Annotated in this window: 66 protein-coding genes; 13 read left to right on the top strand and 53 right to left on the bottom strand. The window is 60.6% G+C overall.

From position 1 onward, the window contains the following. Positions 1-86 precede the first annotated feature (86 nt). Together AC1RR7_RS23420 and AC1RR7_RS23415 are read right to left on the bottom strand one after the other, a co-directional pair. The gene (locus AC1RR7_RS23420; protein WP_173862942.1) at positions 87-245 is read right to left on the bottom strand and encodes a hypothetical protein; all 159 of its coding nucleotides are present in this window, start codon (positions 243-245) and stop codon (positions 87-89) included. A 150-nt stretch (positions 246-395) separates the two neighbouring features. Next, positions 396-2237, bottom strand: coding sequence for a potassium transporter Kup (locus tag AC1RR7_RS23415; protein WP_371858323.1), 1842 nt, complete (start codon positions 2235-2237; stop codon positions 396-398). Positions 2238-2586: 349 nt separating this feature from the next. Here AC1RR7_RS23415 and rimO point away from each other — a divergent pair, with 349 nt between their 5' ends. The 6 genes from rimO to tsaA all read left to right on the top strand — a co-directional run bounded on the left by rimO (position 2587) and on the right by tsaA (position 7500). Next, positions 2587-3924, top strand: coding sequence for a 30S ribosomal protein S12 methylthiotransferase RimO (gene rimO, locus AC1RR7_RS23410; RefSeq protein ID WP_096819558.1), 1338 nt, complete (start codon positions 2587-2589; stop codon positions 3922-3924). 112 nt (positions 3925-4036) lie between these two features. Further along, the gene (locus AC1RR7_RS23405; RefSeq protein ID WP_096819559.1) at positions 4037-4510 is read left to right on the top strand and encodes a GNAT family N-acetyltransferase; all 474 of its coding nucleotides are present in this window, start codon (positions 4037-4039) and stop codon (positions 4508-4510) included. Between the two features lie 82 nt (positions 4511-4592). Then, entirely contained in the window at positions 4593-5303 is a 711-nt protein-coding gene (locus tag AC1RR7_RS23400) for an rRNA pseudouridine synthase (RefSeq protein ID WP_102621517.1), read from the top strand. Positions 5304-5376: 73 nt separating this feature from the next. Next, positions 5377-5844: a YehS family protein gene (locus AC1RR7_RS23395; RefSeq protein WP_096819561.1), complete on the top strand. Its 468-nt coding sequence runs from the start codon at positions 5377-5379 to the stop codon at positions 5842-5844. Between the two features lie 127 nt (positions 5845-5971). Further along, positions 5972-6742 carry an SDR family oxidoreductase gene (locus AC1RR7_RS23390; RefSeq protein WP_102621518.1) on the top strand — a complete coding sequence of 257 codons (771 nt, stop codon included), beginning with the start codon at positions 5972-5974 and terminating at the stop codon, positions 6740-6742. Between the two features lie 59 nt (positions 6743-6801). After that, positions 6802-7500 (top strand): tRNA (N6-threonylcarbamoyladenosine(37)-N6)-methyltransferase TrmO, encoded by a 699-nt coding sequence (gene tsaA, locus AC1RR7_RS23385; protein ID WP_173861367.1) that lies wholly within the window; start codon positions 6802-6804, stop codon positions 7498-7500. 125 nt (positions 7501-7625) lie between these two features. On the opposite strand, the gene fpr is transcribed toward tsaA, so the two are convergent. Next, positions 7626-8405: a ferredoxin-NADP reductase gene (gene fpr / locus AC1RR7_RS23380; protein WP_007908723.1), complete on the bottom strand. Its 780-nt coding sequence runs from the start codon at positions 8403-8405 to the stop codon at positions 7626-7628. Between the two features lie 144 nt (positions 8406-8549). On the opposite strand from fpr, the gene AC1RR7_RS23375 reads away from it, so the two are divergent. Further along, positions 8550-9476 (top strand): LysR family transcriptional regulator, encoded by a 927-nt coding sequence (locus AC1RR7_RS23375; RefSeq protein ID WP_085729869.1) that lies wholly within the window; start codon positions 8550-8552, stop codon positions 9474-9476. Here AC1RR7_RS23375 and AC1RR7_RS23370 read toward each other — a convergent pair. From AC1RR7_RS23370 to AC1RR7_RS23360, 3 genes are all read right to left on the bottom strand, one after another. Continuing rightward, positions 9473-9835, bottom strand: coding sequence for a diacylglycerol kinase (locus tag AC1RR7_RS23370; RefSeq protein WP_003222276.1), 363 nt, complete (start codon positions 9833-9835; stop codon positions 9473-9475). The two genes, AC1RR7_RS23375 and AC1RR7_RS23370, sit on opposite strands and share 4 nt — an antisense overlap. 75 nt (positions 9836-9910) lie before the next feature. Continuing rightward, positions 9911-10561, bottom strand: coding sequence for a response regulator transcription factor ErdR (gene erdR / locus AC1RR7_RS23365; RefSeq protein ID WP_085647827.1), 651 nt, complete (start codon positions 10559-10561; stop codon positions 9911-9913). Positions 10562-10790: 229 nt separating this feature from the next. After that, positions 10791-11534 (bottom strand): tRNA-uridine aminocarboxypropyltransferase, encoded by a 744-nt coding sequence (locus tag AC1RR7_RS23360; protein WP_273539933.1) that lies wholly within the window; start codon positions 11532-11534, stop codon positions 10791-10793. A 189-nt stretch (positions 11535-11723) separates the two neighbouring features. Here AC1RR7_RS23360 and AC1RR7_RS23355 point away from each other — a divergent pair, with 189 nt between their 5' ends. Continuing rightward, entirely contained in the window at positions 11724-12149 is a 426-nt protein-coding gene (locus tag AC1RR7_RS23355; protein ID WP_096819565.1) for a PA3611 family quorum-sensing-regulated virulence factor, read from the top strand. Positions 12150-12165: 16 nt separating this feature from the next. Here AC1RR7_RS23355 and AC1RR7_RS23350 read toward each other — a convergent pair whose 3' ends face one another. Beyond that, positions 12166-12360 carry a hypothetical protein gene (locus AC1RR7_RS23350; protein WP_096819566.1) on the bottom strand — a complete coding sequence of 65 codons (195 nt, stop codon included), beginning with the start codon at positions 12358-12360 and terminating at the stop codon, positions 12166-12168. A 353-nt stretch (positions 12361-12713) separates the two neighbouring features. Here AC1RR7_RS23350 and AC1RR7_RS23345 point away from each other — a divergent pair, with 353 nt between their 5' ends. Beyond that, entirely contained in the window at positions 12714-13832 is a 1119-nt protein-coding gene (locus tag AC1RR7_RS23345) for an LOG family protein (protein ID WP_096819567.1), read from the top strand. Between the two features lie 73 nt (positions 13833-13905). Here AC1RR7_RS23345 and recX read toward each other — a convergent pair whose 3' ends face one another. The 46 genes from recX to AC1RR7_RS23115 all read right to left on the bottom strand — a co-directional run bounded on the left by recX (position 13906) and on the right by AC1RR7_RS23115 (position 49493). Next, a complete protein-coding gene (gene recX, locus AC1RR7_RS23340; protein ID WP_096819568.1) occupies positions 13906-14376 on the bottom strand; it encodes a recombination regulator RecX in 471 nt (156 codons plus the stop codon). An 8-nt stretch (positions 14377-14384) separates the two neighbouring features. After that, a complete protein-coding gene (recA, locus tag AC1RR7_RS23335) occupies positions 14385-15443 on the bottom strand; it encodes a recombinase RecA (protein ID WP_003222269.1) in 1059 nt (352 codons plus the stop codon). Positions 15444-15526: 83 nt separating this feature from the next. Continuing rightward, entirely contained in the window at positions 15527-16027 is a 501-nt protein-coding gene (locus AC1RR7_RS23330; protein WP_493065381.1) for a CinA family protein, read from the bottom strand. 68 nt (positions 16028-16095) lie between these two features. Continuing rightward, the gene (locus tag AC1RR7_RS23325; RefSeq protein ID WP_493158515.1) at positions 16096-16626 is read right to left on the bottom strand and encodes a lysis system i-spanin subunit Rz; all 531 of its coding nucleotides are present in this window, start codon (positions 16624-16626) and stop codon (positions 16096-16098) included. Continuing rightward, on the bottom strand, positions 16608-17171 hold the full coding sequence (locus AC1RR7_RS23320) for a glycoside hydrolase family 19 protein (protein WP_102621389.1): 564 nt from the start codon (positions 17169-17171) through the stop codon (positions 16608-16610). Before AC1RR7_RS23320 ends, AC1RR7_RS23325 begins: the two co-directional genes overlap by 19 nt. A 33-nt stretch (positions 17172-17204) precedes the next feature. After that, positions 17205-17459: a hypothetical protein gene (locus AC1RR7_RS23315; protein WP_493071724.1), complete on the bottom strand. Its 255-nt coding sequence runs from the start codon at positions 17457-17459 to the stop codon at positions 17205-17207. After that, positions 17459-18628, bottom strand: a complete 1170-nt coding sequence (locus AC1RR7_RS23310) for a glycine-rich domain-containing protein (protein WP_493158513.1) — start codon at positions 18626-18628, stop codon at positions 17459-17461. Before AC1RR7_RS23310 ends, AC1RR7_RS23315 begins: the two co-directional genes overlap by 1 nt. A 12-nt stretch (positions 18629-18640) precedes the next feature. Next, a complete protein-coding gene (locus AC1RR7_RS23305) occupies positions 18641-19081 on the bottom strand; it encodes a phage tail assembly chaperone (RefSeq protein ID WP_493065378.1) in 441 nt (146 codons plus the stop codon). Between the two features lie 2 nt (positions 19082-19083). Next, entirely contained in the window at positions 19084-20004 is a 921-nt protein-coding gene (locus AC1RR7_RS23300) for a gp53-like domain-containing protein (protein WP_096819575.1), read from the bottom strand. A gap of 41 nt (positions 20005-20045) precedes the next feature. After that, positions 20046-20513 (bottom strand): phage tail assembly chaperone, encoded by a 468-nt coding sequence (locus tag AC1RR7_RS23295; protein WP_273539775.1) that lies wholly within the window; start codon positions 20511-20513, stop codon positions 20046-20048. Further along, positions 20513-21439, bottom strand: coding sequence for a glycine-rich domain-containing protein (locus tag AC1RR7_RS23290; protein WP_102621395.1), 927 nt, complete (start codon positions 21437-21439; stop codon positions 20513-20515). The genes AC1RR7_RS23295 and AC1RR7_RS23290 overlap by 1 nt, the downstream gene beginning before the upstream one ends. Before the next feature lie 22 nt (positions 21440-21461). Beyond that, complete coding sequence (locus tag AC1RR7_RS23285) at positions 21462-22028, bottom strand: tail fiber assembly protein (protein ID WP_493158512.1); 567 nt, start codon at positions 22026-22028, stop codon at positions 21462-21464. 10 nt (positions 22029-22038) lie between these two features. Then, complete coding sequence (locus tag AC1RR7_RS23280) at positions 22039-23130, bottom strand: phage tail protein (protein ID WP_102621397.1); 1092 nt, start codon at positions 23128-23130, stop codon at positions 22039-22041. 129 nt (positions 23131-23259) lie between these two features. Further along, the gene (locus AC1RR7_RS23275; RefSeq protein WP_493158510.1) at positions 23260-23775 is read right to left on the bottom strand and encodes a phage tail protein; all 516 of its coding nucleotides are present in this window, start codon (positions 23773-23775) and stop codon (positions 23260-23262) included. Next, a complete protein-coding gene (locus AC1RR7_RS23270; RefSeq protein WP_493158509.1) occupies positions 23772-24923 on the bottom strand; it encodes a phage tail protein in 1152 nt (383 codons plus the stop codon). Before AC1RR7_RS23270 ends, AC1RR7_RS23275 begins: the two co-directional genes overlap by 4 nt. Before the next feature lie 11 nt (positions 24924-24934). Further along, on the bottom strand, positions 24935-25534 hold the full coding sequence (locus AC1RR7_RS23265; RefSeq protein ID WP_096819582.1) for a YmfQ family protein: 600 nt from the start codon (positions 25532-25534) through the stop codon (positions 24935-24937). Further along, positions 25522-26565, bottom strand: a complete 1044-nt coding sequence (locus tag AC1RR7_RS23260) for a baseplate J/gp47 family protein (RefSeq protein WP_493158507.1) — start codon at positions 26563-26565, stop codon at positions 25522-25524. Before AC1RR7_RS23260 ends, AC1RR7_RS23265 begins: the two co-directional genes overlap by 13 nt. Further along, on the bottom strand, positions 26555-26953 hold the full coding sequence (locus AC1RR7_RS23255; RefSeq protein WP_096819584.1) for a phage GP46 family protein: 399 nt from the start codon (positions 26951-26953) through the stop codon (positions 26555-26557). The genes AC1RR7_RS23260 and AC1RR7_RS23255 overlap by 11 nt, the downstream gene beginning before the upstream one ends. Then, positions 26953-27462 (bottom strand): phage baseplate assembly protein V, encoded by a 510-nt coding sequence (locus tag AC1RR7_RS23250; RefSeq protein WP_096819585.1) that lies wholly within the window; start codon positions 27460-27462, stop codon positions 26953-26955. Before AC1RR7_RS23250 ends, AC1RR7_RS23255 begins: the two co-directional genes overlap by 1 nt. 28 nt (positions 27463-27490) lie before the next feature. Beyond that, the gene (locus tag AC1RR7_RS23245; protein ID WP_493158505.1) at positions 27491-28534 is read right to left on the bottom strand and encodes a phage baseplate assembly protein; all 1044 of its coding nucleotides are present in this window, start codon (positions 28532-28534) and stop codon (positions 27491-27493) included. A gap of 3 nt (positions 28535-28537) precedes the next feature. Next, complete coding sequence (locus tag AC1RR7_RS23240) at positions 28538-29773, bottom strand: DNA circularization protein (protein ID WP_493158504.1); 1236 nt, start codon at positions 29771-29773, stop codon at positions 28538-28540. Beyond that, a complete protein-coding gene (locus tag AC1RR7_RS23235) occupies positions 29760-31535 on the bottom strand; it encodes a phage tail tape measure protein (RefSeq protein ID WP_493158503.1) in 1776 nt (591 codons plus the stop codon). The genes AC1RR7_RS23240 and AC1RR7_RS23235 overlap by 14 nt, the downstream gene beginning before the upstream one ends. A 130-nt stretch (positions 31536-31665) precedes the next feature. Next, positions 31666-31962, bottom strand: coding sequence for a phage tail assembly protein (locus AC1RR7_RS23230; protein ID WP_003222226.1), 297 nt, complete (start codon positions 31960-31962; stop codon positions 31666-31668). Next, the gene (locus AC1RR7_RS23225; RefSeq protein WP_007908779.1) at positions 31959-32306 is read right to left on the bottom strand and encodes a phage tail tube protein; all 348 of its coding nucleotides are present in this window, start codon (positions 32304-32306) and stop codon (positions 31959-31961) included. The genes AC1RR7_RS23230 and AC1RR7_RS23225 overlap by 4 nt, the downstream gene beginning before the upstream one ends. 67 nt (positions 32307-32373) lie before the next feature. Next, positions 32374-33870: a phage tail sheath subtilisin-like domain-containing protein gene (locus AC1RR7_RS23220; RefSeq protein WP_493158502.1), complete on the bottom strand. Its 1497-nt coding sequence runs from the start codon at positions 33868-33870 to the stop codon at positions 32374-32376. Beyond that, positions 33870-34049, bottom strand: a complete 180-nt coding sequence (locus AC1RR7_RS23215) for a DUF2635 domain-containing protein (protein WP_007954893.1) — start codon at positions 34047-34049, stop codon at positions 33870-33872. Before AC1RR7_RS23215 ends, AC1RR7_RS23220 begins: the two co-directional genes overlap by 1 nt. After that, entirely contained in the window at positions 34046-34630 is a 585-nt protein-coding gene (locus AC1RR7_RS23210) for a phage tail terminator protein (RefSeq protein ID WP_102621403.1), read from the bottom strand. Before AC1RR7_RS23210 ends, AC1RR7_RS23215 begins: the two co-directional genes overlap by 4 nt. Positions 34631-34691: 61 nt before the next feature. Continuing rightward, positions 34692-35720: a phage tail protein gene (locus AC1RR7_RS23205; RefSeq protein ID WP_102621404.1), complete on the bottom strand. Its 1029-nt coding sequence runs from the start codon at positions 35718-35720 to the stop codon at positions 34692-34694. Positions 35721-35729: 9 nt separating this feature from the next. Next, positions 35730-35942 (bottom strand): tail protein X, encoded by a 213-nt coding sequence (locus tag AC1RR7_RS23200; protein WP_102621405.1) that lies wholly within the window; start codon positions 35940-35942, stop codon positions 35730-35732. Further along, positions 35935-36318 (bottom strand): phage tail protein, encoded by a 384-nt coding sequence (locus AC1RR7_RS23195; RefSeq protein WP_102621406.1) that lies wholly within the window; start codon positions 36316-36318, stop codon positions 35935-35937. Before AC1RR7_RS23195 ends, AC1RR7_RS23200 begins: the two co-directional genes overlap by 8 nt. Further along, positions 36315-38612, bottom strand: a complete 2298-nt coding sequence (locus AC1RR7_RS23190; RefSeq protein ID WP_493158500.1) for a phage tail tape measure protein — start codon at positions 38610-38612, stop codon at positions 36315-36317. Before AC1RR7_RS23190 ends, AC1RR7_RS23195 begins: the two co-directional genes overlap by 4 nt. Before the next feature lie 128 nt (positions 38613-38740). Then, positions 38741-39322 (bottom strand): phage tail assembly protein, encoded by a 582-nt coding sequence (locus AC1RR7_RS23185; RefSeq protein ID WP_102621408.1) that lies wholly within the window; start codon positions 39320-39322, stop codon positions 38741-38743. 81 nt (positions 39323-39403) lie between these two features. Further along, positions 39404-39910, bottom strand: coding sequence for a phage major tail tube protein (locus AC1RR7_RS23180; protein ID WP_096819596.1), 507 nt, complete (start codon positions 39908-39910; stop codon positions 39404-39406). Continuing rightward, positions 39910-41076 carry a phage tail sheath protein gene (locus AC1RR7_RS23175; RefSeq protein WP_493158498.1) on the bottom strand — a complete coding sequence of 389 codons (1167 nt, stop codon included), beginning with the start codon at positions 41074-41076 and terminating at the stop codon, positions 39910-39912. The genes AC1RR7_RS23180 and AC1RR7_RS23175 overlap by 1 nt, the downstream gene beginning before the upstream one ends. 2 nt (positions 41077-41078) lie before the next feature. Continuing rightward, positions 41079-41264: a hypothetical protein gene (locus tag AC1RR7_RS23170; protein ID WP_474733833.1), complete on the bottom strand. Its 186-nt coding sequence runs from the start codon at positions 41262-41264 to the stop codon at positions 41079-41081. A gap of 99 nt (positions 41265-41363) precedes the next feature. Beyond that, a complete protein-coding gene (locus AC1RR7_RS23165) occupies positions 41364-41951 on the bottom strand; it encodes a phage tail protein (protein WP_493158496.1) in 588 nt (195 codons plus the stop codon). Positions 41952-41960: 9 nt separating this feature from the next. Then, positions 41961-43574 (bottom strand): phage tail-collar fiber domain-containing protein, encoded by a 1614-nt coding sequence (locus tag AC1RR7_RS23160; RefSeq protein WP_255261907.1) that lies wholly within the window; start codon positions 43572-43574, stop codon positions 41961-41963. Then, positions 43575-44210 carry a phage tail protein I gene (locus AC1RR7_RS23155; protein WP_273539884.1) on the bottom strand — a complete coding sequence of 212 codons (636 nt, stop codon included), beginning with the start codon at positions 44208-44210 and terminating at the stop codon, positions 43575-43577. It lies immediately after the preceding gene. After that, on the bottom strand, positions 44207-45202 hold the full coding sequence (locus AC1RR7_RS23150; protein ID WP_102621412.1) for a baseplate J/gp47 family protein: 996 nt from the start codon (positions 45200-45202) through the stop codon (positions 44207-44209). Before AC1RR7_RS23150 ends, AC1RR7_RS23155 begins: the two co-directional genes overlap by 4 nt. Next, positions 45199-45531, bottom strand: a complete 333-nt coding sequence (locus tag AC1RR7_RS23145) for a phage baseplate protein (RefSeq protein WP_102621413.1) — start codon at positions 45529-45531, stop codon at positions 45199-45201. The genes AC1RR7_RS23150 and AC1RR7_RS23145 overlap by 4 nt, the downstream gene beginning before the upstream one ends. Before the next feature lie 14 nt (positions 45532-45545). Continuing rightward, entirely contained in the window at positions 45546-46154 is a 609-nt protein-coding gene (locus AC1RR7_RS23140; protein ID WP_102621414.1) for a phage baseplate assembly protein V, read from the bottom strand. A gap of 3 nt (positions 46155-46157) precedes the next feature. Further along, positions 46158-46679: a hypothetical protein gene (locus AC1RR7_RS23135; RefSeq protein WP_273539889.1), complete on the bottom strand. Its 522-nt coding sequence runs from the start codon at positions 46677-46679 to the stop codon at positions 46158-46160. A 73-nt stretch (positions 46680-46752) separates the two neighbouring features. After that, positions 46753-47091, bottom strand: coding sequence for a phage holin family protein (locus tag AC1RR7_RS23130; RefSeq protein WP_096819604.1), 339 nt, complete (start codon positions 47089-47091; stop codon positions 46753-46755). A 178-nt stretch (positions 47092-47269) separates the two neighbouring features. Beyond that, positions 47270-47674, bottom strand: coding sequence for a tail fiber assembly protein (locus AC1RR7_RS23125; protein ID WP_102621416.1), 405 nt, complete (start codon positions 47672-47674; stop codon positions 47270-47272). A gap of 121 nt (positions 47675-47795) precedes the next feature. Continuing rightward, a complete protein-coding gene (locus AC1RR7_RS23120; protein WP_158243863.1) occupies positions 47796-48227 on the bottom strand; it encodes a tail fiber assembly protein in 432 nt (143 codons plus the stop codon). Positions 48228-48758: 531 nt separating this feature from the next. Beyond that, positions 48759-49493: a LexA family transcriptional regulator gene (locus tag AC1RR7_RS23115; RefSeq protein ID WP_102621452.1), complete on the bottom strand. Its 735-nt coding sequence runs from the start codon at positions 49491-49493 to the stop codon at positions 48759-48761. A gap of 205 nt (positions 49494-49698) precedes the next feature. Here AC1RR7_RS23115 and AC1RR7_RS23110 point away from each other — a divergent pair, with 205 nt between their 5' ends. The 4 genes from AC1RR7_RS23110 (at position 49699) to fdxA (ending at position 53859) form a co-directional block, all read left to right on the top strand. Continuing rightward, complete coding sequence (locus tag AC1RR7_RS23110) at positions 49699-50409, top strand: zeta toxin family protein (RefSeq protein WP_192560912.1); 711 nt, start codon at positions 49699-49701, stop codon at positions 50407-50409. A gap of 11 nt (positions 50410-50420) precedes the next feature. Next, positions 50421-50588, top strand: coding sequence for a hypothetical protein (locus AC1RR7_RS23105; protein WP_192559909.1), 168 nt, complete (start codon positions 50421-50423; stop codon positions 50586-50588). Positions 50589-50789: 201 nt separating this feature from the next. After that, positions 50790-53372 (top strand): DNA mismatch repair protein MutS, encoded by a 2583-nt coding sequence (mutS, locus tag AC1RR7_RS23100; RefSeq protein WP_096819609.1) that lies wholly within the window; start codon positions 50790-50792, stop codon positions 53370-53372. Between the two features lie 163 nt (positions 53373-53535). Next, positions 53536-53859, top strand: a complete 324-nt coding sequence (fdxA, locus tag AC1RR7_RS23095; RefSeq protein ID WP_007908827.1) for a ferredoxin FdxA — start codon at positions 53536-53538, stop codon at positions 53857-53859. The last annotated feature ends 145 nt before the right edge of the window (positions 53860-54004 follow it).

Raw genomic sequence — 54004 nt, 5'->3', positions numbered from 1 at the left:
CTGAAGCGCACCAACGAAAAGCCCCCGCAACCTTAGGGTTGCGGGGGCTTTTTCATTCCGAGGGCTCCACGGTAATAGCGCGGAACTCAGTTAGCTGTCAGCGCTTCCTGGCCGAACCTCGCCCGCATGTCATCATGGCTGATCGCTTGAGCCGGATCGAAATTGCTCAATCGTGCCTCGACTGCCGCTTGAGCCCGAAGACTCTCGAGTTCATCCAGCCTTTCTTGCTCCGGTAACTCCGTCATACAAATCGTCCTCGCGCACCGTAATGACTCCGTGACAAGCAGCCTACCAGCTACCAGAGAGGATGGGCGCCTGGAACACGTTTGGACACGGATACAAAAAAGCCCCCGCCAGCCACAAGACCGACGGGGGCTTTTCAGTTCAGACGGAACCTACATCTCCACCTGCGTCCCCAACTCAATCACCCGGTTCAGTGGCAGATTGAAGAACCGCAGGTTCCCGTTGGCATTCTTCAACATGAACGCAAACAGCGCTTCACGCCAACGGGCCATGCCTTCGAGTTTCGAGGCAATCACCGTTTCGCGGCTGAGGAAGTAGGTGGTGCGCATCGGGCTGAAGTCCAGGTCATCCAGATGGCAGAGTTTCAGCGCCTGCGGCACGTCCGGCTCATCGGTGAAGCCAAAGTGCAGGATCACCCGGAAGAAGCCTTCGCCGTGCGCCTCGACCTCGAAGCGTCGAGATGGCGGTACACGCGGGATGTCTTCGTAGACCACGGTCAGCAGCACCACTTGCTCGTGCAAGACCTGGTTGTGCAGCAGGTTGTGCAACAGTGCATGCGGGACAGCGTCGGAGCGCGCAGTCAGGAACACGGCGGTGCCCTGCACACGGTGTGGCGGCTGGACGCGGATGCTGCTGATGAAGATCGGCAGCGGCAATGCGCCTTCGTCCAGACGCTCGACCAGCAGTTGCTTGCCGCGCTTCCAGGTGGTCATCAGCACGAACAGCGCGATACCGGCGATCACCGGGAACGCACCGCCCTGCACGATCTTCGGCACGTTGGCGGCGAAGTACAGACCGTCCACCAGCAAGAAGCCGATCAGCACCGGCACGGCCAGCACCGGCGGCCATTTCCACAGCAGCAGCATGACCGCCGACACCAGAATCGTGGTCATCAGCATGGTCCCGGTCACCGCCACACCGTAGGCCGAGGCCAGGGCGCCGGAGGATTCGAAACCGATCACCAGCAAGACCACGCCGACCATCAGCGACCAGTTCACGGCACCGATGTAGATCTGGCCCTGCTCATCGCTGGAGGTGTGCTGGATGTACATGCGCGGGATGTAACCGAGCTGGATCGCCTGACGGGTCAGGGAGAACGCGCCGGAGATCACCGCTTGCGAGGCGATCACCGTGGCCAGGGTCGACAGACCGACCAGCGGAATCAGCGCCCAGCTCGGCGCCAGCAGGTAGAACGGGTTGCGCGCCGCTTCCGGGTTGTCCAGCAGCAAGGCGCCCTGACCGAAGTAGTTGAGCACCAGCGCCGGCAGCACCAGCAGGAACCACGCCCGGGCAATCGGCTTGCGGCCGAAGTGGCCCATGTCGGCGTACAGCGCTTCGGCACCGGTCAGCGCCAGCACCACGGCGCCGAGGATCGCCACGCCCATGCCGGCATGCACCATGAAGAAACGCACGGCCCAGATCGGGTTCAGTGCCTTCAGTACTTCCGGGGAATGGCTGATGCCGTACACGCCGAGGGCGCCGAGCACCAGGAACCAGGTGACCATTATCGGCCCGAAGAGGATGCCGATCCGCGCCGTACCGTGACGCTGGATCAGGAACAGACCCACCAGCACCACCAGCGACAACGGCACGACCCAATGGTCGATCCCGTCAAACGCCAAGCCCAGGCCTTCGATGGCCGACAGTACGGAGATCGCCGGGGTGATCATGCTGTCGCCGTAGAACAGCGCCGCACCGATCAAGCCGCAGACCACCAGCAGCGAACGCAATTTCCTGCGCTCCCCCGCTGCTCGCCGCGCCAGCGCGGTCAGGGCCATGATCCCGCCTTCGCCCTGGTTGTCGGCGCGCAGGACGAACATCATGTACTTGATCGATACGACCCAGATCAGCGACCAGAAGATCAGCGACAGAATGCCCAGCACCCCATCGTGGTTGACGGGTACGCCGTAACCGCCGGAAAACACTTCTTTGAGGGTGTACAACGGGCTCGTGCCGATGTCGCCGTAAACTACCCCGACCGCCGCGACCAGCATACTCAGCGGCTTGGTGGCCGAACCCTCGGCGCCTGCCGCGTGACTACTTGCCTGACCCATCCAACACTCCTGATTTCCAGACCGGCTTCTTTGAACGAAGCACTATGCTTTTTGATGCAGCATGCGCTGTTTTACCTGTTGTTACAGTCGTTTTGTTGACTGTAAAAAATTGGTAAAGCGTCTTGGCGCGAAGCATAGCGCAGCACTCGTCGCATTTCCCTGCATAAAGCTGGTCAAGTGCGCTGCTCATCGCTAGAATTGCGCACTTTTTGATCAGAGGCGCAGTTCAAGCGCCCGTCCGTCGATTCCCGAATCAGGCAATCGATGTCACAAAACACCGAGGTTAGACATGTCCACCACTCCTGCGCCGGCCAATCCAAAGGTTGGCTTCGTATCTCTGGGTTGCCCGAAAGCACTGGTCGACTCCGAGCGCATCCTGACCCAGCTGCGCATGGAAGGCTATGACGTGGTGTCCACCTATCAGGACGCCGACGTGGTCGTGGTCAACACCTGTGGCTTCATCGACTCGGCCAAGGCCGAATCGCTGGAAGTCATCGGCGAAGCGATCAAGGAAAACGGCAAGGTCATCGTGACCGGCTGCATGGGCGTGGAAGAAGGCAACATCCGTGACGTGCACCCGAGCGTGCTGGCCGTCACCGGTCCGCAGCAGTACGAGCAAGTGGTCAACGCCGTGCACGAAGTCGTGCCGCCACGTCAGGATCACAACCCGCTGATCGACCTGGTGCCGCCGCAAGGCATCAAGCTGACCCCGCGCCACTACGCGTACCTGAAGATTTCCGAAGGCTGCAACCACAGCTGCAGCTTCTGCATCATCCCGTCGATGCGCGGCAAACTGGTCAGCCGTCCGGTCGGCGACGTGCTCGACGAAGCCCAGCGTCTGGTCAAATCCGGCGTCAAAGAGCTGCTGGTGATCTCCCAGGACACCAGCGCCTACGGCGTTGACGTCAAGTACCGCACCGGTTTCTGGAACGGCGCGCCGGTGAAAACCCGCATGACCGAACTGTGCGAAGCGCTGAGCACCCTCGGCGTCTGGGTCCGTCTTCACTACGTTTACCCGTACCCGCACGTCGACGAGCTGATCCCGCTGATGGCCGCCGGCAAGATCCTGCCGTACCTGGACATCCCGTTCCAGCACGCCAGCCCGAAAGTCCTGAAGTCGATGAAACGCCCGGCGTTCGAAGACAAGACCCTGGCACGGATCAAGAACTGGCGCGAAATCTGCCCGGACCTGATCATCCGTTCGACTTTCATCGTCGGCTTCCCCGGCGAAACCGAAGAAGACTTCCAGTACCTGCTGGACTGGCTGACCGAAGCCCAGCTCGACCGCGTCGGCTGCTTCCAGTACTCGCCGGTCGAAGGCGCGCCGGCCAATGACCTGAACCTCGATATCGTTCCGGACGACGTCAAGCAGGATCGCTGGGAACGCTTCATGGCGCACCAGCAGGAAATCAGCTCGGCCCGTCTGCAAATGCGCATCGGCCGTGAAATCGAAGTGCTGGTGGACGAAGTCGACGAGCAAGGCGCGGTCGGCCGCTGCTTCTTCGATGCCCCGGAAATCGACGGCAACGTGTTCATCGACAACGGCAGCAACCTCAAGCCGGGCGACAAGGTCTGGTGCAAGGTGACCGACGCCGACGAATACGACCTCTGGGCCGAACAGATCTAAACGCGAAAAATACGAAAAGCCCCGCTCTCTTTTACGAGATGCGGGGCTTTTTTACGGCTATCGTTTGTGGGGGGAAGGACTCCCCTCATTCATGACAAAGAGGCTAACGGGCATGCGTCACCATTCGGTCATCCACACGCCGAAACTCAGCGACTATCAGGAACTGACCCGGGTCTGGGAGGCCTCGGTCCGCGCGACCCATGATTTTCTGCCGGACAGCTATATCGAGCTGCTGCGCAATCTGGTGCTGACCCGCTACCTCGATGCGGTGATGCTGATCTGCACCAAGGACAGTCACCAGCGCATCACCGGTTTTGCCGGCGTGGCGGCGGGCAAGATCGAAATGCTGTTCATCGATCCCGAACATCGCGGCCAAGGCCTGGGCAAAAAGCTGCTCAATTATGCGATGCAGCACCTGAACGCCGATGAACTGGACGTCAACGAACAGAACCCGCAGGCTCTGGGTTTTTACTTCAAGCAGGGGTTCGAGGTGATCGGCCGGTCGGAGGTCGACGGCATGGGCCAGCCTTATCCGTTGCTGCACATGCGTCTGAAACAGCCGGAACAGCGCGCCGTACGCGGCTAAAAGCCACACGGTACAAATGCAATCGCGATTAACCGGCGCCAGGCAGGTACAATGCCCACCCCTTTTTTGTTACGGCCCTGTCATGACTGACCCGATTCGCCTCTCCAAACGCCTCATCGAACTGGTCGGTTGCTCCCGCCGGGAGGCCGAGCTGTTCATCGAGGGCGGCTGGGTCACCGTGGACGGCGAAGTCATCGACGAGCCGCAGTTCAAGGTCGGCGACCAGAAAGTCGAGCTCGACAAGGACGCCAAGGCCACCGCGCCGGAGCCGGTGACCATCCTGCTCAACGTCCCGGCGGGCGTGGACATCGACACCGCCATGCAGTCGCTGAACGCCGAAACCCTCAGCGAAGAACACCGCTACGGCAAGCGTCCGCTGCGCGGGCACTTCCTGCGCCTGACCGCCAGCGCCGACCTGCAACCCAAGGCCAGTGGCCTGCTGGTGTTCACCCAGGACTGGAAGGTGCTGCGCAAGCTCACCGCCGACGCGGCCAAGATCGAGCAGGAATACGTGGTCGAAGTCGAAGGCGACATGGTCGCCCACGGCCTCAATCGCCTGCAGCACGGCCTCACCCACAAGGGCAAGGAGCTGCCGCCGGTCAAGGCCAGCTGGCAGAACGAAAACCGCCTGCGCTTCGCCATGAAGAACCCGCAGCCGGGCATCATCGCCCAATTCTGCGAAGCGGTCGGGCTGAAGGTCGTCGGCATCCGCCGCATCCGCATCGGCGGCGTATCGATCGGCAAGGTGCCGGCCGGCCAATGGCGCTACCTGTCCGGCAAAGAGAAGTTCTAAGGCCTCTGTTGCCGCCACACATTCCGGCATCGCGCCTGCGCGGTGCCCACAGCGAAAGATCAGGACTGCAAACATGGTTCATAACGACGTATTGCGCAGCGTGCGCTACATGCTCGACATCAGCGACAAGAAAGTCGTCGAGATCATCAAACTCGGCGGCCTGGACGTGACCCTCGCCGACGTGGTGACCTGGCTCGACAAGAAAGAAGAAGACGAAGAAGGTTTCGTGCGCTGCCCGGACGAAGTCATCGCTCACTTCCTCGACGGCCTGGTGGTGTTCAAGCGCGGCAAGGACGAAAGCCGTCCGCCGCAGCCAATCGAAGTGCCAGTGACCAACAACATCATCCTGAAAAAGCTGCGCGTGGCCTTCGAACTGAAAGAAGACGACATGCACGCGATTCTCAAGGCTGCCGAGTTCCCGGTTTCCAAGCCTGAACTGAGTGCGTTGTTCCGCAAGGTCGGCCACACCAACTACCGTCCGTGCGGCGACCAGTTGCTGCGCAATTTCCTCAAGGGTCTGACGCTGCGCGTTCGCGGCTGATCCCTTTCAGAACGGCGACTTCGGTCGCCGTTTTCATGCATGCCCCTCCATTCCCTGCAAAAATAGTGGCTCCGCTTTTCGCGGCCGGCGACTAGGGTGTACTGAACCCTAGCCCTCAGGATTCGCCATGCACCCGTATTTTTCCCTGCAAGGCCGCACCGCCCTGGTGACCGGCGGCACCCGTGGTATCGGCAAAATGATCGCCAAGGCGTTTGTCGAGGCTGGTGCCCGTGTGTACGTCTGCTCCCGAGACGCTGAAGCCTGTCATCAAACCGCTGAAGAACTCGGTGCATTGGGCTCCTGCCAGGGGGTGGCAGCGAATCTGGCGACCGAAGAAGGCGTAAAAGAACTGGCAGCTCGATTGGGCGAACAGATTACCCATCTGGACATTCTGGTGAACAACGCCGGCACCACCTGGGGCGCGCCGCTGGAGAGCTACCCGGTCAAGGGCTGGGAAAAGGTCATGCAGCTCAACGTGACCTCGGTGTTCAGTTGCATCCAGCAATTCCTGCCTTTGCTGCGCAAGGCTGGCTCGGCAGCGAATCCCGCGCGGATCATCAACATCGGCTCAGTGGCGGGAATCTCTTCCTTCGGCGAACAGGCCTACGCCTACGGGCCGAGCAAAGCGGCCCTGCATCAACTGTCGCGGATTCTCGCTCGTGAACTGGTGAGCCAGCACATCAACGTCAACGTCATCGCGCCGGGGCGCTTCCCGAGCAAGATGACCCAGCACATCGGCAGTGACCAGCAGGCACTGGCCGAGGACACTGCGCTGATTCCGATGAAACGCTGGGGCCGCGAAGAAGAAATGGCGGCGCTGGCGATCAGCCTGGCGAGCACTGCCGGGGCCTACATGACCGGGAATATCATTCCGCTGGATGGCGGGTTCAGTCTGTAGACCGGCGACGCGCCCGGACGGGTTATCATGCCCGCCCTGCTCCGTTTCGAATGCAAACCATGACTTACAGCGTCTCCCCCATCGGCTTCGTCCGCTCCTGCTTCAAGGAGAAGTTCGCCATCCCGCGCCAGCCGCAACTGGCCCCCGCCGCCCGTGGCGTGCTGGAACTGGTGGCGCCGTTCGATCAGGGCGATGCGGTGCAAGGATTGGAGCAGGTCAGCCATGTCTGGCTGCTGTTCCTGTTCCATCAGGCGCTGGAGGAAAAGCCGCGACTGAAGGTCCGCCCTCCCCGCCTGGGCGGCAACAAGTCCATGGGCGTGTTTGCCACCCGCGCCACTCACCGGCCGAACGGCATCGGCCAGTCGGTGGTGAAGCTGGACAAGGTCGAGGCCAATCGCCTGTTCATCTCCGGCATCGACCTGCTGGACGGCACGCCGATTCTCGACATCAAACCCTACGTGCCCTACGCCGATATCATCGCTGACGCCTCCAACAGCATCGCCAGTGCCGCGCCGCAACTGATCGACGTGCAGTGGACAGACGCAGCGCTGCAACAGGCGCATACGCACGCTCAGCGCCTTACCGAACCTTTGGTCGAGCTGATCGAGCAATGTCTGGCCCAGGATCCGCGTCCGGCGTATCAGACGCCCGCGCCAGAGCGCGAATACGGTGCGCAGTTCTGGGATCTGGATGTGCGTTGGCACTATCCGACGCCGGAGCAGATCCGCGTCCTGGAAGTCATCCCCGCCAACGACTAAATCCCGGAAACGAAAAAGCCCGCGTTGCCTTCTCAGGCAACGCGGGCTGATCGTTCCCACGTCGAGGCGTCGAACCGTCTGCGTGGGAATGCATCCAGTGACGCTCTGCGTCACCTATAAACAGCTTACTTCTCGACGAACGCACGCTCGATCAGGTAATCACCCGGCTCGCGCATCCGCGCCGAGATCTTCAGGCCGAAGCTGTCGAGCACTTCGCTGGTCTCGTCGAGCATGCTCGGGCTGCCGCAGATCATCGCGCGGTCGTCCTGCGGGTTGATCGGTGGCAGGCCGATGTCGCTGAACAGCTTGCCGCTGCGCATCAGGTCGGTCAGACGACCCTGATTCTCGAACGGTTCGCGGGTCACGGTCGGGTAGTAGATCAGCTTGTCACGCAGCGCCTCGCCGAAGAATTCGTTCTGCGGCAGGTGCTCGGTGATGAACTCGCGGTAGGCGACTTCGTTGACGTAACGAACACCGTGAACCAGGATCACTTTCTCGAAGCGCTCGTAGGTTTCAGGGTCCTGGATCACGCTCATGAACGGCGCCAGACCGGTGCCGGTGCTCAGCAGGTACAAATGCTTGCCCGGGTTCAGGTCGTCCAGCACCAGGGTGCCGGTAGGCTTCTTCGAGATGATGATCTCGTCGCCTTCCTTCAGGTGCTGCAGCTGGGAGGTCAGCGGACCGTCCTGCACCTTGATGCTGAAGAACTCGAGATGCTCTTCCCAGTTCGGGCTGGCGATCGAGTAAGCGCGCATAAGCGGGCGGCCGTTGGGCTGTTGCAGGCCGATCATCACGAACTGACCGTTCTCGAAGCGCAGGCCCGGATCGCGGGTGCACTTGAAGCTGAACAGAGTGTCGTTCCAGTGATGAACACTGAGGACACGCTCGTGGTTCATGTTGCTCATGTACGTGGGACTCCTGGAGATTGATCTGCGCTTGCCCGGCTGGTCTTGAAGAATGCCGACGGTGCGCAATTGCATCGCATTCTAATAGCGCCGACAATATCTGTTAACTGGATTATTAAGATAAGGGTTATCGGTTATATCGATATGCGATTTACTCTTCGTCAACTGCAAGTCTTCGTCGCCGTCGCCCAGCAGGAAAGTGTGTCCCGCGCTGCGGGTCTGCTTAACCTGTCGCAATCGGCCGCCAGCACTTCCATCACCGAACTGGAGCGCCAGTCCAGCTGCCAGCTGTTCGATCGCGCCGGCAAACGCCTGAGCCTCAACGCCCTCGGCAAACAGTTATTGCCGCAAGCGGTGGCCCTGCTCGATCAGGCCAAGGAAATCGAGGACCTGCTCAACGGCAAATCCGGTTTCGGCTCGCTGTCGGTGGGCGCGACCCTGACCATCGGCAATTACCTGGCGACGCTGCTGATCGGCGGTTTCATGCAGCGTCACCCGGAAAGCCAAGTGAAGCTGCACGTGCAGAACACTGCCAATATCGTGCAACAAGTGGCGCATTACGAAATTGATCTGGGTCTAATCGAAGGCGATTGCAGCCACCCGGACATCGAAGTGCAGAGCTGGGTCGAGGACGAACTGGTGGTGTTCTGCGCCCCGCAGCATCCACTGGCCAAACGCGGCAGCGCGACCATGGAAGAGTTGACGCACGAAGCGTGGATTCTGCGCGAACAAGGCTCCGGCACCCGCCTGACCTTCGATCAGGCCATGCGTCACCATCGCAGTGCGCTGAACATTCGTCTGGAACTGGAACACACGGAAGCGATCAAGCGCGCCGTGGAATCAGGTTTGGGGATTGGCTGTATTTCGCGCCTGGCGCTGCGTGACGCCTTCCGGCGCGGCAGCCTGGTGCCGGTGGAGACGCCGGATCTGGATCTGGCGCGACAGTTCTACTTCATCTGGCACAAACAGAAGTACCAGACCTCCGCCATGCGCGAGTTTCTCGATCTGTGCCGCGCCTTCACCGCCGGGGTCCAGCGCAGCGACGAGATCGTCCTGCCGACGATCGCTTAAAGCAGAATCACCGCCCACACCAGGGCAATCATGCTCAGTGCCACGAATTGCGCGGCGCTGCCCATGTCCTTGGCGTTCTTGGAGAGTGGGTGCAGTTCCAGGGAAATGCGGTCGATGGCCGCCTCCACCGCGGAGTTCAGCAGCTCGACGATCAGCGCCAGCAGGCACACAGCGATCAGCAAGGCCTGCTCGACACGGCTGACATTCAGGAAAAACGTCAGTGGAATCAGCACCACGTTCAGCAGCACCAGCTGACGGAACGCCGCTTCGCCGGTGAAGGCTGCGCGCAAACCGTCCAGCGAGTAACCGGAAGCGTTGAGGATGCGTTTCAGGCCCGTCTGGCCCTTGAAAGGTGACATAAAGTAGATAACCGACCAAAAAGAAGTGGGGAAGCTAGATCAACGAAAGTCAAAAAAGCGTGAAGACGCCAGCTATTACTGGCTCGGAATTGACTCAAGTTGTTGCAAGAGTAAAGCTGCCTGAGTCCGGGTCCGCACGTTCAACTTGCGAAAGATCGCCGTGACGTGGGCCTTGATGGTCGCTTCCGACACGCTCAACTCATAGGCGATCTGCTTGTTGAGCAGGCCTTCGCAGACCATGGTCAGCACCCGGAACTGCTGCGGCGTCAGGCTCGCCAGGCCATCGCTGGCGGCTTTGGCTTCATCCGAAACGCTGACCGCTTCGAACGCCTGTGGCGGCCAGAACACGTCGCCGTCCAGAACTTTGCGCACGGCTTCCTGAATCACGCTCAAGTCGCTCGACTTGGGAATGAAACCGCTGGCGCCGAACTCCCGCGACTTGACCATCACCGAAGCTTCTTCCTGCGCCGAAACCATCACCACCGGAATCTGCGGGTACTGCCCGCGCAACATCACCAGCCCGGAAAACCCGAAAGCACCCGGCATGTTCAGGTCCAGCAGCACCAGGTCCCAGTCGGCCTTTTCGGTCAGGCGGGCTTCCAGTTCGGCAATGCTCGCCACTTCCACCATTCGCACATCCGGGCCAAGGCCCATCGTCACCGCTTGATGCAGTGCGCTACGAAAAAGAGGGTGATCATCGGCAATCAGGATGTCGTATGTGGCCATTTTTCAAATGATCCTGTTTTTGATGGCAGACCCGATGCATTCGAGTCTCACCAAGGCAACTCAAGATGCCGACGCTTTTGCAGCGGCATCCACAGGGGCACGTTCAACGCCAATCACGGACAAAAACGGCGTTTCAAACCTTGGCCGCACCCCAATCGGCGCCAAGCATGCCCAGCGAAGCCGGGGTGGTCAAGCAACACGGCCACTGCTTTAGCAGTATGGGCCAGTATCAGACGGGCACCGGCTGCGCATTTCGAATGAACGGCAGCAACTCGGCATGGGCCGGCGTCGACACGTTCACATCAAGCTGCTGTTTGGCCCCCAGGTAATGCTGGCTGAACACATCGAAATAGGCGTCCAGCGCCGACGCGGCATCCGTGTCGCCCGCCAGTTCCAGGCACAGCGCCGCCACTTCGGCGGTGCACAGGTGCTCGCTGCGGGTGGAACGACGCAGGCGATAGCGCGACAGTTTGTCGGGCAACAGACTGAGGATCGGCAAGCGGTCGAAGTACGGGCTTTTGCGGAAGATCTTGCGGGCCTCGGTCCAGGTCGCGTCCAGCAGAATGAACAGCGGACGCTTGCTGCTATCGAGATCCACGGTGTTGGTCACCCGCGAAGGCTCGACGTATTCGCCGGGAAACACCAGATACGGCTGCCATTGCGGGTCGTTCAGCAGCGCCAGCAGTTGCTCGTCCGGTTCGGTCCGGGACCAGATGAAGGCGTGATTGTCCTGCACGATGTCGGCAATCAGCCAGCCGGTATTGCTCGGCTTGAACACTTCCTTGCCGGTCATGATCAGGCAGACACCGGAACGGGTGTCGACAGTCGGGCGCCAGGCGCACAGGCAATGGCTGATGATCACCCGACAGTCACGGCAACGTTCGGAGCGAAAGCCACGGGCCTGAATCGGCTTGATGCCCTCATCCTCGCGCTGATCGCGCAGGCGGGCCACAGCGTTGGGGGCATGGTTCATTGCGGGCGACGCCGGCTGACAGGAAAACTCGACACGAACAACTCTCGGCAAGGCAATAAAGGCCGGCAGTTTATCAGAGCGACGGGCACAAGCCTGTACCCTCCCGACCGGCTCCCCTATAATTCGCCGCCACTGAACGCACAGCCACGGGGCTGGTCGAACCACCAGTCACTGAATCAGGAGAGTTTCATGCTGCGCCTTATCGTTCCTACCGCGGCCATTGCGCTGGCGTTGTCCTTCAGCGCACAGGCTGCGTCCCTGAAAGAGCAGAACCTGAACAAGGAACTGCAAAACGTCGCTGCTCAAAGCAGTGCCGGCACGCCACGAGCGATCAACGAAGACATTCTCGATCAGGGCTACACCGTCGAAGGCACCACGCTGATCAACCACCTGAGCGTGCAGGCAAGCCATGCCGACAAGATGCGTGCCGATCCCAAGGCCGTTTATTTCCAACTGGGCGCCTCGGTCTGCAACAACCCGTCATACCGCAAGCTGATGGCCAAGGGGGCCGTGATGCGTTACGACTTCAGCGAAGTGAAGACCAACAAGGCCATCGGCTCCGCCAGCTATCAGGAATCGGATTGCCCGAAAGCCGCCCCGGCGAAGAAAAAGTAACTTTCCGCAAAAGTAACTATCTGGAATTGGCGCGCCGCTGTTCATCCTCGGCGCGCAGTTCGGCCAACAAGGCCTGCAGATAACGCGAACGGCGATCCCCTCCCGACAAGCGCCGGCAGCACTCCTCTTCGAGACTCACATGATTGGTCTCGGCCGATGCTTTCAGCATTCGATACAGCTGCGTATCGATCTCCAGAATGACTCTGGTCATGTGTCCCGCCTCCTTGCCACCCGCAAATCCTTGAATAGCGTGCACCTTGCGTACGGTCGTTGACGCAAAGTTGTCGTACGGCGCCTTTAACTTAGTAAATCAGAGCATTCAGCCCTCGACGTGGCATCAGACGAGCGGTGAAAACACTTCGCAAAGCGACAATAAGCAGTTGCCAGGAAAGACTTTGCGGCGCAATGCTCAATGAGCGAGAAATGCTTTGAGGGTCTAGATTCAAAGTATTCCCGATCATTTTATTAACGGCAGGAAAGGAGCTGCCGGATGTTTGTTTTCTTGCAGCGCGGCACTGACGCCGCACGTCAGGGCCGAAGGCTCTGTGCAGAAGGAGAAGTTGCATGCCTTACCAACCGAATGACCTGCTCAGCCGTCATTTTCAGGAAAGCGGCCACGACCTCACCGGCAAGGTCGAAGAACAACTCAACCTGGTTTCCCCCAACAGTCCGAACATCCCCATCTATCGCGACATGATCCTGACTGTGCTGCGCATGGCCCAGGAAGATCACAACCGCTGGAACGCCAAGATCACCCTGCAAGCCCTGCGTGAACTGGAGCAGGCGTTTCGAACGCTGGAACAGTTCAAGGGCCGGCGCAAGGTCACGGTGTTCGGTTCGGCGCGCACGCCGGTCGAGCATCCGCTGTACGCCATGGCACGTGAACTGGGCGCGGCTCTGGCCAGATCAGACATGATGGTCATCACCGGTGCCGGAGGTGGAATCATGGCCGCCGCACATGAAGGGGCCGGTCGTGATCACAGCCTGGGCTTCAACATCACCCTGCCCTTCGAACAGCACGCCAACCCAACTGTGGACGGCACCGGGAACCTGCTGCCCTTCCACTTTTTCTTCACGCGCAAACTGTTCTTCGTCAAGGAAGCCGACGCACTGGTGCTGTGCCCCGGCGGCTTCGGCACGCTGGACGAAGCACTGGAAGTACTGACCCTGATTCAGACCGGCAAGAGTCCACTGGTGCCGGTGGTACTGCTGGACGCGCCGGGCGGCACGTTCTGGCAAGGGGCGCTGGACTTCATTCGTCATCAACTGGAGGAGAACCGCTACATCCTGCCAACCGACCTGAAACTGATGCGCCTGGTCTACAGCGTTGAAGAGGCGGTGGAGCAGATCAACCAGTTCTACAGCAACTTCCACTCCAGCCGCTGGCTCAAGCGTCAGTTCGTGATTCGGATGAACCACAGGCTCAGCGATCAGGCACTCGATCACATGCAGGAAGCCTTCGCCGATCTGTGCCTGAGCGACCGGTTCCATCAACACGCCTACAGCGGCGAGGAACACGACGAGGCGCAATTCAGCCATCTGGCGCGACTGGCCTTCGCCTTCAACGCCCGGGATCACGGGCGCCTGCGCGAGCTGGTGGACTTCATCAACCTGCCGGAAAACTGGGCCCAGTCCAGACCACAAACGGCGCAACACAACCGCGAACCCTCGAAGGTAATCTGAAGGCAAAAAAAAAGCGGCCCGCTATCGAAATAGCGGGCCGCTTTTTTATTTTTTGATTGAAGCTGGAGCCGATTTAATCGTCCATCCCTCTGCCGCTGAACAAGCGGTTGATCATCTCCATCGAGAACCCTCGATACGCCAGAAACCGGCCTTGTCTGGCTCGCTCCTTGGCGTCGACGGGAAGCTGTCCGGAGAACTTCCGTTGCCACGTATCCGTTAGCTGTTCCTGCCAGCTGATACCGCTCTCGCGCAAGGCAAGTTCGATATCGGCACGCTGCAAGCCGCGCTGGCTGAGTTCCTCACGAATCCGTAACGGGCCATAACCTGAACGGGCGCGGTAAGAAACAAAGCTTTCCAGATAACGGGCTTCGGAAAGCAGCCCCTCCTCCGTCAAGCGGTCGAGGGCTGTTTCGATCATCTCGGGTGGGGCGCCGCGCTGACGCAGTTTACGCGTCAGCTCGACTCGACCGTGCTCGCGACGTGCGAGCAGGTCCATTGCGGTACGCCGCACCGCGACGAGGGTATCGAGTACGGCGGTTGTCATCGGTGCAATCAGATGTCAGCGTCAGCCAGGTCATCTTCGGTCTCTTTGACCGCAGATGCCTTGGAGTCAGCGATCACGGCTGGCGACAGCAGCTTGTCACGCAGTTGCTTCTCGAGCTTGGCCGCGACTTCCGGGTTGTCTGCCAGGAACTTGGCCGAGTTGGCCTTGCCCTGACCGATCTTGGTGCCTTCGTAGGCATACCAGGCGCCGGACTTCTCGACGAAACCGTGCAGCACGCCCAGATCGATCATCTCGCCGTTCAGGTAGATGCCCTTGCCGTAAAGAATCTGGAACTCGGCCTGACGGAACGGCGAAGCCACCTTGTTCTTCACAACCTTGACGCGGGTTTCGCTGCCGACCACTTCGTCGCCTTCCTTCACCGCGCCGGTACGGCGGATGTCGAGACGGACCGAAGCGTAGAACTTCAGCGCGTTACCACCGGTGGTGGTTTCCGGGCTGCCGAACATCACGCCGATCTTCATGCGGATCTGGTTGATGAAGATCACCAGGCAGTTGGCGTTCTTGATGTTACCGGTGATCTTACGCAGCGCCTGGGACATCAGACGGGCTTGCAGGCCCACGTGCATGTCACCCATTTCACCTTCGATTTCAGCCTTCGGCACCAGTGCAGCCACGGAGTCGACGATGATCACGTCAACGGCGTTGGAGCGCACCAGCATGTCGGTGATTTCCAGGGCCTGCTCGCCGGTGTCCGGCTGGGAAACCAGCAGGTCGTCGACGTTGACGCCCAGTTTGCCGGCGTACTCAGGGTCGAGGGCGTGTTCGGCGTCGACGAATGCGCAGGTCGCGCCGGCTTTTTGGGCCTGGGCGATCACCGACAGCGTCAGTGTGGTTTTACCGGAAGATTCAGGACCGTAGATTTCAACAATACGACCTTTTGGCAGGCCGCCGATGCCGAGCGCGATGTCCAGACCCAGAGAGCCGGTGGAAATGGCCGGAATCGCCTGACGATCCTGATCGCCCATACGCATTACGGCACCCTTGCCGAATTGACGTTCGATCTGACCCAGGGCCGCAGCCAAGGCTTTCTTCTTGTTGTCGTCCATTAAAGTCCTCACGTAATCAATAAGGCCTGACGGCCAACACCTGTATAAGTAGCCAGTATTATTCCACAGCGTTCGCGGATCGCCTACCCCTGATTTTCGATTTCTCGTGCCGCTAGTCGCAGGAGCCCCTCTAGCGCGGCCTTCACCGTTTGTCGGCGGACTTCATCGCGATTGCCGGGGAAGTGCTGCACCTCGCTGGAAACCGCATCGCCCACACCCCACGCCAGCCACACCGTGCCCACCGGTTTGCTCGGCGAACCGCCGTCCGGCCCGGCCACACCGCTGACCGCCACGGCAAATCGCGCACGGCTGTGTTTCTGCGCGCCGCGCACCATCGCCTCGACCACCTCGCGACTGACGGCGCCCACCGTCCCGAAGAGTTCGGCGGGTACGTTCAGTTGCTGGGTTTTCTGTCGGTTGGAGTAGGTCACATAACCGGCCTCGAACCATGCCGAACTCCCCGGAATCCGGGTAATCGCTTCAGCGATGCCGCCGCCGGTGCAGGACTCGGCCGTGGTGACGTGGGCATTAAGCAACTGCAGGCGTCGGCCAAGTTCGGCCGCCAGTTGGGTGAGGTCTTTCACGGCACTCTCCGGATCAGGTGGAATGTCTACCACCGTACACGAGCCGGTTGCGCTTTCAATACACAAGCTTATTCAAAATGTGCAGGCGCCAGCGCTCTGATATAGGCCTGACAGGCTTGCAGGGCAATCAGTCCGCGGTCGCCTTCACCGGTGATGGCGACAATTCGTTGAGCATGCGCCGGGTCAAGTCGGGCGCGTACGGTTGCATGATCCACGCCGCCGGTGCCGGAGGCGGCTGGCACACCGCAGCCTTGGGCAGCGTCGCCTGCGTCGATGAGGACTGACAGGCGCAGATCAGCAGTGGCAAGGCGATCGCGCAGGCGATCCTGATCACGTTGGGCATCGCTGAGTGCTCGATAGTGGGTTTGCTCACTGGCCGTGAGCCGTTGCTCCAGGGCCAGACGCTTGTCCTGCTCGGCCTGTTGCGCAGTGGCGGCCGCCAGGGTCATTTGGTTGAGGGTTTCGGCGTGCAGCCGCGCCTGTTCAGCCAGTTGGCGGCCGTAACGCCAGTCCTGGAATTGCCAGGCCAGCGCCGCCGCTCCCGCTGCCAGCAGCACCAGGCCGAGCAGCCGCCCGATACTCAGACTGAAGGCAGGCATAACACCGCCCTCGCCCGCCCCCAAAGCTCCAGCCGATCCTGCAACCCGTTCAACCCGCCGTTGATGCGCCGGGTGATGCTGTTGAACTCATCACGGTCGGCCAGTGCGTTCAGGCCGTTCTGCTCCCAGAACCACGCCGCGGACTCGGCCGCCCATTGCGGTTGTTCCAGCAGCTCCGGCAAGGCCAGCAGTCGTTCATCGCCGAACAGCCCGAGGCTGCACTGGCGATAGTTGGTGCGGCCGGTGATCTGGATCAGCCCGCGGCCGCGATACTTCTGCCCGTCGCCATCGGCTTCCGGTGTATTGCCCAGACGCAAGGCCAGCGTACCGGTGTCGTACTTGCTCAGGTACTGGTTGTTGCCCAGTTCACGCACGTACTGCAATTGGCCGGACTCATGCCCGACCTGGGCGAGAAACGCGGCAATGCGCTTGGGTGCGTCGATGCGATGGCGAGCCATGGCGTCGTTGAGCGGTGAAACAAAAACGCCCGCTTGGGAGCGGGCGTTGGGCATGATGGTTTTAAGGTTGTCTTCTGTAATTTGCATAATGCGTAATCCTCCCTGGATGCTCCGATTGAATCACGACTGACGACCGAGACCGGTCAGCCATTTCTTTGCCAGGGTTTTCAGGGTGCCATCAGGGGCACTGTCTTCTTGCGACGAAAACACCCAGCCGAGGGTGCCGAAATTCGCCATCCAGTCGATTTGCGGTGTTGGAGTGATCTCGCTGATATCGACCCAGAGCAGATCCGGGTGAAACATCTCGACCATGTTTCCGTCGGTCGAGAACAATTCGACCACCGTGTCGTTGACGATGCGTGCGTAGGTTTTCATCAGGCGTACTCGTAAATGATCACGACACCAGGGGCACCTGATGTTCCTGATTTGCCAGCCAGATTGGGGCCGATAGCGACCCCGCCGCCGCCGGATCCATATCCCGAGCCGGGGTAGCCGGGGAAGCTGGTAATGACGGTGGTGCCGAACCCGAGGCCACCACTGCCCAACGGAGAGCTGCCACCATGCCCCGCCAGCGTCGAACTATTGACCGAGATGCCCGGTGATCCCGGGGCCCCGGCTGAGTTGACGATGTTCCCGCCGGACGCAATTTCACCGGGATACCCGCCCACACAAAGTCCTGCCGACGATCCGGAAACAACACCGACCCAGAGGGAACCCTGACCTCCCGGTGCCGATACCAGCGAGCCCAGCGAGCTGGTTCCTCCGACGCCGCCGTTCGTCTGTGCGGCTCCGGCAGCCCCACCGGCACCGATCGTGACGATCTGGCTCGCACCGATCCTGTCGCTCGGCAACCGGGCCTCGGCGTAACTGCCGGAAGCACCACCACCGGAGACGGCATATTGATTCGCACCGGTCGCTGCAATACCCGCACTCCCGCCACCGCCGCCCACGACTTTGACCAATACGGATCGCATCCCCACGGTCGGCGTATAAACACCACTGACAGCAAATGTCTTCACATTCAACAAACGACCACTCAAGGCATTGCCACCGCTGGCATACACCAGCAACCAACTGTCCAGCGCGGCGCTATACACCACCGAACACACACTGCCGCCAATAATCTCGGCTGGCCGTAATGCACTCTGTGCCAGACTCAATAGCGGTTTGGGCAGAAGACCATTCGGTGCAAATGTGCTCGCTCCGGTGTTGGCATTGCCTGCGGTGAAACGCAGCGCCAGAGCGTCCTTCAACGTCGTGATGGCCGGCACATAATTGGCCATGTAGAGATTGGCAGCGCCGATATCCGCTGCGTGTTTATCTGCACCGGCCTGGCTGATTTTCCTGATCGCCTGCAGCAACTGCGTCGCATCGCTTTCGCTCGGCTCAAGTCCCGCAGACTTGACGACATTCAACAGCTCATCGGTGATGCCATTGCCCCAGGTCGCGGGGATCAACGACCCCGGCAACCCGCCAACGACGTCTTCATTGACGAACTTGCCGTTCACCAGCCCTATGCCGGGAACGCTTTTCGGGTAATCCACGTTTGTATCTCCTCAGTTTCCGTTGTGCAGCAAGCCTTCAAGCCAGTCGGGCTCTACCGGACGAGCTTGCGGATCAGGAAACTCCGGATCGTTGGGCCAGTCGCGCAATGCCTGCCGATAGGCGAGAAGCTGTTTGAACTCTTCGGCGCGCAGGGTCGTGCCGTCGCCGACTTCCAGCTCCTCAGCGTCACGCCATACCAGCCATTGGGTGTCGCGAAGAACAGCATTGCGCCATGCGCGTTCATGAGTGATCGCAGCCTCAGGGGAGATGACCGGATCGGTCAGTACGGGTTGCCCACTGGCACTGGCGCTGATGACCTTGCCCGTTGCCTGCCCGGCAAACAATTCGGCGTATTGGGCGTGGGTGATTTCTACGGCGCCTTCAGGTAACTCCGGAGAAGGGCTTTCGACCCGATCAAATCCGAGTGTCTGTGCAAAGAAATAGATCTTCATCGTTATCGCCCCCAAACCAGAATGCGGCCCATGATGCCGGGTGCCGGTCTCACACTCGTGCCGTCGACATTCCTGACCCGCGCCGCAGCTACCGATGTTGTTGAAAGGGTCGAATCAAACGCCCAGACAGTCGTGTTGCCCGCGCTCCAGCCGGACGGGTTCCCCTCATCGGCCACTCCGCCGACGATCGCCGTCTGGAACCTGACCGGCAAAGACAGGCTCATGATGCCGTTGGCGTCAGAACCACCCACAACCCATTGCAGAATCAAACCGCTGGGCAGTTTTTGATAACCGGCACTGGCTAGCTGCAAGGTAAAGGCGTTTGAATATTTCAGGCTCGCAGTGCCATGGACCGTCCAGATGCCATAGCCCTTCACGAACTGCGCGCTTTCACCGCCGTTGATCGTGATCGAACTCAAGTAAGCACCCTGCGGGCAGATTTGTGTTCCGGTTTTACTGGCGATCGTGATGACTGAGTTGCTGAGGCAATGAAAACTGAGAGTGGCACCATCGGGGACACTGGAAACCTCAGGCAGTGTCACGGTGTAAGCCGCGCTTCCACCCAGTCCGAATGCGCACCCCACATCTGCAGCCGTGAGCTGTGTCGTGTCGACCAGGCTCCGGGCACTGGCATGGTTACCCAACGCACGTTGCACGAACTCAGGCGTGGCCACCGCTTTTCCGGTATCGAACTGCGGCGGAGTCGCAAACAATCGGGAACTGCGCAACGCACCCAGCAACTGATTGTTCGACGCCTCGCTGGGCGTCATGCCAGCGGCTTGAACAACGCTGAGAATTTCCTGCGTGACACCATTGCCCCACGCCGCCGGAATCAGCGAACCGGGTTTTCCGGCAACCGGATCCTCATCGGCAAACTGTCCATTGACCAGCCCGACGCTGGGTACACTCTTGGGATAGTCCAAGGCTTATCTCCTTATCTGAAAACATGGGTTGCGTGATGGCTTCAGCCAATCGCGCCGGCCAGCCACTGCGGTGCTGAGGGCCGCGAAACGGATGACGGATATGCGCCGGAACCAGGCCAGTCGCGCAATGCCTGGCGGTACTCGAGCAGCTCCAGGTACTGCTGGGCCTTGAGCGTTGTCCCGCGTCCCAATTCCTGCTCATCGCGGTGGCGGGTGACCCGCCACTCGGTGGCTGAGAGAGCCGACTGACGCCAGGTACGCTCCGCCGCCAGAGGCTGGTTTTCCTCAACCACGGGGGCCTTGGCGACAACTGGATTTTGCGGTTCGTACGCAGGCTCGATAGCGGGAGCTACCTCATCCATCGACGCGCCGATTTCGACGTTGACGTCTTCGGGCACCGGTACCATCGCCGCGACAAACGCAGGCGCGAACAGTTGTTCGATCGCGAAGTCACCGGTGTCGATCACTTCGACCGCGACACCGTTTTCAATACGTGCATAACGGGCCATTACTCGTACTCCCAGATTTCACAGAAGGCGTTGCCACCGGCGCCGCTCACGACTGATGCGGATGCATTGTTCGAGCACGAACCACTTCCTCCCGAGCCACGAACACCGGCAATACCAATGCTGTTCACACCTATCAGCGGCGCACCGCCATCGAACGGGCTGGGGCCTCCGCCCCCGCAGAGCATTCCCCAGTTGCCGTTGTACATCGCAAAGGTGCCGGTGATGCCCCGAGCACTGCAGAGGTTGCCGCCCGTAACGACTTGCCCTCCCGAACCGCCTTGCACAAAGCCGGACGCCGTTGGGGACGTCAGGACGGTAATCGTCTGCCCGCCCATGCCTCCCGAAACACTCAGGTAGGAACCGAAAGAAGCGCCGCCACCGGCCAGGCCAACCGCGTTACGTGGGGCACCGCCGGCGCCCAGAGTGACCGGAACACCGGTCAGCATTTCCGGCGTGACGTCATACAGGCTTTCCCCATAAGCGCCCGCCCCGCCGCCACCGCCAATGCCTAAATTAGTCGCCGGGATGGGTGCACATCCGCCCCCCGAACCACCCGCCCCGACCAGCCGCACGCGAATCCGTCTGGCTCGCGGGTTCGGCTTGTAAACCGTGATCCCGACCGCGTCGATCTGCCGGACCGCCAGCAACCGTCCCACCGCATCGGTGATGCCGTAGCCCGCCAGCGTGGTCGGGGTGTTCTTCAGTTTGGTGAAGTCGACCAGGGCGCCAATGGCCGTTGCCAATTGGTTGGTCTTGGTCTCGTCCGGCGTCAGTCCGGCCGCCTTGATGGCGTTGAGAATTTCTTGCGTGACACTGTTGCCCCAGGCGGCGGGGATCAACGACCCGGGCGTGCCGGCAACGGGGTTTTCATCGATAAAACCACCGTCGACCAGGCCGACGCCGGGAATGCTTTTCGGATAGTCCATTGCGCTGCTTCCTGTGCTGCAATCAGCTGGTGACGGTTGTGCCGGGCACAGCCGGCCAGGTGATTTCGCCGGGGAAACCGGTCTGCTTTTCGATGCGGTTCAGCTCGACGCTGTAGAGCTTCCACTCAAGCAGTTGCAACTGTTCTTCGTGGCTGGCATCACCGATGTCTTCGGCGTATTGCAGGGGGGCAATGCGCAGGACGGAATCGCGCAGCAGCGTGTCGCGTTGATTGAGGACTTTGGTAGTGAGATCCGTCCGGTGTCGTTGCTCATCAAGCACCCACGCGTTGTCCTGCCAGACATGAAACTCGTCCGGGCAAGGTTCCGCGGTGAACTCATCCGTCAGCGCACCCAATTCGCTCCAGGTCTGCTGGGCACCGTTGTCCTTGCGGTACACGATGCCGCGCAGATCAATCAGTTCACGCGGAACGCCGTTGGCCATCGCCCACGTGCGCCCCTGCTCTGCCGCCGGCAACTCGTAAGCCAGTTGAACGGCATTGGCAGGTAATTGAACGCCGATTCCGGGCGTCACGAAAAACTCCACCGGCCCCACCAGAGCGCCAGCGTCATCGACCAGATAATTGAACATTGAAAAGACCTCAGATGACTTTCATGCGGCCGGGATAGGCAACGTTGCGGGGACGGGATGAGAAGGAATACAAAAGCGTGTTGGCCGTATCCATCTGATAGCTGGTGCCGGCGGGGTAGATCGGGCCTCCGTTGGTAGGCGTGGAGTAGGTTTTCGTTTCGTGAGTCTGCGCGCCGACCGCCGCCAGACTGTCAGACCAACGTGAGCCAATGGCTCCCGCGCCCTGAGCCCCCATGGCATACGAGTGCACCGTACCCGCCTGGTTGCTGCCCATCATGCGGCCCGAGTCGACGTTGCGGCCTTCGTCCAGTACGCGCAGGAACTCGCCACGCAACTCCGGGCCTCGAAATGTCAGAGCACCATCACCCGGCGTCCAGTTGCCCTCGTTGCCCACGCGGGTGGCTTCGGTATTGAGCATTCCGGAGCGCTGCGCGTGGTCCCACAGCCAGGGCCATTCGGCACGATTCATCAGCGTGCCGTTCAGCGCGCCGTATCCACCGGGACTGAGCACGATGGTGGTTTCAAAAAACGGCCGCCCCAGTGGCGTGTTGTCGAAGCGCCCCACAGGCCACCAACTGCCAGCACCGTCGCTTCGCAAATGCCACCAGTCACCGCCGCCCATCAATACGAAGAATGGATAACCACTCGGCGAGAGATGGGTGTGAAAGCGTATGCGGTCAGTGCCGGAGGCCTGGATGACCATACGGTTTCCGCTGTTGTCCACGCGACGAACAATCACGTCACGCACGCCAAGAGCGACGTCGGCGGGAGGCAACACCAGCGTCAAGGCACCGGGACTGCCGTCGATCAGCACCAGGCCAAGCTCTTGCCCGGTCAGTGTTTTGGAAGCAGCCAACCGTGTGATGACCGAACGCATCGGACTGGCATTACCGACAACCGACTGAATGGCCTTGAACAACTGCCCGGTATCAGCCTCGGCGGCAGTCATCCCGGCGCCGGTAATCACGCTGAGAATTTCTTGTGTAACGCTGTTGCCCCACACCGCCGGTATCAGCGACCCGGGCGTTCCCGCCACAGGGTTTTCATCGACGAAGCGGCCGTCGACCAGGCCGACGCTGGGGACGCTCTTTGGATAATCCATTGGATGTTCGTTCCTCTGTCATGACAAATGAAACGTGGCGGCGCGAAGGCTTTCGCAACGGCGCAAACGCTTCTGTTCCTGAAAACAAAAAGCCCACAACGAAGTGGGCTTGGGTGCAGCAAGTTGCGATTACCGGGTCGAGTTGCCGGTCAATTCGCGAATGGCCAGCAGTGCCTCATCAGCGGCAGCGCGAGCCTGATCCATCTGGCTCTTGCTCGCGTACGCACGGATCTGGGTCTTGGCTTTCAGGCGCACGGTCCGCAGGGTCAGCAGGTTCTCGCTGAGTTGGGCAGCCTTGTCGAGGATCTGCTCGGCCGACTGTTTTGCCGACCGGCCCTTGGCTACCCAGGCAGCGACGGACAGCGGCACTTCCTTTTTCGGGTAACCGGCGTCTTGATAGGCCTGAGCGTCGACCGCCGCCTGGGCGTACTCGAGGGCTTTGAGCGGGTCACCGGCCAGTGCGGTGCGTGCGCTGTCGGCGACTGCATCGAGATTGACGCACAGACGTTCGGTTTCTTCCTGCTGCAGTGCGGCGACTCTGTCGTCACTCAGCTCCCACTTCTCGCCATCCCAGACATGTGCGGTGGAGGGTTGTGCAGGACGCAAGCCTTCCTCGAACTGATGCAGTTCATGAATGATGATCATCGGATCAACTCCCAGGAAAAATTCACATTGACGGCGGCGGCAAAGTTGACCGCGATGCCGCTGGCGTAATCGGCCGGACCGACGCTCTTGAGCCCCATGCTGAACAGCAATTCGTCACTGGCGGCATTGCCCGCGCCCCAGGTATGTTCGGCCTGATACGCCTGCCACAGTGAGCGCAATTCGTTATGGTCGAAGCTGGCGGTCAATGTCGAAACCGTCGTATCGCTGACCACGTTGCTGGAGAAAATAAGCGCGGCGCCACCGGCCGTTGCCCAGCCATCCCAGTTGCTGGAGGTGCCCACGGTCGGGTTGAGGAAGCAATAGTTGCCACCCAGCCATCCGCCCGGCGCGAAGTTCACACTGGTGATGCCGGTCGGGTGCGGCGTGGGATTGCCCACCACCAGACGCGCCGCTCGCGCATGTGGATCCAGCGGCAGATACACCACTCCATTGCCATTGACCGTCTGCGTCCACGACAACCGGCTTCGGTTGTAGATCAGCCTGACAGTCGGCACCGAACCGGGTCCGGCGGTGACAACCCAGGCCAGACAGATATCCAGCGGCGTCGACTGGAAGCCACCACCCGCTGCGCCATTTACCGTGCCCTTCAAACCTTCCGGTGTCGCGTCATAGACTGTGCCGCGCTGCATGTAAAAGGTCAGCGCACCGCCAATCACCTGAGCGCGCAGAAAGTAACCCGAACTCGGCAGCAGGTCGGCACTGCTCCAGGCCTGAGTGGTGAACGTACGCGAACGCCCCAACTGCCCTGCCACGACTTCCTGGCCAATGCTGACGTAGATACCCGCCGGCACCGACACCCGCCCGCCACTGGTCGAGGCAGCGGCCGGCGTGATCGGCATACGCGCATCCGGCGTGGCAACCGTTGGCAGCGGCAAGGCCGACAGCGGCAATGCCAGATCCTGATTCCAGCCCTTGGCCGTCACCGTCTGAATCGCCTGCAACAACTGATCGTATTTCTTCTCGTCCGGGGTCAGATCCCCGGCCTTGATCACGCTGAGGATTTCCTGCGTGACGCTGTTGCCCCAGTCCGCCGGAATCAACGATCCCGGCGTTCCGGTCAGCGGGTTTTCATCGACAAATTTCCCATTCACCAGACCGGCGCTGGGCACACTCTTCGGATAATCCATTGCGTTATTCCCTAGTCATAATTGATGTGCACCTTGGTGTGCGCCGGTGCTGCCCGATGGATCATGCATTCGAGCGCCGAGCCCGGGTTCACGCCGAAGCGCTCGCCCCAGTAACTCGCACCGAAACGCCGACCGAGCAGCAGGCGGCCGCCGGTGTTGAGCGTCCACATGAACTGCGCTTCCCAGGTGCCCCAGTGCGCCGCACCAAAGCGCGAGCGACCCATACGCGGAGCTTCGAGCTCGGTGATGGTGGCGTTGGGGTAACCCTGGCTTTTGGCGATTTCCAGGTAGTAGCCGACGGCCTGGCTGCCGACCGCCAACAAGCGGCGGCGTACAGCGAGGCGACGGTCGTCGAACAGCGGTGTGGCGCCCAGGCACGGGTCGGGCAGGTTCATCACCTGTTCCCAGTCCGGCACCAGTTCGCTGACACCGGCCGGGTCCATCTCGTTGAGCAGGTCGGCCGCGCGGGCGTCGAGGCGTGCCAGTTCGACGGCGACGCCTTGCAGCACCTCATCGAGTTCCGGCACTCGCTCCGGATCCCACGCCGGGCCCGAAGGCAGCAAGGCACGCAATTGCGCCTGGTATTGCGCGGCGGTTCTTATGCCCCCCATACGCAACCTCCGAAGGTGAGCAGTTCGCTGTCGCCTGCCGCGACGTTCGCCACCGGGGCCGAAAGCACGTGATCGGTTTCACCCGCCGCGCTGCTGATCGCTTCGCGGATATGACTGATCAACAGATCCGCGCCGAGGTCGGCCTCGCGGTTATGCAGATCGCGCAACTGGGTTTCGACAGCGGCGCGCACCGCGGTGGTATCGGGCGTCAGCTTCAGTTGATAGGTCACCGGTTTCTGCACCGGCGGGAGCACATGCACTTCGGCGGTCACCGGGCGCAGCGGCTCGATGTAAGCCTGCACTTCGGCCAGTTGATCGGCATTCGGCACCGGTTGCGGATCGTCGTCACGCATGATGTAGACGCCCACGGTGCCCGGCCCGAGAAAGCCGCCACGGCACCAGGCGCGCGTCACGCCCGGCACTTCCAGCGCCCAGGTCTCGTAGTCGCTGGCCGAACCGCCGTGGGGGATGACGCGATAGGAGCGGATCACCCGCGAGCGCAGCGACTCCAGACTTTCCCGCGCCACCCCGCCGTTGAGCCCCGGCGCCAGCACCACAAAGCTGTTGCCGACCACACCGGTGATCGGCTGCACCGGCGCCAGCGCCAGACCGGCCTCGGCATTGCCCAGGCTGCCGGCATCAAGCGCAGCGATGGAGGTGCTGTTGACGCCATTGACGGAGGTACGCGCTGCGGTGACTTTGAAGGTGCGACCGTCGCTCGACTGCAGCAACGTATCGACGTCCAGCACCGCGCCCGCCGTCGCGTTGAAGCTGACGTTGCCGGTGGCCACCTGTGCCGGTTTGCGTGGCTGGTTCAGGCGCAGCGCGGCGATGCGTTCCAGGGTGGATTCATCGGCGGTGTCGGGCAGGATCTGCTCGGCAATCCAGTCGAGGTAGCCGTACAGGCCATAGGCGGCACCGCCGAGTGTGCGGGCCAGGACTTGCGCATCGGACTGGCGCAGCGAATCGCCGGCCAGGTCGCTTTGGGTGCGCTTGATCAGCACCGGCAGCGAAGGGGTTTCAAACGGCATAGATCACCTGCCAACTGTTATCGGGGTTGATGTCCAGACGTTCGCCGTCGGCCAGGGTCAGGACCGTACGCAGGTTCAGGCGCTGGGCGTCGAGGCGTTCGCTGATGATGTCGATGGCGCTGCAATGGCCGTCGTCGATCAGCCACTGCAAGGCTTCGCGGGCATAAAACTCGGCGTCCATCTGGGTCTGTCGGGTCAGCTTGACCCGGCGCAGCAGCCACAACCGCGAACCGATGCGGTCGTCGGCTACGGTGGGAAAGGTGTCACCCCACCAGCCGTAACGCTCCTCGTCGTCGAGGGCATCGTCGTCGGCCGCACGGCGCCAGGAGAACAGGCTGATCAGCACTGAACGGGTCAGCGCGGCGTGAAGGTTCTGACTGAAAAGCATCACTGACCTCCCGCCGGCGCGCCGGTCTGGCCGCTGCCCGCCTGCACGCCAACGTGCACGTGCTTGATCTGGCTGATGCCGCCAGCCAGCTGATCGCCTTTGGAAACGATCTTGCCGGTCTGGTTGATCACCGGCGTCTCGAAGTTCACGGCGGTGCTGGCGCGGATGTTGAGGGTGGAGGTTTCGATGTCGATGATCCGCCCACGCTTGAAGTGAATCTTGTCGCCTTCGTCGGTGTAGATCGCCACTTCGCCGGCCGCCAGCGATTGCAGGCGATAACGGCGGTCGGCGACCACCAGGGCAATGGCGTGGGAACGATCACCGCCCAGAAACGTGACGACGCCTTCGGCACCGGCCAGCGGATGGCTGGTGAAGCCGTAGGGTTCGAAGTGCTCCATGTCGTCGTTCACTTCACCGGCGGTGAGGCGCATTTGCAGCGATTGCAGCTTGGAGGCCGAACTGGCGAGCACGACAGTGCCGCGCGCCAGCAGGCGTGTCAGTAGGCTCATAGGGTTTCCTTGGAGGGCGGGGTCGGGCTCAGGTTTTTTTCGGCGGCGAAGGATTGGCATCGAAGGTATGCGGCGGCGCCACTTGCAGGGTGGTCACCGAGCCTTGCGCCGACAGCGAGTACGTCACCTTGGAAATCAGCATGTCTTCATCGAACCCGAGCACCGGATCCTTGACCCGCACCAGGGTGTTGTGACGCCACAGGTCACCGTTGGACTGACGCCAGCCCTGCACCTGATAAGAGGTGGTCAGCGCCCGGCCCATACGGGTTGCGCTTTCCCATTGGGCCCGTTGCTGGGCCAGTTCGAAGGTCAGTTGCGAGCCTTCGTTGATGATCGTGGTACGCCGGCGCTTGAAGCTCAGGTCGGCCGCCACCGATTCCACTTCGCTGACCGCTGCCCCGCTCTTCTTGTCGTTGCCCTTCTGCTGGCCGATCACCCGGTATTCAGAGAACACCTGGCTGAAATCCATCGGTGCATTGGCCGAGAGAATGTTCTTCCCCAGCTCCAGTGCATCGCTGGCGCGACCGCCGCTGCCCGGTTTGGCGAGCACCAGCCGGCCTTCGGCGTCATCGGTGGAAAACACCCGGTACAGCGAGAGCAAGCGGTCGATCGACTGAAACGCCGTTTCACCCGGCACGATCGTGTGTTTGCTCAGGCGTGCGGTCTCGGGAATTTCGTTGACCACCATCAACGCGTACTCCATGGCCAGGGCCTGGACGATGTTCAACAACGACTGATCCTGCCATTGGCCGGGGTTGTTTCTCGCCGCACAATCCACCAGATCCTGAGTCTTGGAACTGCCTTCGATGCTCAGGCTGATCTGCCGCCCGTCATAGCTGATCGGGGCCTTGAACACATAACCGGTGAGCACCAGATCCTTGCCGATCCGCACTTCGCACGGATCGCCGGCCTTGATCCGCTGATCCACGGTCTGTCCCGGCCATTGCCAGGTGATGTCGAGTTTGAAGGTGCGGAACTGGCGCTCCAGGTCCGCGGTAATCTGCACGCTTTTCCAGCCGCCGTATTCCATGTCGCCGACGGTCAGCGTCACGCGGTTGTCAGTCTCGTTCATGACTCACTCCCTGGAAACTTTGACTTCGTTGGGTGAGAAGCTCGGATGAGACAGACCGTTGCGCTGAATGACCTCGGTCACCCGCGTGGCGTCGCCAAACTGTTTGTAGGCCACGACTACTGCCGGAAAGGTTTCCTGGAAGGTTTTGCTGACCAGTCGCACACCGGACGAAGCCACAGCCTTGAGGTGCGCGATCAGCGCTTCCTTCACATCGGCGATGGCCTGGTAGTGCGCGGGATCGGCCTTGTCCTGGGCCTTTTGCAGCGCTTCGCTCAACTCCTTTTGCAGGGCTTGCAGATCATCGGTGACCGGCACTTCCTGACGAGTGATCGGCTGCTTCGATTGCTGCTCCAGCGAGGGGGTCGAGTTCAGTTTTACCGGCGTAGAGGCCACTGGCATCGAGGCAACCCACTGCGCGACTTTGACGATCAGGGTGTCCTGCACCAGGTTGGCCATCGCTTGCGCGGCGGCGTTGGTGTCCTTGCCGGTGGTGATTTTCGGTGCATCGGCCTTGCGGATGGCTTCGAGTTGTTGGGACACGTCGGCAATCACGCCACGGTAGCCCTCCTTCGCGAATTCCTTCAGCTCCTTGATATCGCCTAGCAGACCTTTGAATTCCGCTGCCACTTCCTTGGGCAGTTCCTTGACGGCCCTGACCAGCTCGGTGATCTGCTTGTACTGCGCGATCAGCGGTTTGAGCTGCTCCTTGATCACGTCATACACGCCGGTCAGGCTGTTGCGCAGATTGGCGATGCCGATCCGCGCCGCCTTGATCAGGGTCATCGCCTGTTCGAAGCGCGCCACCGCCGAACCGAGCAAACCGTCGGCCTTGATCAGCAGGACTTTTTGCGTGCTGACCGTCGCCGTGGGAAACGGCAGCGGCCGGTCCGGGTAGAACTTCAGGCTGAAGGTCACCATCCCGCCGTCCTGGCGGGTGTGGGTCATGTCGCACTCGCCGACCTTGACCTGCAAGCGCCCCAGCCACGGGTGCACCAGTTCGCCGCTGCCCTGTTCCAGGGCCTGGAGCAGCTTGTCGCGCTGCTCCAGGCAATCGGCACCGATGATGAACGCCGTCAGATCGTGGGTCTTGGCCTGCTGGCCGAGATCCTCGAAAAACGGCAGGTCGCGCTGCGGGTATTCGTGCAATTGCCCCTTGCGACCGACCGGGGTTTTCGCCTGGTCGATCCAGAAGCCGACACCGCGAAAGGATGCCGGCAACAAACGGTCACGCCAGTTCATTGGAACCTCCTGCCGATAGCGAGCGATAGCCGATGCGCGAACTGAGCGCCAGCCCCGGTTGATTGGTTTGCGGTTGATCGGTGCGCAACCCCGCCGGTGCATTTTCGAAGCGCACCGTCAGGCCGCCTTCGAGTTGCGTGCGGTTGTTGGCAGCACTTTGCTGGATCAGTGCGCCAGAAGATTGCGGCAAAGAACCGCCCTGCAACGCACTGCCGCCCTCGGGTTTCGGGCTGGCACCAAAGAATGCCGGCGCCAGTTCACCCTTGCCTTCGGCATTGGTCTGGCGTTGCGCCTGGGTCAGGGTTTCGACCTTGCCGGTGACCTTGGCGATCAGCCCGGCGAAGCCACCGTCGAACAGTTCCTTGATCGGAGCGATGACGGTTTGCAGCTTTTGCCACAACTCGCCGAACCACTCGGTGATCGGTCCCCAGTTCTTGATGATCTGCCCCAACGGTGTCCATTCGAACATGTTGTGCAGGAACTCCAGCACCGGTGCGGCCAGCGCCTGCACCACGCCCCACAGCGCCGAAAACACTTCGCTGATCGGCTGCCAGTACTGGGCGATCTGCTCCAGCGGCGACCATTCGAACAGGCTCTGGAAGAAGCTTTTGACCTGCTGTGCCGAGGCTTGCAGCGTGGCCCAGATCGGTTCGAAGAACGTCACGATGGCGCCCCAGTTGTTGACGATCATCCCCAGCGGGGAGTAGTCGAACAAGGTGCCGAAGAAGTCCTTGATGGCTTGCGCCGCCGGTTGCAGCGAGGCCCAGATCGAGGCGAAGAAGCCGGTGATCGCCCCCCAGTTGTTGATGATCATCCCCAGCGGCGTCCAGTCGAACAGACCTTTGAGGAACGACATCACCGGCACACTCAAGGCCTTGAGCAATTCCCAGATCGCCGAAAACAGACCGGTCAACGGCCCCCAGTTTTCCAGAATCAGGCCCGCGGGCGACCACGAGAAAACCGACTTGAAGAAGTCGATCACAGGCGCGGTCACAGCCTTGACCTTGTCCCAGATCCCCGAGAAGAAACCCGTGACCGGTTCCCACAGCGCCGCCAGTGCCTCCAGCGGCCGCCAGTCGAGCACCGAACGCAACGTCGCCATTGCACTCGCTCCGGCGTTTTTCACGCCCTCCCACAATCCGGTGAAGAACGCGGAAATCGGTGTCCAGTTGGCCACGATCAAACCGGCCGCCACCGCAATGCCCATGGCGATCAGCATGATCGGATTGGTCTTGAGCACCATGCTCATCACGTCGAACACCTGTGTCGCACCGGTGACGGCGGTTTGCATGGCAGAAAACGCAATCGCCCCCGCCGCCAGCCCTTCGACCAGTTTCGGGTTGTCGGCCAACAGGCTGCCGACCTGGGTCAGCACCGGTTCCAGCCCGACCACCAACGCCCCCACGGCCGGCACCAGTGCGGCGTCCACCGCGGCGGAGACCTTTTCCATCGACGCACTGAACACGTTCATGTTCTGCGCGGCGGCTTTCGGTGTTTCCGGCAGATCGACGGTTTTCGCCGTTTCGCTGACTTCGGTCAACTTGCCCTGAAACGCCGCAGCCGATTTGATGCCGTCCACGAACGGCGTAATCACGCTGCCGCCCTTGAACAGACCGCTGATGTCCAGTTTGCCGAGGCCGGTCTGTTCGAGGTTTTTCTTGAAGCTCTCGACCTTTACTCGCAGGGCACCGAGCTTGGGCGACAGTTCATCGATGCCCGTCAGCAGCACCGAGGTTTTCTCTTTCTTTTCTTCGTCTGCCATCACTGCACCTGCTGCATCGCATTGATCCGTTGCGCGTGCTCCAGCGATTCGCGGAGCACATCCAGTGGCCTGGCCATCATCTGTTCGGGGTCAACCTTCCAGAACCAGGCCAGGTCATAGGCGACCGAAATCAGGTCGGTGATGGCTCCGACGCCGCACTCATGAAAAAACTCGCAACGGCCCAGCTCAGCGCGTTGAGGTCAGCCAGATCCAACTGGTTGACCGACGACGGCGGAATGCCAGCGCACACAGCGATGTATTTGGCCGCCACGTCCATGTCGAGGCTGACCTCTTCGCTCTTGTCGATCTTGTACGGCAGCGCCTTGATCGCTCGTACCTCCTGCACCGTCGGACGGCGCAGGACGAGTTCGGTCAGGGGCTCGCCGTGAGCTTCGATCGCAACTTGAAGCTTCACGGCGCCGCTCATTGCCAGGTCCCCTTGATGCCTTCGAATTTCAGTTCGATGGTGGCGTCATCGCCTTTGGAGACTGGTTCTTCGACCAGGTAGGCACCGGCCAGTACGTAGACTTTGCCGTTGCTGAATTCGCAGGTGACGGTGATGTCGGTGCCTTCGATCAGCTTCTTCAGCGGGAAGTCGGCGGTGTGCAGCGCGGTCACTTTGAACGACGGCGCGATGTCGGTTTCCTTGTAGAAACCCGGCACGACGGTTTCACGTTTGACGGCCATCAGCGGGGCTTCGCAGCCGCCGTTGATAGTCAGTTGTGCACCGTCGACCTTGACGTAGCAGGTGCCTGCAATCAGTTGACCCATGGTGTTACTCCCTTCAAATAAAAAGCCCACGCAAGGTGGGCTGAAATCACAGTGTCAAACGGGCCGATCAGGCGACGTCGTCGTACTGCAGACGGAACTGGTTGAGCAGTGCGAACACGCGCAGACCGTTGATGTAATCCGGCGGGAACAGCACGTTCACGCGGCTCGGGTCCTGCACGTCGCGCTCGACGATCAGGTGCTCGGCGAACAGCTCGGCGTTTTCCACGTGGCCTTCCAGTTCGAGCTTGGCGTACTGGGCAATCAGCTCACCGCGAATGGTCGCCGGGGTGACGATCGGCTGGCCGGCGCCGAAACGGGTGCCGTCGGAGGCCAGTTTGTGGCGACCGTATTTGCTGGTGATCACGCTTTGCAGACGACGCACGATGAACGCCGACTGGTGCATGGTTTCGCTGTCCAGGTACGAGTTGTCGGCCTGGCCGTAAGCGTTCTTCTGATAGGTGGTGATCGAGCGCTGGATGCGCACGTAACCGCCTTCGTAGTACGCGGTGGCGATGCCGTAGTTGAGCAGCGACTGACGCTCGGTCAGGGTGAAGCGCTCGCTGGACGGTGCCGGATCGACACCCGGCAGGCTGCCGCTCTGGGTCGGGCGGCTGGCATCGGCCGAGATGAACACCGAAGTGCGTGCAGCCAGTGCCGCAGCTTGTACCCACACCGGTTGCGGAACGCCCGGCTCCAGCGCCTGAATGGTCATGTGCTGGTCATTGCGAGCTTGACCGGCTGCCACCAGAGTGCCGACGGTGCCGCGCTTGGCGCTGTAGACGTGACCGAACAGTTGCTTGGCCCACGACCAGCGACCGGTGCTGTCATCCATCACCGCTTGCCAGGTGTTGAGGGTCGCCAGGTCGGACCATGGCAGCGTGATGAATTCGAACGGCTCATCGCCCAGTGCCGCAACGGCAGCCACTTGATCCGGTACACCGACGCCGCCGGTCATGGCGGTGATCGCGGTGGTCAGACCGGCCGGGGTTTCTTCGCCGTTGCTCTTGCCCAGGCGATTGAATTGCAGGCTGATGTCGTTGCCGCTCTCACCGGTCCATTTGGCGTTCAGGGTTACCACGCCTTCAGCGGCTGCAGCGCTCACCGGCAGATCGGCGGTGGCGTTGATTTTCTGTGCCAGGGCGGTGGCCGCCTGGGCAGCAGTGGCACCGTTGACCACGGTGGCCTGTACACGGACGCCGCCGACATACAGGTTGAGCACGCCAGCCTGAGTCGCGGTGCCGGTCAGGGTCAGCACGCCTTTGGCGATGGCACCGGTGGCGTTGTGCAGCGGCAGGCACCAGATCTCACCGATCGGGTCGGCCTTGCGGAAGGTCTCGTACATCGAGGCCAGCATCGAGCCCTGGCCGCCAATGCTCTTGGCCAGTGCCACGCTGGAAACCAGCACCAGTTTGCCGACTTCGCTCGGGGCGATGTTGTCGTTGACCTGCGCCACGATCAGGCGGCGCATGGACGAGGACGCGCTATTGGCGGCCGAGTTGTCCATTTCGGCATAGAACAGCGGTACACGAATGTCCGCAGGAATGTTGCTGAATCCGATCGCCATTATTTGGCTCCCTTTTGTTTAGCTGTTGCGGTTTTGAGGGTGATATCGCCGTCGGCCAGACGCCGGCGCCACCAGGCGCTGTCCAGCACTTCACGGCCTTCCAGTGGCAGCAGGTCGCCTGCTTCCGGGTCCGGCACGGCACGGCCAGCGGCCGGCACTACGGTGATGCGGTTGCTCATGGGGTTACGTCTCCAGAGAAAGTCATTTCCACGCGCCCGTCAGGGCCCGGGTGTTTCAGGTTGGGGTCGGCCGGGTCGATCGCATCGACCCGCACGGTGACCCCGGTAAAGGACGACAAACCGTCCAGTTCACGTTCGTGCCAACTCTCCGCAGGCTGACTTGGCAGATTGCGGCCCAGCTGGAACTCGGCAAAAAAGCGCAGCCGGTAGAACGCGCGGCTGCTGTTGATCGAGACCGTTTCGCCGCCGTCATAAACGATGGCGCTGTAGTCGGAACCGGGCTTGAAACCCACCAGCGCCCGCCACACTTCGGCGCGCAGGTCGTGCAACAGATCCAGCGCTTTTGTGGCGTCCGTGGCATCAAGCACCAGGATGATTTCGAAGCGGTCGCGGATCGGTTGGCTGGCAGAGTTCTGTGCGGTGCTGGCGCTGGCCAGATCGGCCAGCGGTAAAACATGAGCCGACGGTGTCGGCAGATTCGGGTTGCCTTGCAGAAGCGCCAGGTCGACACCTGTCGCGATATGGCCGGCAAGGCTTGGGCATTGCGCACGCAGCTGCGTGAGGATCGGGGAGATCTTCATGGGGAGCGTTCCAGGATGTGTGAGTGGCCACAGTGATGCGTGTGGCGGTGAGACCGGGGGATCAGTCCTTGGCTTTTGCCTCGGGATCCCGGCCGTTGGCTTCGATCAGGCAGCGATAGCTTTCTTCGGGCTTGCCGCTGGCAGTCACCTTCTCGATCGACCAGCGACCGCGCATGAAGTCGGGCCAGGTGTCATCGAGCACCAACAGACCTTCGGCCACCAGCAGCGGATCACCCGGGCAAGTAACTTTCAGCTTGTATTTCTCGCGCAGCATCTTGCGCACTTCGGCTTCGCCGATGGCTTTGGCTTCTTCCACACTGGCCTGTTTCTGACGAATGACCTTGTAGGGCGCCGAGCCGGTTTTCACCTCTACCTGCTTGCCGGCATTGGCGTCCCAACAACAGACTTTGCAACCCTGATTCTGGGTCCGCGCGGTCTCTTCCAGCGTGGCGCTGATGAAGGCGTGATCGCCCGGCCGATTGTTGTGGGTCACCGACAGCCTGACGTTCGGTATCACCTGACCCGACAGGGTTTTGAGCTGCGCCGGTTTCGCCAGTACGTAGAGGTCGTTGAACGGTTTCGCCACCGCGTCGTACTTTTTTGCCAGCCGCGTGATGAAGCTCATGTCGGTTTCGTTCGACTGGTCGACATGAGCGATCCTGATCAGCGCCAGTTCGGGATCGACGCGCGGGGAGAAACCGTGCGGCTCAACCAGTTTGCGAAACAGCCCGCCAAGCGTCGTGGGGCCATGACTGGCCGTGCGCCGTTCCTTGAATCCGGTTTCGTCCTTGCCGCTGAAAGGCGCGGCGGTCGCGACCAGCGTCAGGCGCAGCGGGAACAGTGTGGGTGTCAGTCGAGTGACCTTGAAATGGCCCTTTTCGACCAGCCCGGTCTCCAGATAGCCCACCCGCAAGCCTATGATTCCGCCCAGGGTCGGCAAGCCTTCAAGGCCTTCCAGGTCGAGCACCAGCGTCAGTTGATCGGACTCCATTCCGGCGGCATCGATGTGTTCCCAACTGATCAGGCGCTGGTTCAGCAGGTCCTTGTTAGCGCCGTAGATTTCGATCGCCGGTGTAAATCCCTGTGCCATGCAGCCTCCTTAATCCCAGGCCAGAACCGGTTTGATCGCGGCCGGTTTCGAGTCGAGCTCCGGCAGAGTCACCCAGACACCGGCCGGCAGGATCGGGCCGTGCTCGGCCAGGGTCGGGTTGAGTGCCCACAGGGCTTCTTCGGCGCTGTCATCGCTGCGACCGGTTTCGCGGTAGAGCAACAGATTCACCGAATCACCGGCCACGCTTCGTACCTTACGCATTGTTGAACTCCGACAATCCGATGACCCACTTGATCACCATCGCGGTGCCGTCATCGATGACCTCGCTCTGGTTTTCGTCGATGCTGTTGATCCGCCACAAACCCCAGTTGCGACCAATGCCGTCAATCAACGGCAGCGGTACTCTCAACGCTTGCAGCGCACGCAGCTCATCGAGCCGCTCCATCGCCACGGCGTACATCGAGGTGCCGCCGATGGTCAGGGATTCGGGCTTCTGGCCTGTCTGGTGGGACCTGGGTTTGCTGTTGAGGATCTGCAGATCAGTCCAGCCACCCTCGGATTTGCGCGACAGCGTGCTGTACGCAAAGTCCCGGGACAGTCCGAAGATGAAACTGCCCAGTGCCATTTGTTGTTTCATTGGGCGACTCCATCGGTCAGGGCTGCGTCACGGCGTATGGAGAGGGCATTGCCGGCCACACCCGGGACAAATTGGGACGTGAAGTGCGACTCAAGCACCTGCGAAAGCATCGTGCCGAGCTTCTCGGAGTTGAGCATTTCGCTGCCGCTGACATGAACTGAAGGTGCGTAGGTGAATTGCGGAGGTGGCGTTGGTGTTTGCATTTGCGCCGCGGACAGGTCCTTGGCGACTTCCGCTGGCGGGGCGAGCTTGTCCTCAGGCGGCGTCGCCTGATGCTCCCCCACATAGGACCCGATTATTCCACCCAGCGTGCCACCAATGAAGGTTCCGATGCCGGGCGCAATGAACGTACCGATCGTAGCGCCAATCGCCGTTCCGGCCAGTTCACCGGCCGCGCCCTTTACCGCTTTGTCATCACCTTCGCGCCAGCCTTTCAACCCTTTATAGGCAGCGTGAGCAATGGCCAGAGGTGCACCAACCTTGATGGCAGGCAATGCCTTGACAACCGACGGCATGAGCTTGCCCCCCAAACCCTCTGCCAATGACATGACTTTCGCGCCAGCCCCGCTCAGCCGACTCGGCATGGCGCTTTTGACAACATCGCCAACCATTCTGAATCGGGTGAGCGCATCGTCGAACATGGGTGCGACTCTGGCCGTCACACCACTCAAGCGACTGCTCCTGCGGGTTATGGAAGCGGTGCCGGCCGACCGTGCAGCAGAAGGGGTGCGTCGGCGTGATCCACGCCCCTTCTTCCTGCTTTTGCGACCGTCGCCATCGTTGTCATCACCGCCTATCACATTGGCAATATCCGGCGGCAGTCTCGCCGATGCCAGGCGCAATAGTTTCGTGGAAACCACGTCGAGCACCGAGGCCACGCCGGACTTCAACGCCCCCCCCACAAACGGCATGGCTGCCACGCCGAGCAGAACCAGCCCTGCCGTGAGGGCCGGGAACGTTTCTGCCGCTGCGCTCACACCGTTGACCAGTGCGGTGAGCACTACGGCGGCACCGTCAGCCAAGGGCGCAAGCGCCGTACCGAATGCAGTGGTCAACCGGGTCAGACTTGCGTCCAGCGCATTCCAGCGACCCTGCGAAGTATTGCCAAACGCCTCTGCGGACTTCGCCGCAGCACCTTCGCCCGCGCCAAGCTCCGTTGTTGCGTACTTGTGCTTGTCGGCTACCAGCGAGAAGGCGTTTTTTACATCGTCCGGCTTCTTCAGCAGTTCGAGAACTCGGGTGTCGTTTTCGCCGAACAGCGTCTTCGTCAGTGCTGCCCGCTCTTGCACAGGCTGCTCGTTAAGTGCAGCAAGAACCGAGTTGATGACAGCAGGCGCATCCTTCCTCATCCCCTCAGACAGCGATTGAGGATCAAGCCCTAACTGAGTCAAGGCTGTTCGCTGCTCAGTCGATACCGCCCCGCCTTTGGCCAGCATCGAGGTGATGCCTTTAAGCGCGGCGCTGGCGCCCTCCTTGTCCGCACCACTATTGAGTAGAGCCGCCGCCAATGCGGCGACCTGTTCGGGCGTCAATCCGGCGGCAATCGCACTCTCGCCGGAACGTTGCACCACCGAACCGATGTCGGCGGCCTTGGCATCCAGACCGCTATTGCCGAGGTAGGTCGTTGCATCCGCAAGATCCTGGCTTTGATACTGATCCAGCTTCAGCGAGGAACGCCACGCGGCGAGCGTTTCGCCAGCCGTCTTGACGTCCATCCCGAATGCCGATGCGTTGATTGCGGCATCATGGGAGAACCACTTCAGTTCGTTCGCCCGCTGGTCACCTTTGGCACCATCGGCAATGCCGGATCTGGCTCCGGCAAGCTGCACTTGCAACAGATCCGCGTTGGTCGCACCACTGGCGGATATCTGTTTCTCGCAGGCGAGTTCCAGAGTGCTCTGCGAGTGCGCTTGAAGCTGATCACTGCTCAGTTTGAGCAACTGATTGAGTTCGACAAGCGCCGTCTCGTTGGCCATGGCTGGTTGCATGAGCTTAGGAGGTGGACGCTGCTCGATCTCGGCCTTGAGTTTTGACTTTGGTTCGGCGCTTGCAGCCGGGGATGCAGCACTCACCTTGAACAGCGACTGCTGATTGGCCAACAGCTCTCGAAGCTTGATCTGTTCCTGGGTCAGTAAACGAATATCCGCACTGGCCATAGCCAGTGCCAGACTCAAATCCACCAGCGGTGTGCCGAGGCTGTCGGGCGATATCGATCCGCCCGCCAGTCTGGCGTTGCCGAACGCCATGCTTCCAGTCTCGCTGGCGAGCATCGGCGCATACTTCGTATCTGCCATGCCGCTCTACTCCTGTTTCACGCCAAGGCGAGTGATCGCTATGTCGTAGCGGCGCAACGCCTTTTCGGCGTCCCACTCCAGAATTTCCGCCTCACTTACCGGGTAAATGAGCGGCACGATATCGAGGATTACTTCGATGTCGCGCTCTGAAAGAAGGCCGCCGGCTGGTTTAAAAAATCGTCGATGCGCACCTGCAATTGTGTCCAGTCCGGGACGGTCATCAGGGCCAGATCGGGGATCATCAGGCCGGTGCAATGGGCGGTGATGAACTCGGCGCGTTCCTTGGCCGTTTTCAGTTTCTTCATCACTTTGGTGGCACGCAGCGCCGGCATTTCCAGGCTCAACGAGGTGACGGTGCGGCCGGTGACGGCGAGCGGTTGCAGCAGTTGCACCTGGTCGGGATCGTCGGTTTTTTCCGCGTCTTCGACCTGGTCGAGAAAGTACGACGCCGGACGGGTCGACATCTCGTGCACGTACTGCGCAATGGTTACGTAGTCCGGACGTTTGAGCTGGTCGAGTTCCTTGACCGACAACCCGGTGGCCAGCAGCGCCAGTTCGAAGAACTGATCGTCTTCGTCATCACCGGCGCGTTCCAGCGCGTCTTTCTGGGCGGCGTAGAACAAAGGCTTGAGCTGGATCGTTGCGATCTGCGAGCCGTCGTCACCGGTGATCGGCGACAACAGGTCATGCTGGGGTGGCATCCACGACATGAAAGGAATTCCTTGGGTGTTCTTGAAGATCCCTGTGGGCGTGAGCGCCCACAGGGTGTGTGCTTGATGCGCCGAAAAGGCTTACGGCATCAGCACCGCACGGCGGGCATCACCAAGGATGTCGACGCCGTTGAGCACGAACTTCTGGGTGCGCACGTCGATGTCGATCACCGGAATACCGTTTTCCAGACGGTTGTAGGTGCGGCAGGAGAGTTCCAGCGTGGTGATGGCTTTACTGCCCATTTTCAAGGCATCTTCAGCCAGAGATTTCAGCTTGCCGCCGACGGTGTGATAGGTGAACCAGGTGTTGCCGTCCTGATCCTGACCGGCTTCACGCACGTTCAGCAGAATGTCGTCGCCCAGCTTCACGCCCATCGCCAGCAGCACTTCTGCGCCGGTGCCTTGCAGCTTGAGCGTGGCATTCAGCGGCTTGGCGCTCTTGGCCATTTCCTCGACGATGAAGCGCCCGCCCGTCATGCCTTCCATCTCGAAATCGATCTTCGGCGGGGTGAACTCTTCCACGGTCGCCGACAACGGCAGGCCTTGCAGGGTGGCCGCGATGGCCTGTCTTACGCGGTTGGTAAACATTAGAGAACGTCCTCCAGGAACTGCTCGATGATTTCATCGCGGGCGTTGAGTTGATAAACCATGTGTTCGTTCGGCGCGTAGCGGCCGTAGTCGATGACCACGTACCAGGTGCCGTTCTTGTACTTCTCGACGCTGTTGAGTTCCGGGTGCAGGTAGACGCTGCCGCCAGGAATGGTTTCGTCGGCGACCAGGGTTTGCAGCCAGTCGTTGATGCGCTTGACCTCCTGATCCATGAACGACTTGGTCAGGTTCTTGGCCATGGCTTTCTGGCCGGCCTTCACCAGCTTGCGGCTGATGGCGTCTTCCAGACCGACGTAGCTGATGAACTTGCCGGTGATGGAACGGTTGCCCAGCAGCGAGAAGCCGCCCAGCACGGTGCGGGCGTAGTAGCTGACGCCGTAGCGGTTGAGCAGATCGCCTTCGGTAGAGGTGTCGAGGATGTTGTACTCAACGACGCGGGACACGTCTTCGGCGTAGGTCACCTGGTTGCCCGGGCTTTCCCATTGCTTGACCTTGGCCAGCGCGGCAATCGCCAGGCTCGATGGCGCGAGGAAGACGTTTTTCTTCGCCGCTTTCGAGTACACGGCGGGCATGTTGTGCACCACCAGGCAGCGGTCGAAACCGAGGTCGGCGCCGCCCAGATCCTTGCTGTACAGCACCTGATCGGCGACCGAAGCGTCCTTGCCGTCCAGCACCACACGGGCCTTGATGCGCTTGCCGAACGAGGCGAACTCGCTGGCCACCGCTTTAGTGCCGGTGAAGCCCGGCGCGCCGATGATGGTCAGGTCCTCCGGTACGCTGCCCAGTGCCGCCAGACCGAGTTTGCGGCCGGTGGCTGGCTCAACGCCGCCGATCACCGCGTTGACGGTATCGGCCGGGGTCGCGCCCGCTTCGACGATCACCACGTACACCGGCACCTTGACCACTTTGAGGATCTGGTAGACCGCGTGGTACAGGGTGCCCTCTTCCGAGCCGGTCGGATCAAGCATTGCGTGGGTGGTGAAGCTGTTGATGCGAAACGGTGCGTTGCGCGGAATCAGCGGATCGGCTTTCGGCGCGGTGCCGACCAGACCGATGACGTTGTCGCCCAGGCCACCCATGGCCTCGGGGGATTCGGTGGCATTGACGGTAATGCCGTTGTGCTCGAAGTTCAGAACCTCAGCCATAGTCAGTCAGCCTTCTTGGCAGCGGCCTTGACGGCCTTGGTGGTAGGTGTTTTCAGCTCCAGTCGACCGGCGCTGTACAGGGCACTGGCCTCGACATCGAGCAGATCGAGTTCCTGGCCGACGCTCGACCAGTGCCCACCGCCGGTGGGGAATGGGACGAGCACGGTGTAGGTTTGGCGGGTTGCCATTTTTCGTTTCTCCATAAACGGGAAAGCCCCTCAGAGGGAGGGGCTTGGCGGGTGTTGATTGTGTTGAGTGGGAAAACAAAACGCCCCGGATTCGGGGCGTTATTGAAGTGACGGTTCAGGTTTCCCGGTATCTGTCACAGCTGTCTGGATAGCTTTGATTGCTTCGTCGGCAGCCTTTCTGGCTTCATCGATTGCGCCATTCGCAATCCTGTCTCTGATCAGCTCTTTCGCCTCCAGGCGGTGTTCGCGGACTAGATAAAGTACTTCTGCGTATCTGGCGGATTCAGCCAGCATGCTGTCTGCGGCTTCCCGAGGCGTGCGGCCCATGATTGCCCAGGCAGCGACCGAACGTGGCACTGCGTCTGCGGGATAGCCGGCATCCTTGAAAGCTTGCGCTTCGGCCGTCGCTCGTTCGTATTCGAACGCCCGCAACGGGTCGCCTGCAAAAGTCTGTCGTGCCTGGTCGGCGTAGTTATCAATCCTTGCGCACAACTCGGCGCAGGTCGGCACAGGCTCACCGTCATGCTCCCATTGGCCTTTCCATTCGCCGGTATCACTGACTCGCTCACCTTTGAATCGCGGATTCCAGCAAGGTTGAGGCAATTGGACGGTCGTCCAGTTTACGGCCCCATTGGGGGCATCGGAGGCGTAGAGAAACCGCCCGGTTTGATCAATGACAAAAATCATATTGTCCCCTTAAGCCGCTTGAACGCAAAAACTGAACTGGCACTTGTAACCAGCCACGCCTGCCGTCGATCCAATCGAGTAATCCAGGATAACTTCGCCCGTGGTTTCCACACGCCACGACAGCAACCCCATTCCAAGTTGACCGGTGGTCCCCCAATCGCCCGTCCCACACATTCTGCAGAGGGGACGATAGCCTGGTGGAAGTGTGAACATGACCAACGAATCGACACCGTTACTTACCCAACGTGCGGCATCAAGGCTCACATAGACATTGCCGTTGGCTCTCCAGTAGCGGGAGGAATTACCGTCAGTGAAGCCATTGATAAACGCAGGAACCAGGAGGGTAGTCGCTGAAAAATTGTTTAAAGCAGCGGTGACTACGCTGTTGGTCTGGGCCTGGGTATAGCTGTCGGTAATTCCGTAGCCCGCCAGCGAATTGGGTTTGCCAGAGGTAATCTTGCTCCAGTCCAGCGCAGGGATGTCGGATGCGACCAGAGTTGTGCCACTGGTAGCCACCCCTTTGGCGTTGACGGCAATTTTTGTGTAAGTGCCGGCAGCAACACCTGAATCGGCAAGTGCCAGGGCAATGTTGGCATTCGCCGATCCGTCAAATGACGCGCTACCACTCGCCGCGCCGGAGATGGAAATACTGCGTGCCGTTTCGAGCTTTCGAGCCGCGACTGCAGTGGCGTTGATTCCAAGAGCGTCAGTGATCCCGAAACCGGCCAGTGTCGTGGGGTTAGCCCCGGCCGTTGCGCGGCCATATTCGTCGACGCTCAGACTCTTGTAAGTACCGGCAGCAATCCCCGTGCGCCCGGCCAGCATCTTGAATGTCAGCGCGGTAGTACCGAGGGTGATCGGCGCGTTGGTGGTCAGGTGCCACAGCGAATCGCCGTTCAGCGTGCCCTCTTCCACCATCACCGTCAGGCCTGGCGTGACCTTGGCGCTGACGTTGGCATCGTTGGCCCGAGTCCAGTCACCGTTGGCGACGATCCACAGACCGTTGTCTTTCGCCAGGGTCTGATTCGGCAGCAGCACGCGGTCGCCGGCAATCACCGCCACACCGTCGATCTGCTGCGCACCGTTCAACACCACGTTGGCGGTGGCGGCGACACGTACCGACTGTTTGCCATCGAGTTTGCCGAGTTCTTCGGCGAGGTAGCTCATGACCCAGGCGCGGGTAGCCTTGACCACGGTGTCATCGATCAGCAGCGTCACCAGCGAAGCATTGCTGGTCTCGAAAATCGAGCGGATGTAGAACTCTTTGCCCGAGCCCGACGTGGCCAGCACCGGTTTGAACGACTCCGGGTATTTGACGATGGCGTAGAGAATGCCGGTGTCGGTCCACAGGCCGGCTTCACGCACATACCAGCCGCCGACGTCCGGCGGAATGGTGACTTCTGCGAGCAGCCAGCTCGGATTTTTCTCGTCCTGGAACAGCGCGTTGAGCGGTCCGCGCCAGACTTCGCGCTTGAGCGCGGTAGCCGTCGCGGCCGGGTTGTAGACCGCGCCACCGCCGTCGCCGACGGAAATCTGCGTCAGCTTGATCGGCACGCCCGCTGCCTTGCAGGCGGTTTCGTAGGCAATCCCTGCGTTGGTTAGCAGGGTGTAATAGTCAGCCATTCAGGCCCCCTGAGGATAAATAGTGGATGTTTCGACGGTGTAGAGAGCGGCCGCCATGAAGGCTTTGCCGGAGGTTTCGAGTCCTTCGAGGAACACCGGATAGACCGTGGTCAGCTCGCCGCAGAACGTCGCGGCGCCGATCACATGAGAGCCAAAGGCGCTGAGGCCGACCGACACCGACAGCACGTCCCGTTCGCTCTTGGCATCAGCCAGGCGTCGGTCGAGACGGGCGTCGATTTCTTCGCTGTAGGGTTGTTCGCTGAAGGCCCGCACGGAGAAGCTGTAAGGCGCGCCCGGCGGAGTCTGTTCGTACCAGGCGCGAATCTCGGGTCTCAGTTGCAACCCCTTGGCGGCGTTCTCCAGCGCCTTGCGGGTGCCGGCCTGGCGCGCGGTGGGCCAGGCCAGTTCGACGGTCAGGCGTTTTTCGGCTTCCGGTGCGTCGGTGCTCCATTCGGCCACCCCGCGATCCGCCGCGAGATACGGCAGGAACGCGACGGGCGTCGAACTCGGGTTCATCAGCTCGGGAAACGGTGGCGCGATGCGGTCAAGCAATGTGCTGAAGCCGATGTCGAGTGCCCGCTCCAGCGCCGAGCTGTTGGCCGGCAGCAAGGTCGGACGCGGTGTCTGGTCCGTCATAGTGTCTGAACCTCAACCTCGACCGCCGTGCAGTACGGCGCTTGAAACGCGGTACATACGATCGGCGTCAGCGGTTCAAGAATCTGCAATTGCACGGCACCGGCGCTGTGCAGCGTGTAGTCGATCCAGCTCGGATCGACCCGCCCTTCCAGACGATGGCAACTGTCGGCGTAGGCCTGCAAATGCTGTTGCGCGGCGACTTTGGTCAGGCCCGAATCCGGGCCGGAGTTGATCTTCGCCACGACGCGGATCTTGTAGCGCTGAATGTCCGCAGCTTTGACGGTGACCTTGTCGGTTTCCGGGCAGACATCGGGGCGGGCAAAGTGTTGGCGCACGCCGTCGAGCAATGCGGCGGACGGTGTGCCGTCGGCGTCTCGGGAAAGCACAGTTACTTGCACTTCACCGGGGGCCGTGCGGCGGCCATTGCCATCCTTGACCTGTGCAGCGAGGCCGTCCGGGGCGAAGGTGTAGGTGACGTCGACGACGCCGGCATCGGTGGATTCGACTTTCACTGCCGGCCGTTCGCCGAGGGTGAAGACTTCGCGGCGATACTGCATCCGCGAGCCCGCCGCCGGTGCATGGGGCGCCAGGTAATAGCGCAGCCGGGCGTCATCGTCGCTTTCGTAAATCGCTGGCACCGGCGGGAATGCCGCCGGGTCGCCCGGGTCGAGCAACTGTCGCTCCAGACCCATGTCCGCCAGCCGTGCATCGAGATTGCTGCCGGTCGCCCACCACGCCAGCATCTGTTTGATCCGGGCGTTGTATTTGCGTTCGTGGGTTTGCAGGCGAACGCAGAAAGCCTCAAGGGCCAGGGTCAGCAGTTCGCTTTCGTTTTCCAGGCTGGTCTTGAGTTTCGCCGCGCTGTCCGGCGAGCGGGTGCCGACGTACTCGAGGACGAAGGCCTTGAACTCGGCGAGCAGATCCTCGAAGGCCTCGACCTTGATCAGTGAGGGTTCGGCCAGTTGGTTCTGACCAGGGATCAACATGCTCATGTCACGACCTCGAAAGTCTGTTGGCGGTTTTTCCAGGTGCCGGCAAATCGCAGCAGCAACCCCGCGCCCTGACGGCTGGCGACGATCACTTGCGGCTGGAAATCGCCGATGCCGTTCTGTGCGTTGTAGAACGCCTGCGCGGCGTGGCTTTGCGCCAGAAGCAGAACGTCATCGCCGAGGTTCTGCCCCAGCAACGTGGGGATCAGCGACCCGTACAAGGGCCGCTTCTGCCGTGTGCCCAAAGGCGTGGTCAGGGCCCGGGTCGCGCGCTGCACGAATTGCAGCCAGTCGTCGACCGTGGCCCCGGTGTTTCTATCGATTCCGATCATGGGAGGCTCTTGATTCAGGGGCTGATGACGCGACCCTGGTGATCCACCAGCGGGCCGCTGAAGTGCACGCCCGAGGCGTCGATCGTCAGGCCGACAGCGCCCAGTTGCAGGTTGATCGCTTGCGGCGTCATCACCAGCCGTGCGGGGCCGATGCTCAGCTCAAGGGATTCGCGAGAACCGCTGAAAGCCACAGGACCGTTTTGCCAGTGCAGGGTGTGAGAGGCATCGTCGTAGCCACTTTCGCTGCCATCGACATGCACCCGTCGCGTCAGCGTGGGGACGGTGGCAGCGGGTGGAAACCGATCACTGTTCAAGCCGAACAACGCCACGCTTTGCGCACCGCTTTCGCCGCTGCCGTAGTTGAACAGCAGGCACTGTTCGCCAACGCTCGGAATCCGCGACTCGCTCTGTGCGCCGGCGCTCGGGTTGAAGAACTTGATGGCCGGGGTGAGCAATCCTCCGTGGCTGACCTTGCAGGTATTGCTCGCCGCATCGACTTCCTGACAGATGCCGATGCGGCAATAACTCTCGGCGCGTCGGTGCAGGTCTTCGATCTCCGCTTCCATCTCGGCCAGACGCTCGATGATCGGCCCCAGTTGCATACGCAGTATTGCGTCGAACATCGGTCAGGCCTCCAGCGAGGTGTATTGGTCGGGGTCGTCGATGTCGCTGACTTCCCAGGTGCGGGCGAATTTCGGTGTGCCGAGCGGGTCGTCGAGCAAGGTCGGGCCCAGGTAGAGGGTCTGGTTGAACGACAGCGTCCAGGCTTTGCTCTGTTGATCGGCACGGGTGAGCAAGGACGGCAATCCATCGATGTTCATCGGCAGATCACATTGATCGCCGGGCAAGCCCCAGCGGTTGTCGGTGATCAGGTTTTTCAGTGCGGCGATCAGGTCGCAGGCAGCAAACGCCGTGGCGGAAACTGCCGGAATGACCTGCAGCGACAGCGTCAGCACATGGGCAATCCGCCCGTTGGCTGCCCGCTCTCCCGGTGCATTTCGTTCGATATCGATCAACACCCAGGCCTTGTCGCCGGGTGCCGTAAAGTCATCGCGATTGCCGACTTGCATGTTCAGGTCAACGTTATTGCGCAAGGCTGTCGCCATCGCCGTGAACAGCTGCGATGGCTGCCGGATCGGTGCGGGCATGCATGACCTCCTTTTCAAATGTCCACGCGCAGTCCCGCCGCAAGGCGTGCAGCGAGACAAGAAAGTGAAGGGGTTACTGTGGGTCGCGCGGAGGTACTTCGCAGACGCCGATGCGCTTGGCGGCCCAGCGTTCGTAGAGACCGATGGCGACGTCGGCACCGGCCATGGCGGTCAGGCAGCCAAACGCGCCGGCGGCCCAGATCGACATGCCGGCGGCGTACAGCAGCATGATCGCCGAGACGCCGCAGATCATGCAGGCGCCGGAGCGCAGGGCCAGCCGTCGCAGCAGTGGCCAGCCGCGGGCGCCGTCCTTGTCGGCGCGCCACATTTCGCCGGAGACCCCGCCCGCCACGGCAAGCAGGATGACCAGCCAGATCGGCATGTCCGCCAACGCTTGTTGCTCGTTTGTCATGTCACGCCTCCTGGTGTGATGGATGAGTGGTGTGTGTTGGGTTCAAACGTTTTCTCTCGAGGCAGGCATTCCAAAAAGCCCGGCGCGGTGGCCGGGCTTTTCAGCAATGCGTTCTCGATAACTGAGCTGACAAAGCGCTTGGGACAGTCGCACCCGGCCAGTTAACATCGCAAGGCTGTCAGTAAGGAGCTACTGGCCAGACAATATTTGCCGGATAACCCGGCTGCTTATCGATGTCGCTGACGGCAATCGAGTACTGCTTGTGCGCCAACAACTGAGCCTCGTCCGCGGCCGAAGCGACGCCGAGGTCCACTTTGAACTGCAGGGAATTCATTAGCAGCCAGTTGGCGGCGAAATTCAGCAGTTGCCATTTCTGTTGCTCGGCTTCGTTGCGCAGGTCTTCGTCGGAAGGTGGGGTAAATGTCCAGACCTCATTAAAGGTCGCCGACCAACCCACGCGAATTTCGCTATTACCGGTGACATCAACCCAAAAGGACGTCGGCGAAGCTGGCGCTTCCGGGATGACCTCACTTTCTCTCAGTTGGGTGACTTTGCTGTATTCAACCAGCGCATAGAGATTCATGGTTTAACTCCTTGGTTTTTTGTTGATCCAGATGAATGCCGTGATGAAACCTGGCAGGCATTCCAAAAAGCCCGGCACTTAGGCCAGGCTCTTCAGTTGCGCACGCGCTGAGGCGAGTGACTCAGAAAGGAGCAACCGGCCAGTGGAGCGCCGTTGGATAACCGGCCTGATTGTTAATCTCGGTCAGGTCGACGATGTACTGTTTGTAGGCTTGCCACTGCGTCACCTCTGCCGGGGTTGCGGCACCCAGCTCTACCCGGTATTGCAGCGGGTTATACGTCAGCCATTCGGCTGCGATAATAAAACGCTGCTTTTTGCGTGCAGCGGCAATGGCCAGGTAGTCCCCGTAAACAGGTTCAAAAAAGCCCGGGGCCGAGCCGGAGTACCTGTATATCAAACCAACTTGAACCTCTGGATTTGCGGTGACATCCATCCAGTAGTCCATCGCTCCTCCCTGTGTAGGAAATGGCGGTTGACTTTCAGCCTCCACGATTTGGTTGACCACATAAAAGCTGTACCCAGCCATCAACTCCATAAATGCATAACGATTCATTCCAATTTCCCTTTGTCTGTTTAACCAGGCCCTGCTCTGCACAATATTCATTGCAGGTGATCTGCTCAGAGGAGCATTCCAAAAAGCCCGGCAATGCGCCGGGCTTTTCAGTAATGCACTCCTTTGCCTTCCTTCAATCCTGTGTACGTGAAGGACGCTGACTTTTCGGCGCTACTGGCGCGGTACGAGTCCGTTCAAATTGTTTTTCCGACCGCGGTCCCTGCCCGCCGGATAACTGCTTCTGGTGCTTTACGCTGCACACCCGGGTCAGTTGCCAACCCTCTGAACCGTTGAGGCCGGTTCATCGCTGCCTGTTCTTGTGGAACTAAAGAGCTGTTGTTGCCAGCCGCTTTGTCGAGCGGCTTGGTGGCAAGGATATGCATGCATGCATATCCAGTCAATGCGTAAATGCATTTATTTATGCATGAGAAATGCGCGGATGCATCAAAGCCCCGCCGATCAAGGGTTGGCCGCTTTTCTACAGGCGAAAAAAAACCCGCCGTGGGCGGGTTTTATCTGAGAGAGGGGTCGTTATCGGGCGTACATGCCCCACCAGAAGACGTGACCGAGGATGACAATCTGTTCTTCCTGCATATCCTGGAAGCTGTAGTCCTCGTCCGGATGCTCATCGCGATTGAAGCTGCGCAGGCGGATACCGGTAGGCAGGCGATAGAGCTGCTTCACCCGCAATTGACCATTGTGATTGATCGCATAAAGGTCGCCATCGACAATGTCGCCGATCCCGCACTTGCCCGCGTTGACACCGACAGTGGCGCCGTCACGCAGCACCGGCAACATGCTGTTGCCCCGTACGGTCACGCATTTGGCCTGGTCGAACTGCACACCATTATGGCGCAGGCTGCGCTTTCCAAAGCGCAGGCTAGAGCGTTCGCTCTCTTCGATGACGAATCTTCCTGATCCAGCAGCCAATTCAACCTCGCGAAGGAAGGGCACCGACACCTCGTCGTCATCGACGGGCGTGTCATCGTCCCACAGGCTTATGTCCTTGAGTTCGGAATGCAACTCCTCGCGCCCGCCGCCGGCGACCGGCGCAACATCCGCGCGCCCGCGCAACTGATCGGTGCTCACGGCGAAGTACTCGGCAATCTTCGAGATGTGTTTATCCGAAGGATCGACGATCTTCCCGCTGAGAATCCGCGAGAGAGTGGATTGAGGCACGCCGGTGCGACGGTGGAGCTCCGTGGGGGAGATCCCGTGCTGATCGAGCAGTGCTCTTAAGACGGAGGATACGTTGCGTTTTTGCATAACGCGCATAGTGCTTGAAGTTTTTCGGGAAGACAAATGCTGATTTGCATAAATCGTGCATTTGACGTGTTCGAATTCAAACCTTGTTTCATTTCAAATCAATCGATTTCTGTAGAAGCGCAATCAATCGGACTAGCCTGATCAGCACGAAATCAACCTGGAAAGGATCTTCAAAGTGAATGATACCGACTCCACAAGGCGATCCATGTCACCAGCAGAACAGATTATTTCCTCCCAAGCGATTGTTTTTGCTCGCTCAAACAAAAAGGCCATCGCGAAGCGCCTCACAGACAAAACCGTCTTTCTCCCGGAGGAAGCGCCGGTATCCGTATTCATGGCAGGTTCACCGGGTGCAGGAAAAACAGAAGCGTCAATCGCTCTGATCAACCTTTTCGCGGATACGAAAATCCTGAGAATCGACCCCGACGAGCTGAGAAGCGAATTCTCTGAATACTCAGGAGGGAACTCGTGGCTTTTCCAAGGAGGCGTTTCGATTTTGGTTGAAAAAATCCTCGACTTCGCCATCGATCAAAGACAGTCATTTCTGTTGGATGGAACCCTTTCAAACATCGATGTGGCCAGAAAAAATGTTGAACGATCCTTGAAGAAAGGCCGGTTTGTGCAAATTTTGTATGTCTATCAAAATCCATTTCTGGCTTGGGATTTTGTGAAAGCCCGAGAGGAAGCTGAGGGCAGGAGGATCCGAAAAGAGCATTTCATCGATCAGTATTTTGCAGCACGTGACGTAGTGAACTCGCTTAAGTTAGAGTTCAGTGGTGATATCCATGTCGATCTGTTGCTCAAGCACATCGATAACTCGGGGCGGCTTTACAAAGCTGGTGTCGACAAAATTGACTACCATATACCTGAGAAATACACACGAGCCGATCTTCAAGCCAGGCTCGGGACACCCTAAGGAGCGCATTCATGATTTCTATTAAGCTTGGCGCTAGAAAAGGTGCCAAAAACCCCTTTGCCGACTTTATTCGTAACGCGAAGGCCGAACAAAAGAAGCGTGTCTATGGTGAGGTTTTGACTGAGGCGACCAAGCAACAGAATCTCGTCATGATGCAGGCCGAAGTGAAACGAGCCTGATAGTTTACATTTTTCCCAGAAAGCCCGGCCAAGTGCCGGGTTTTGTCATTTCCTGACCGCAATCGGATACACCGCACTATCCAACCCGGCTCAGGGCAGCGCCTGCAAGACCGCCCATGGTAACCTTGCGCCCATCGCGGAAAAGCCCGGCCACTGCCCCGCTTTTACCCCACACCTTCCAACGAGTTACCTGACAATCCGATGAATAAAGCCGTCTCCGACCTGTCCTCCCACACCCCGATGATGCAGCAGTACTGGCGCCTGAAGAATCAGCACCCGGACCAGCTGATGTTCTACCGCATGGGCGACTTCTACGAGATCTTCTACGAAGACGCGAAGAAGGCGGCCAAGTTGCTGGACATCACCCTGACTGCCCGTGGGCAATCGGCGGGGCAGGCTATTCCGATGTGCGGGATTCCGTATCACGCCGCGGAAGGCTATCTGGCGAAACTGGTCAAGCTCGGCGAGTCGGTCGTGATCTGCGAGCAGGTCGGTGATCCGGCCACCAGCAAGGGCCCGGTCGAACGTCAGGTGGTACGGATCATCACCCCGGGCACGGTCAGCGATGAGGCACTGCTCGATGAGCGTCGCGACAACCTGATCGCGGCGGTGCTGGGGGACGAGCGTCTGTTCGGTCTGGCGGTGCTGGACATCACCAGTGGCAACTTCACGGTGCTTGAGATCAAGGGCTGGGAAAACCTGCTGGCGGAGCTTGAGCGGGTCAACCCGGTCGAGCTGTTGATCCCGGATGACTGGCCAAAGGATCTGCCGGCGGAAAAACGCCGTGGCGTGCGTCGCCGCGCGCCGTGGGATTTCGAGCGTGATTCGGCGCTGAAAAGTCTTTGCCAGCAATTCTCCACTCAGGATCTCAAAGGCTTCGGCTGCGAAACGTTGACCCTGGCCATCGGTGCCGCCGGTTGCCTGCTGGCGTACGCCAAGGAAACCCAGCGTACCGCCCTGCCCCACTTGCGCAGCCTGCGTCATGAACGGCTGGACGACACCGTGGTGCTGGACGGCGCCAGCCGCCGCAACCTGGAACTCGACACCAACCTGGCCGGTGGCCGCGACAACACCTTGCAATCGGTTGTCGACCGTTGCCAGACCGCCATGGGCAGCCGCTTGCTGACCCGTTGGCTGAACCGTCCGCTACGCGACCTGACCGTACTGCTCGCACGCCAGACCTCGATCACTTGCCTGCTTGACCGCTATCGCTTTGAAAGCCTGCAACCGCAGCTCAAGGAAATCGGCGACATCGAGCGGATTCTGGCGCGGATCGGCCTGCGCAATGCCCGTCCTCGCGACCTTGCCCGCCTGCGTGATGCACTTGGCGCCCTGCCTGAACTGCAAGTGGCGATGACCGATCTGGAAGCGCCGCATCTGCAACGTCTGGCGACCACCACCAGCACTTACCCCGAACTGGCAGCGCTGCTGGAAAAAGCCATCATCGACAACCCACCGGCGGTCATCCGTGACGGCGGCGTGCTGAAAACCGGCTACGACAGCGAACTCGACGAGCTGCAATCGCTGAGCGAAAACGCCGGCCAGTTCCTGATCGATCTGGAAGCGCGGGAAAAGGCTCGTACCGGCCTGGCCAACCTGAAGGTCGGCTACAACCGCATCCACGGCTACTTCATCGAACTGCCGAGCAAGCAGGCTGAATCGGCACCGGCGGACTACATCCGTCGGCAGACCCTCAAGGGTGCCGAGCGCTTCATCACGCCTGAGCTGAAAGAGTTCGAAGACAAGGCGCTGTCGGCCAAGAGCCGCGCCCTGGCTCGCGAAAAAATGCTCTACGAAGCGCTGCTGGAAGATCTGATCAGCCAGTTGCCGCCGTTGCAGGATACTGCTGGCGCGCTGGCTGAACTGGATGTGCTGAGCAACCTTGCCGAACGAGCACTGAATCTCGACCTGAATTGCCCGACCTTCGTCAGCGAACCGTGCATGCGCATTACCCAGGGTCGTCACCCGGTGGTCGAGCAGGTGCTGACCACGCCGTTCGTGGCCAACGACCTGAGCCTGGATGACAACACCCGCATGCTGGTGATCACCGGTCCGAACATGGGCGGTAAATCCACCTATATGCGCCAGACTGCACTGATCGTGTTGCTGGCCCATATCGGCAGCTTCGTGCCGGCGGCCAGCTGCGAACTGTCGCTGGTGGACCGGATCTTCACCCGGATCGGTTCCAGCGACGACCTGGCCGGCGGGCGCTCGACCTTCATGGTGGAAATGAGCGAAACCGCCAACATTCTGCACAACGCCACCGAGCGCAGCCTGGTGCTGATGGACGAAGTGGGTCGCGGCACCAGCACGTTCGACGGTCTGTCCCTGGCCTGGGCGGCAGCCGAGCGACTGGCGCACCTGCGCGCCTACACGCTGTTTGCCACGCACTATTTCGAACTGACCGTGCTGCCGGAAGCCGAGCCATTGGTGGCCAACGTGCACCTCAATGCAACCGAGCACAACGAACGCATCGTGTTCCTGCACCACGTGCTGCCGGGGCCGGCCAGCCAGAGTTATGGTCTGGCCGTGGCGCAACTGGCGGGTGTGCCGAGCGAAGTGATCGTGCGCGCCCGTGAACACCTGAGCCGCCTGGAAGACACTGCTTTGCCGCATGAAGCGCCTAAACCGGCCGCCAAGGGCAAACCGGCGACGCCGCAACAAAGCGACATGTTCGCCAGCCTGCCGCATCCGGTGCTGGATGAGTTGGCTAAACTGGACATAGACGACATGACACCGCGCCGTGCGCTCGAAATGCTCTATGCACTAAAGAACCGGATCTAAGCACCGATGAACCGGATATAACGCAAAAGGCTTCAAGCTGTTAGAATCTCGCGCGGTTTGGGATGCTGCTGGCTAATAGCCTGGCTGGCAGACATCGCTCCCGAACCTGGCGACCCCAACCGTGAAGGGGCAACGCTGCCGCCGCCTGAGGAGAAAATTAGAAATGACCTTCGTCGTCACCGACAACTGCATCAAGTGCAAGTACACCGACTGCGTAGAAGTCTGTCCGGTGGACTGCTTTTACGAAGGCCCGAACTTCCTGGTGATTCACCCGGATGAGTGCATCGACTGCGCCCTGTGCGAACCAGAATGCCCGGCCGTAGCCATTTTCTCCGAGGATGAAGTCCCGGAAGAGATGCAAGAGTTCATTCAACTGAACGTCGAGCTGGCGGAGATCTGGCCGAACATCACCGAGAAGAAAGAATCGCTGCCGGATGCCGAAGAGTGGGATGGCGTCAAAGGCAAGATCAAAGACCTCGAACGCTGATCTGTCCCGCGTTTGAAGAAAAGGCCCCTTGCGGGCCTTTTTGCTTTTCCGGGTTTTGCTTTTCTTCAGTGTCTAGTCCTGAAATAGGTTTACACCTGTTTCACTCCAGCGCCCGATGCATCGCATCGGGCGTTTTGTATTTCAA

The organism is Pseudomonas sp. GW821-FHT11G12 (genome assembly GCF_058808055.1).
The sequence above is the reverse complement of the archived record's forward strand: the minus strand, read 5'-3'. Positions and strand labels throughout refer to the sequence as shown.

Coding starts and splice junctions, on each gene's coding strand:
- AC1RR7_RS23285 (WP_493158512.1), bottom strand. CDS start 22,028: ATGTTCAATTATCTGGTCGATGACGCTGGCGCTCTGGTGGGGCCGGTG.
- AC1RR7_RS23220 (WP_493158502.1), bottom strand. CDS start 33,870: ATGGCGATCGGATTCAGCAACATTCCTGCGGACATTCGTGTACCGCTG.
- AC1RR7_RS23350 (WP_096819566.1), bottom strand. CDS start 12,360: ATGACCAGAGTCATTCTGGAGATCGATACGCAGCTGTATCGAATGCTG.
- AC1RR7_RS23315 (WP_493071724.1), bottom strand. CDS start 17,459: ATGAAAACCTACGCACGCATCGTCAACGACACGGTGGTCGAATTGTTC.
- recX (WP_096819568.1), bottom strand. CDS start 14,376: ATGACAACCGCCGTACTCGATACCCTCGTCGCGGTGCGGCGTACCGCA.
- AC1RR7_RS23120 (WP_158243863.1), bottom strand. CDS start 48,227: ATGAATCGTTATGCATTTATGGAGTTGATGGCTGGGTACAGCTTTTAT.
- erdR (WP_085647827.1), bottom strand. CDS start 10,561: ATGGCCACATACGACATCCTGATTGCCGATGATCACCCTCTTTTTCGT.
- AC1RR7_RS23205 (WP_102621404.1), bottom strand. CDS start 35,720: ATGGCACAGGGATTTACACCGGCGATCGAAATCTACGGCGCTAACAAG.
- AC1RR7_RS23400 (WP_102621517.1), top strand. CDS start 4,593: ATGACTGACCCGATTCGCCTCTCCAAACGCCTCATCGAACTGGTCGGT.
- AC1RR7_RS23230 (WP_003222226.1), bottom strand. CDS start 31,962: ATGAGCGGCGCCGTGAAGCTTCAAGTTGCGATCGAAGCTCACGGCGAG.
- recA (WP_003222269.1), bottom strand. CDS start 15,443: ATGGACGACAACAAGAAGAAAGCCTTGGCTGCGGCCCTGGGTCAGATC.
- AC1RR7_RS23355 (WP_096819565.1), top strand. CDS start 11,724: ATGCTGCGCCTTATCGTTCCTACCGCGGCCATTGCGCTGGCGTTGTCC.
- AC1RR7_RS23250 (WP_096819585.1), bottom strand. CDS start 27,462: ATGAGCCTACTGACACGCCTGCTGGCGCGCGGCACTGTCGTGCTCGCC.
- AC1RR7_RS23130 (WP_096819604.1), bottom strand. CDS start 47,091: ATGACAAACGAGCAACAAGCGTTGGCGGACATGCCGATCTGGCTGGTC.
- AC1RR7_RS23240 (WP_493158504.1), bottom strand. CDS start 29,773: ATGAACTGGCGTGACCGTTTGTTGCCGGCATCCTTTCGCGGTGTCGGC.
- AC1RR7_RS23325 (WP_493158515.1), bottom strand. CDS start 16,626: ATGCCTGCCTTCAGTCTGAGTATCGGGCGGCTGCTCGGCCTGGTGCTG.
- AC1RR7_RS23270 (WP_493158509.1), bottom strand. CDS start 24,923: ATGGATTATCCGAAGAGTGTGCCCAGCGCCGGTCTGGTGAATGGGAAA.
- AC1RR7_RS23320 (WP_102621389.1), bottom strand. CDS start 17,171: ATGCAAATTACAGAAGACAACCTTAAAACCATCATGCCCAACGCCCGC.
- AC1RR7_RS23275 (WP_493158510.1), bottom strand. CDS start 23,775: ATGATCATCATTCATGAACTGCATCAGTTCGAGGAAGGCTTGCGTCCT.
- AC1RR7_RS23225 (WP_007908779.1), bottom strand. CDS start 32,306: ATGGGTCAACTGATTGCAGGCACCTGCTACGTCAAGGTCGACGGTGCA.
- AC1RR7_RS23295 (WP_273539775.1), bottom strand. CDS start 20,513: ATGGCCCGTTATGCACGTATTGAAAACGGTGTCGCGGTCGAAGTGATC.
- AC1RR7_RS23195 (WP_102621406.1), bottom strand. CDS start 36,318: ATGAAACAACAAATGGCACTGGGCAGTTTCATCTTCGGACTGTCCCGG.
- AC1RR7_RS23390 (WP_102621518.1), top strand. CDS start 5,972: ATGCACCCGTATTTTTCCCTGCAAGGCCGCACCGCCCTGGTGACCGGC.
- AC1RR7_RS23210 (WP_102621403.1), bottom strand. CDS start 34,630: ATGAAGATCTCCCCGATCCTCACGCAGCTGCGTGCGCAATGCCCAAGC.
- AC1RR7_RS23370 (WP_003222276.1), bottom strand. CDS start 9,835: ATGTCACCTTTCAAGGGCCAGACGGGCCTGAAACGCATCCTCAACGCT.
- AC1RR7_RS23415 (WP_371858323.1), bottom strand. CDS start 2,237: ATGCTGGTCGCGGCGGTCGGGGTAGTTTACGGCGACATCGGCACGAGC.
- AC1RR7_RS23105 (WP_192559909.1), top strand. CDS start 50,421: ATGATTTCTATTAAGCTTGGCGCTAGAAAAGGTGCCAAAAACCCCTTT.
- AC1RR7_RS23305 (WP_493065378.1), bottom strand. CDS start 19,081: ATGAAGATCTATTTCTTTGCACAGACACTCGGATTTGATCGGGTCGAA.
- AC1RR7_RS23375 (WP_085729869.1), top strand. CDS start 8,550: ATGCGATTTACTCTTCGTCAACTGCAAGTCTTCGTCGCCGTCGCCCAG.
- fdxA (WP_007908827.1), top strand. CDS start 53,536: ATGACCTTCGTCGTCACCGACAACTGCATCAAGTGCAAGTACACCGAC.
- AC1RR7_RS23175 (WP_493158498.1), bottom strand. CDS start 41,076: ATGGCTGAGGTTCTGAACTTCGAGCACAACGGCATTACCGTCAATGCC.
- AC1RR7_RS23145 (WP_102621413.1), bottom strand. CDS start 45,531: ATGATCGGAATCGATAGAAACACCGGGGCCACGGTCGACGACTGGCTG.
- AC1RR7_RS23395 (WP_096819561.1), top strand. CDS start 5,377: ATGGTTCATAACGACGTATTGCGCAGCGTGCGCTACATGCTCGACATC.
- AC1RR7_RS23345 (WP_096819567.1), top strand. CDS start 12,714: ATGCCTTACCAACCGAATGACCTGCTCAGCCGTCATTTTCAGGAAAGC.
- AC1RR7_RS23140 (WP_102621414.1), bottom strand. CDS start 46,154: ATGTTCGACGCAATACTGCGTATGCAACTGGGGCCGATCATCGAGCGT.
- AC1RR7_RS23265 (WP_096819582.1), bottom strand. CDS start 25,534: ATGGGGGGCATAAGAACCGCCGCGCAATACCAGGCGCAATTGCGTGCC.
- AC1RR7_RS23290 (WP_102621395.1), bottom strand. CDS start 21,439: ATGGACTATCCGAAAAGCATTCCCGGCGTCGGCCTGGTCGACGGTGGT.
- AC1RR7_RS23135 (WP_273539889.1), bottom strand. CDS start 46,679: ATGCCCGCACCGATCCGGCAGCCATCGCAGCTGTTCACGGCGATGGCG.
- AC1RR7_RS23190 (WP_493158500.1), bottom strand. CDS start 38,612: ATGGCAGATACGAAGTATGCGCCGATGCTCGCCAGCGAGACTGGAAGC.
- fpr (WP_007908723.1), bottom strand. CDS start 8,405: ATGAGCAACATGAACCACGAGCGTGTCCTCAGTGTTCATCACTGGAAC.
- AC1RR7_RS23185 (WP_102621408.1), bottom strand. CDS start 39,322: ATGTCGTGGATGCCACCCCAGCATGACCTGTTGTCGCCGATCACCGGT.
- AC1RR7_RS23245 (WP_493158505.1), bottom strand. CDS start 28,534: ATGAACGAGACTGACAACCGCGTGACGCTGACCGTCGGCGACATGGAA.
- AC1RR7_RS23155 (WP_273539884.1), bottom strand. CDS start 44,210: ATGACGGACCAGACACCGCGTCCGACCTTGCTGCCGGCCAACAGCTCG.
- AC1RR7_RS23150 (WP_102621412.1), bottom strand. CDS start 45,202: ATGAGCATGTTGATCCCTGGTCAGAACCAACTGGCCGAACCCTCACTG.
- AC1RR7_RS23405 (WP_096819559.1), top strand. CDS start 4,037: ATGCGTCACCATTCGGTCATCCACACGCCGAAACTCAGCGACTATCAG.
- AC1RR7_RS23255 (WP_096819584.1), bottom strand. CDS start 26,953: ATGCTTTTCAGTCAGAACCTTCACGCCGCGCTGACCCGTTCAGTGCTG.
- AC1RR7_RS23180 (WP_096819596.1), bottom strand. CDS start 39,910: ATGTTTACCAACCGCGTAAGACAGGCCATCGCGGCCACCCTGCAAGGC.
- AC1RR7_RS23115 (WP_102621452.1), bottom strand. CDS start 49,493: ATGCAAAAACGCAACGTATCCTCCGTCTTAAGAGCACTGCTCGATCAG.
- AC1RR7_RS23160 (WP_255261907.1), bottom strand. CDS start 43,574: ATGGCTGACTATTACACCCTGCTAACCAACGCAGGGATTGCCTACGAA.
- AC1RR7_RS23125 (WP_102621416.1), bottom strand. CDS start 47,674: ATGAATCTCTATGCGCTGGTTGAATACAGCAAAGTCACCCAACTGAGA.
- AC1RR7_RS23420 (WP_173862942.1), bottom strand. CDS start 245: ATGACGGAGTTACCGGAGCAAGAAAGGCTGGATGAACTCGAGAGTCTT.
- AC1RR7_RS23215 (WP_007954893.1), bottom strand. CDS start 34,049: ATGAGCAACCGCATCACCGTAGTGCCGGCCGCTGGCCGTGCCGTGCCG.
- AC1RR7_RS23235 (WP_493158503.1), bottom strand. CDS start 31,535: ATGGCAGACGAAGAAAAGAAAGAGAAAACCTCGGTGCTGCTGACGGGC.
- rimO (WP_096819558.1), top strand. CDS start 2,587: ATGTCCACCACTCCTGCGCCGGCCAATCCAAAGGTTGGCTTCGTATCT.
- AC1RR7_RS23280 (WP_102621397.1), bottom strand. CDS start 23,130: ATGGATTATCCAAAGAGCGTCCCCAGCGTCGGCCTGGTCGACGGCCGC.
- AC1RR7_RS23200 (WP_102621405.1), bottom strand. CDS start 35,942: ATGCGTAAGGTACGAAGCGTGGCCGGTGATTCGGTGAATCTGTTGCTC.
- tsaA (WP_173861367.1), top strand. CDS start 6,802: ATGACTTACAGCGTCTCCCCCATCGGCTTCGTCCGCTCCTGCTTCAAG.
- AC1RR7_RS23165 (WP_493158496.1), bottom strand. CDS start 41,951: ATGATTTTTGTCATTGATCAAACCGGGCGGTTTCTCTACGCCTCCGAT.
- AC1RR7_RS23360 (WP_273539933.1), bottom strand. CDS start 11,534: ATGAACCATGCCCCCAACGCTGTGGCCCGCCTGCGCGATCAGCGCGAG.
- AC1RR7_RS23170 (WP_474733833.1), bottom strand. CDS start 41,264: ATGGCAACCCGCCAAACCTACACCGTGCTCGTCCCATTCCCCACCGGC.
- AC1RR7_RS23260 (WP_493158507.1), bottom strand. CDS start 26,565: ATGCCGTTTGAAACCCCTTCGCTGCCGGTGCTGATCAAGCGCACCCAA.
- mutS (WP_096819609.1), top strand. CDS start 50,790: ATGAATAAAGCCGTCTCCGACCTGTCCTCCCACACCCCGATGATGCAG.
- AC1RR7_RS23110 (WP_192560912.1), top strand. CDS start 49,699: ATGTCACCAGCAGAACAGATTATTTCCTCCCAAGCGATTGTTTTTGCT.